Source organism: Candidatus Bathyarchaeia archaeon, assembly GCA_035935655.1.
Taxonomy (GTDB): Archaea; Thermoproteota; Bathyarchaeia; order 40CM-2-53-6; family 40CM-2-53-6; genus 40CM-2-53-6.
Genome location: DASYWW010000011.1, coordinates 1 through 55,804 on the forward strand (window position 1 = coordinate 1; position 55,804 = coordinate 55,804).

General features: G+C 51.3%; 68 protein-coding genes, 3 tRNA genes and 2 pseudogenes (1 of these 73 cut by a window edge). 31 read left to right on the top strand and 42 right to left on the bottom strand.

Annotated elements, in window-relative coordinates; genetic code table 11:
- Together VGS11_00140 and VGS11_00145 are read right to left on the bottom strand one after the other, a co-directional pair.
- The coding region (locus tag VGS11_00140) for a hypothetical protein (GenBank protein HEV2118509.1) at window positions 1-507 on the bottom strand (507 nt) is incomplete at its 3' end.
- Window positions 508-1,078: 571 nt separating this feature from the next.
- The gene (locus VGS11_00145) at window positions 1,079-1,276 is read right to left on the bottom strand and encodes a hypothetical protein (protein HEV2118510.1); all 198 of its coding nucleotides are present in this window, start codon (window positions 1,274-1,276) and stop codon (window positions 1,079-1,081) included.
- Window positions 1,277-2,012: 736 nt separating this feature from the next.
- On the opposite strand from VGS11_00145, the gene VGS11_00150 reads away from it, so the two are divergent.
- Together VGS11_00150 and VGS11_00155 are read left to right on the top strand one after the other, a co-directional pair.
- Window positions 2,013-2,279, top strand: a complete 267-nt coding sequence (locus tag VGS11_00150; GenBank protein HEV2118511.1) for a hypothetical protein — start codon at window positions 2,013-2,015, stop codon at window positions 2,277-2,279.
- A gap of 4 nt (window positions 2,280-2,283) precedes the next feature.
- Window positions 2,284-2,442, top strand: coding sequence for a hypothetical protein (locus VGS11_00155; protein ID HEV2118512.1), 159 nt, complete (start codon window positions 2,284-2,286; stop codon window positions 2,440-2,442).
- A gap of 192 nt (window positions 2,443-2,634) precedes the next feature.
- On the opposite strand, the gene VGS11_00160 is transcribed toward VGS11_00155, so the two are convergent.
- Together VGS11_00160 and VGS11_00165 are read right to left on the bottom strand one after the other, a co-directional pair.
- Entirely contained in the window at window positions 2,635-3,651 is a 1,017-nt protein-coding gene (locus VGS11_00160) for a serine protease (GenBank protein ID HEV2118513.1), read from the bottom strand.
- Between the two features lie 26 nt (window positions 3,652-3,677).
- A complete protein-coding gene (locus VGS11_00165) occupies window positions 3,678-3,860 on the bottom strand; it encodes a hypothetical protein (GenBank protein HEV2118514.1) in 183 nt (60 codons plus the stop codon).
- A gap of 266 nt (window positions 3,861-4,126) precedes the next feature.
- On the opposite strand from VGS11_00165, the gene VGS11_00170 reads away from it, so the two are divergent.
- Together VGS11_00170 and VGS11_00175 are read left to right on the top strand one after the other, a co-directional pair.
- Complete coding sequence (locus VGS11_00170) at window positions 4,127-4,765, top strand: hypothetical protein (GenBank protein ID HEV2118515.1); 639 nt, start codon at window positions 4,127-4,129, stop codon at window positions 4,763-4,765.
- Between the two features lie 208 nt (window positions 4,766-4,973).
- Window positions 4,974-5,699 (top strand): hypothetical protein, encoded by a 726-nt coding sequence (locus VGS11_00175; protein ID HEV2118516.1) that lies wholly within the window; start codon window positions 4,974-4,976, stop codon window positions 5,697-5,699.
- Between the two features lie 396 nt (window positions 5,700-6,095).
- Here VGS11_00175 and VGS11_00180 read toward each other — a convergent pair whose 3' ends face one another.
- From VGS11_00180 to VGS11_00210, 7 genes are all read right to left on the bottom strand, one after another.
- Window positions 6,096-6,320 carry a hypothetical protein gene (locus tag VGS11_00180; GenBank protein ID HEV2118517.1) on the bottom strand — a complete coding sequence of 75 codons (225 nt, stop codon included), beginning with the start codon at window positions 6,318-6,320 and terminating at the stop codon, window positions 6,096-6,098.
- Window positions 6,321-6,326: 6 nt separating this feature from the next.
- On the bottom strand, window positions 6,327-6,464 hold the full coding sequence (locus VGS11_00185) for a hypothetical protein (GenBank protein ID HEV2118518.1): 138 nt from the start codon (window positions 6,462-6,464) through the stop codon (window positions 6,327-6,329).
- Window positions 6,461-7,078, bottom strand: coding sequence for an HNH endonuclease signature motif containing protein (locus VGS11_00190; protein ID HEV2118519.1), 618 nt, complete (start codon window positions 7,076-7,078; stop codon window positions 6,461-6,463). Before VGS11_00190 ends, VGS11_00185 begins: the two co-directional genes overlap by 4 nt.
- Window positions 7,079-7,249: 171 nt before the next feature.
- Window positions 7,250-7,456, bottom strand: a complete 207-nt coding sequence (locus VGS11_00195) for a hypothetical protein (protein ID HEV2118520.1) — start codon at window positions 7,454-7,456, stop codon at window positions 7,250-7,252.
- A gap of 197 nt (window positions 7,457-7,653) precedes the next feature.
- Entirely contained in the window at window positions 7,654-7,848 is a 195-nt protein-coding gene (locus tag VGS11_00200; GenBank protein ID HEV2118521.1) for a hypothetical protein, read from the bottom strand.
- On the bottom strand, window positions 7,845-8,987 hold the full coding sequence (locus VGS11_00205) for a tyrosine-type recombinase/integrase (protein ID HEV2118522.1): 1,143 nt from the start codon (window positions 8,985-8,987) through the stop codon (window positions 7,845-7,847). The genes VGS11_00200 and VGS11_00205 overlap by 4 nt, the downstream gene beginning before the upstream one ends.
- Window positions 8,988-9,101: 114 nt before the next feature.
- Entirely contained in the window at window positions 9,102-9,437 is a 336-nt protein-coding gene (locus VGS11_00210; GenBank protein ID HEV2118523.1) for a hypothetical protein, read from the bottom strand.
- A 535-nt stretch (window positions 9,438-9,972) separates the two neighbouring features.
- Between VGS11_00210 and VGS11_00215 the strand changes: the two genes are divergently transcribed.
- From VGS11_00215 to VGS11_00225, 3 genes are read left to right on the top strand one after another with little or no spacing between them, the layout of a single operon-like run.
- Window positions 9,973-10,917: an aldo/keto reductase gene (locus VGS11_00215; GenBank protein ID HEV2118524.1), complete on the top strand. Its 945-nt coding sequence runs from the start codon at window positions 9,973-9,975 to the stop codon at window positions 10,915-10,917.
- 26 nt (window positions 10,918-10,943) lie between these two features.
- On the top strand, window positions 10,944-11,546 hold the full coding sequence (locus VGS11_00220; protein ID HEV2118525.1) for a DUF309 domain-containing protein: 603 nt from the start codon (window positions 10,944-10,946) through the stop codon (window positions 11,544-11,546).
- 56 nt (window positions 11,547-11,602) lie between these two features.
- Window positions 11,603-12,208, top strand: a complete 606-nt coding sequence (locus VGS11_00225) for a hypothetical protein (GenBank protein HEV2118526.1) — start codon at window positions 11,603-11,605, stop codon at window positions 12,206-12,208.
- 213 nt (window positions 12,209-12,421) lie between these two features.
- On the opposite strand, the gene VGS11_00230 is transcribed toward VGS11_00225, so the two are convergent.
- The 6 genes from VGS11_00230 to VGS11_00255 form a co-directional block, all read right to left on the bottom strand.
- Complete coding sequence (locus VGS11_00230) at window positions 12,422-13,273, bottom strand: proline dehydrogenase family protein (GenBank protein ID HEV2118527.1); 852 nt, start codon at window positions 13,271-13,273, stop codon at window positions 12,422-12,424.
- A gap of 82 nt (window positions 13,274-13,355) precedes the next feature.
- Window positions 13,356-14,462: an iron-containing alcohol dehydrogenase gene (locus VGS11_00235; GenBank protein HEV2118528.1), complete on the bottom strand. Its 1,107-nt coding sequence runs from the start codon at window positions 14,460-14,462 to the stop codon at window positions 13,356-13,358.
- Between the two features lie 36 nt (window positions 14,463-14,498).
- Window positions 14,499-15,674, bottom strand: coding sequence for a homogentisate 1,2-dioxygenase (locus tag VGS11_00240; protein ID HEV2118529.1), 1,176 nt, complete (start codon window positions 15,672-15,674; stop codon window positions 14,499-14,501).
- Window positions 15,671-16,681, bottom strand: a complete 1,011-nt coding sequence (locus VGS11_00245) for a fumarylacetoacetate hydrolase family protein (protein HEV2118530.1) — start codon at window positions 16,679-16,681, stop codon at window positions 15,671-15,673. The genes VGS11_00240 and VGS11_00245 overlap by 4 nt, the downstream gene beginning before the upstream one ends.
- A gap of 6 nt (window positions 16,682-16,687) precedes the next feature.
- The gene (gene hppD, locus VGS11_00250; protein ID HEV2118531.1) at window positions 16,688-17,776 is read right to left on the bottom strand and encodes a 4-hydroxyphenylpyruvate dioxygenase; all 1,089 of its coding nucleotides are present in this window, start codon (window positions 17,774-17,776) and stop codon (window positions 16,688-16,690) included.
- Between the two features lie 84 nt (window positions 17,777-17,860).
- Window positions 17,861-18,694 (bottom strand): alpha/beta fold hydrolase, encoded by an 834-nt coding sequence (locus tag VGS11_00255; protein ID HEV2118532.1) that lies wholly within the window; start codon window positions 18,692-18,694, stop codon window positions 17,861-17,863.
- Between the two features lie 227 nt (window positions 18,695-18,921).
- On the opposite strand from VGS11_00255, the gene lsrF reads away from it, so the two are divergent.
- The 3 genes from lsrF to VGS11_00270 all read left to right on the top strand — a co-directional run bounded on the left by lsrF (window position 18,922) and on the right by VGS11_00270 (window position 21,101).
- Window positions 18,922-19,749 carry a 3-hydroxy-5-phosphonooxypentane-2,4-dione thiolase gene (gene lsrF, locus VGS11_00260; protein ID HEV2118533.1) on the top strand — a complete coding sequence of 276 codons (828 nt, stop codon included), beginning with the start codon at window positions 18,922-18,924 and terminating at the stop codon, window positions 19,747-19,749.
- Between the two features lie 55 nt (window positions 19,750-19,804).
- Entirely contained in the window at window positions 19,805-20,473 is a 669-nt protein-coding gene (locus VGS11_00265; GenBank protein ID HEV2118534.1) for an alanyl-tRNA editing protein, read from the top strand.
- A gap of 163 nt (window positions 20,474-20,636) precedes the next feature.
- Window positions 20,637-21,101 carry a hypothetical protein gene (locus tag VGS11_00270; protein HEV2118535.1) on the top strand — a complete coding sequence of 155 codons (465 nt, stop codon included), beginning with the start codon at window positions 20,637-20,639 and terminating at the stop codon, window positions 21,099-21,101.
- Window positions 21,102-21,128: 27 nt separating this feature from the next.
- Here the strand turns inward: VGS11_00270 and VGS11_00275 are convergent, their stop codons facing one another.
- The gene (locus VGS11_00275) at window positions 21,129-21,701 is read right to left on the bottom strand and encodes a nitroreductase family protein (GenBank protein ID HEV2118536.1); all 573 of its coding nucleotides are present in this window, start codon (window positions 21,699-21,701) and stop codon (window positions 21,129-21,131) included.
- Window positions 21,702-21,821: 120 nt separating this feature from the next.
- Between VGS11_00275 and VGS11_00280 the strand changes: the two genes are divergently transcribed.
- The 4 genes from VGS11_00280 to VGS11_00295 all read left to right on the top strand — a co-directional run bounded on the left by VGS11_00280 (window position 21,822) and on the right by VGS11_00295 (window position 25,194).
- Window positions 21,822-22,751 (top strand): ATP-binding cassette domain-containing protein, encoded by a 930-nt coding sequence (locus VGS11_00280; GenBank protein ID HEV2118537.1) that lies wholly within the window; start codon window positions 21,822-21,824, stop codon window positions 22,749-22,751.
- Window positions 22,744-23,526 carry an ABC transporter permease gene (locus tag VGS11_00285; protein ID HEV2118538.1) on the top strand — a complete coding sequence of 261 codons (783 nt, stop codon included), beginning with the start codon at window positions 22,744-22,746 and terminating at the stop codon, window positions 23,524-23,526. The genes VGS11_00280 and VGS11_00285 overlap by 8 nt, the downstream gene beginning before the upstream one ends.
- Window positions 23,523-24,290 carry an ABC transporter permease gene (locus tag VGS11_00290; GenBank protein HEV2118539.1) on the top strand — a complete coding sequence of 256 codons (768 nt, stop codon included), beginning with the start codon at window positions 23,523-23,525 and terminating at the stop codon, window positions 24,288-24,290. Before VGS11_00285 ends, VGS11_00290 begins: the two co-directional genes overlap by 4 nt.
- A 106-nt stretch (window positions 24,291-24,396) precedes the next feature.
- Window positions 24,397-25,194 carry a hypothetical protein gene (locus VGS11_00295; protein HEV2118540.1) on the top strand — a complete coding sequence of 266 codons (798 nt, stop codon included), beginning with the start codon at window positions 24,397-24,399 and terminating at the stop codon, window positions 25,192-25,194.
- Here VGS11_00295 and VGS11_00300 read toward each other — a convergent pair.
- The 4 genes from VGS11_00300 to VGS11_00315 are packed head-to-tail and all read right to left on the bottom strand — an operon-like array spanning window position 25,191 to window position 28,286.
- Window positions 25,191-27,005 carry a hypothetical protein gene (locus VGS11_00300; protein HEV2118541.1) on the bottom strand — a complete coding sequence of 605 codons (1,815 nt, stop codon included), beginning with the start codon at window positions 27,003-27,005 and terminating at the stop codon, window positions 25,191-25,193. The genes VGS11_00295 and VGS11_00300 overlap by 4 nt on opposite strands.
- Before the next feature lie 17 nt (window positions 27,006-27,022).
- Window positions 27,023-27,520, bottom strand: a complete 498-nt coding sequence (locus tag VGS11_00305; protein ID HEV2118542.1) for a winged helix-turn-helix transcriptional regulator — start codon at window positions 27,518-27,520, stop codon at window positions 27,023-27,025.
- The gene (locus VGS11_00310) at window positions 27,510-27,824 is read right to left on the bottom strand and encodes a hypothetical protein (protein ID HEV2118543.1); all 315 of its coding nucleotides are present in this window, start codon (window positions 27,822-27,824) and stop codon (window positions 27,510-27,512) included. The genes VGS11_00305 and VGS11_00310 overlap by 11 nt, the downstream gene beginning before the upstream one ends.
- A 24-nt stretch (window positions 27,825-27,848) precedes the next feature.
- Window positions 27,849-28,286 carry a hypothetical protein gene (locus VGS11_00315; protein HEV2118544.1) on the bottom strand — a complete coding sequence of 146 codons (438 nt, stop codon included), beginning with the start codon at window positions 28,284-28,286 and terminating at the stop codon, window positions 27,849-27,851.
- Between the two features lie 259 nt (window positions 28,287-28,545).
- Here VGS11_00315 and VGS11_00320 point away from each other — a divergent pair, with 259 nt between their 5' ends.
- Window positions 28,546-29,352, top strand: coding sequence for a hypothetical protein (locus VGS11_00320; GenBank protein HEV2118545.1), 807 nt, complete (start codon window positions 28,546-28,548; stop codon window positions 29,350-29,352).
- 144 nt (window positions 29,353-29,496) lie between these two features.
- Here VGS11_00320 and VGS11_00325 read toward each other — a convergent pair whose 3' ends face one another.
- The gene (locus tag VGS11_00325; GenBank protein ID HEV2118546.1) at window positions 29,497-29,880 is read right to left on the bottom strand and encodes a CopG family ribbon-helix-helix protein; all 384 of its coding nucleotides are present in this window, start codon (window positions 29,878-29,880) and stop codon (window positions 29,497-29,499) included.
- A gap of 102 nt (window positions 29,881-29,982) precedes the next feature.
- Here VGS11_00325 and VGS11_00330 point away from each other — a divergent pair, with 102 nt between their 5' ends.
- Complete coding sequence (locus tag VGS11_00330) at window positions 29,983-30,849, top strand: hypothetical protein (protein HEV2118547.1); 867 nt, start codon at window positions 29,983-29,985, stop codon at window positions 30,847-30,849.
- A gap of 43 nt (window positions 30,850-30,892) precedes the next feature.
- Here VGS11_00330 and VGS11_00335 read toward each other — a convergent pair.
- Window positions 30,893-31,076 (bottom strand) — tRNA-Leu (locus tag VGS11_00335).
- 149 nt (window positions 31,077-31,225) lie between these two features.
- On the opposite strand from VGS11_00335, the gene VGS11_00340 reads away from it, so the two are divergent.
- From VGS11_00340 to VGS11_00350, 3 genes are all read left to right on the top strand, one after another.
- The gene (locus tag VGS11_00340) at window positions 31,226-31,846 is read left to right on the top strand and encodes a hypothetical protein (GenBank protein ID HEV2118548.1); all 621 of its coding nucleotides are present in this window, start codon (window positions 31,226-31,228) and stop codon (window positions 31,844-31,846) included.
- A gap of 167 nt (window positions 31,847-32,013) precedes the next feature.
- Window positions 32,014-32,436 (top strand): hypothetical protein, encoded by a 423-nt coding sequence (locus tag VGS11_00345; protein HEV2118549.1) that lies wholly within the window; start codon window positions 32,014-32,016, stop codon window positions 32,434-32,436.
- Between the two features lie 21 nt (window positions 32,437-32,457).
- Window positions 32,458-33,987 carry a hypothetical protein gene (locus VGS11_00350; protein HEV2118550.1) on the top strand — a complete coding sequence of 510 codons (1,530 nt, stop codon included), beginning with the start codon at window positions 32,458-32,460 and terminating at the stop codon, window positions 33,985-33,987.
- A 6-nt stretch (window positions 33,988-33,993) separates the two neighbouring features.
- Here the strand turns inward: VGS11_00350 and rpsJ are convergent, their stop codons facing one another.
- Together rpsJ and tuf are read right to left on the bottom strand one after the other, a co-directional pair.
- Complete coding sequence (gene rpsJ / locus VGS11_00355; GenBank protein ID HEV2118551.1) at window positions 33,994-34,302, bottom strand: 30S ribosomal protein S10; 309 nt, start codon at window positions 34,300-34,302, stop codon at window positions 33,994-33,996.
- A 249-nt stretch (window positions 34,303-34,551) separates the two neighbouring features.
- Window positions 34,552-35,853 carry a translation elongation factor EF-1 subunit alpha gene (tuf, locus tag VGS11_00360; protein ID HEV2118552.1) on the bottom strand — a complete coding sequence of 434 codons (1,302 nt, stop codon included), beginning with the start codon at window positions 35,851-35,853 and terminating at the stop codon, window positions 34,552-34,554.
- A 236-nt stretch (window positions 35,854-36,089) separates the two neighbouring features.
- Here tuf and VGS11_00365 point away from each other — a divergent pair, with 236 nt between their 5' ends.
- Window positions 36,090-37,331 carry a Glu/Leu/Phe/Val dehydrogenase gene (locus VGS11_00365; protein ID HEV2118553.1) on the top strand — a complete coding sequence of 414 codons (1,242 nt, stop codon included), beginning with the start codon at window positions 36,090-36,092 and terminating at the stop codon, window positions 37,329-37,331.
- Window positions 37,332-37,349: 18 nt separating this feature from the next.
- Here the strand turns inward: VGS11_00365 and VGS11_00370 are convergent, their stop codons facing one another.
- Entirely contained in the window at window positions 37,350-37,805 is a 456-nt protein-coding gene (locus tag VGS11_00370; GenBank protein HEV2118554.1) for a ferritin-like domain-containing protein, read from the bottom strand.
- A 151-nt stretch (window positions 37,806-37,956) separates the two neighbouring features.
- Between VGS11_00370 and VGS11_00375 the strand changes: the two genes are divergently transcribed.
- A complete protein-coding gene (locus VGS11_00375) occupies window positions 37,957-38,784 on the top strand; it encodes a UbiA family prenyltransferase (GenBank protein HEV2118555.1) in 828 nt (275 codons plus the stop codon).
- On the opposite strand, the gene VGS11_00380 is transcribed toward VGS11_00375, so the two are convergent.
- The 12 genes and pseudogenes from VGS11_00380 to VGS11_00435 all read right to left on the bottom strand — a co-directional run bounded on the left by VGS11_00380 (window position 38,740) and on the right by VGS11_00435 (window position 46,870).
- Complete coding sequence (locus VGS11_00380) at window positions 38,740-40,059, bottom strand: hydroxymethylglutaryl-CoA reductase, degradative (protein ID HEV2118556.1); 1,320 nt, start codon at window positions 40,057-40,059, stop codon at window positions 38,740-38,742. The two genes, VGS11_00375 and VGS11_00380, sit on opposite strands and share 45 nt — an antisense overlap.
- A gap of 12 nt (window positions 40,060-40,071) precedes the next feature.
- Window positions 40,072-40,620, bottom strand: a complete 549-nt coding sequence (gene idi / locus VGS11_00385; GenBank protein HEV2118557.1) for an isopentenyl-diphosphate Delta-isomerase — start codon at window positions 40,618-40,620, stop codon at window positions 40,072-40,074.
- Between the two features lie 69 nt (window positions 40,621-40,689).
- On the bottom strand, window positions 40,690-41,682 hold the full coding sequence (gene mvk, locus VGS11_00390) for a mevalonate kinase (protein ID HEV2118558.1): 993 nt from the start codon (window positions 41,680-41,682) through the stop codon (window positions 40,690-40,692).
- A complete protein-coding gene (gene amrB / locus VGS11_00395; GenBank protein ID HEV2118559.1) occupies window positions 41,679-42,527 on the bottom strand; it encodes an AmmeMemoRadiSam system protein B in 849 nt (282 codons plus the stop codon). The genes mvk and amrB overlap by 4 nt, the downstream gene beginning before the upstream one ends.
- Window positions 42,524-43,195 (bottom strand): 30S ribosomal protein S2, encoded by a 672-nt coding sequence (rpsB, locus tag VGS11_00400; GenBank protein ID HEV2118560.1) that lies wholly within the window; start codon window positions 43,193-43,195, stop codon window positions 42,524-42,526. Before rpsB ends, amrB begins: the two co-directional genes overlap by 4 nt.
- Before the next feature lie 13 nt (window positions 43,196-43,208).
- The gene (locus VGS11_00405) at window positions 43,209-43,433 is read right to left on the bottom strand and encodes a DNA-directed RNA polymerase subunit N (protein ID HEV2118561.1); all 225 of its coding nucleotides are present in this window, start codon (window positions 43,431-43,433) and stop codon (window positions 43,209-43,211) included.
- Between the two features lie 7 nt (window positions 43,434-43,440).
- A complete protein-coding gene (locus VGS11_00410) occupies window positions 43,441-43,851 on the bottom strand; it encodes a 30S ribosomal protein S9 (protein HEV2118562.1) in 411 nt (136 codons plus the stop codon).
- Entirely contained in the window at window positions 43,848-44,309 is a 462-nt protein-coding gene (locus tag VGS11_00415) for a 50S ribosomal protein L13 (protein HEV2118563.1), read from the bottom strand. The genes VGS11_00410 and VGS11_00415 overlap by 4 nt, the downstream gene beginning before the upstream one ends.
- Window positions 44,306-44,941 (bottom strand): DNA-directed RNA polymerase subunit D, encoded by a 636-nt coding sequence (locus tag VGS11_00420; GenBank protein ID HEV2118564.1) that lies wholly within the window; start codon window positions 44,939-44,941, stop codon window positions 44,306-44,308. Before VGS11_00420 ends, VGS11_00415 begins: the two co-directional genes overlap by 4 nt.
- A 148-nt stretch (window positions 44,942-45,089) precedes the next feature.
- The gene (locus tag VGS11_00425; GenBank protein ID HEV2118565.1) at window positions 45,090-45,629 is read right to left on the bottom strand and encodes a hypothetical protein; all 540 of its coding nucleotides are present in this window, start codon (window positions 45,627-45,629) and stop codon (window positions 45,090-45,092) included.
- A gap of 233 nt (window positions 45,630-45,862) precedes the next feature.
- Window positions 45,863-46,366 (bottom strand): annotated as a pseudogene (locus VGS11_00430) (30S ribosomal protein S4).
- A 3-nt stretch (window positions 46,367-46,369) separates the two neighbouring features.
- Window positions 46,370-46,870, bottom strand: coding sequence for a 30S ribosomal protein S13 (locus VGS11_00435; protein ID HEV2118566.1), 501 nt, complete (start codon window positions 46,868-46,870; stop codon window positions 46,370-46,372).
- 352 nt (window positions 46,871-47,222) lie between these two features.
- Between VGS11_00435 and speD the strand changes: the two genes are divergently transcribed.
- The 3 genes and pseudogenes from speD to VGS11_00450 all read left to right on the top strand — a co-directional run bounded on the left by speD (window position 47,223) and on the right by VGS11_00450 (window position 49,225).
- A complete protein-coding gene (speD, locus tag VGS11_00440) occupies window positions 47,223-47,645 on the top strand; it encodes an adenosylmethionine decarboxylase (protein HEV2118567.1) in 423 nt (140 codons plus the stop codon).
- A gap of 124 nt (window positions 47,646-47,769) precedes the next feature.
- Window positions 47,770-48,066, top strand: coding sequence for a 50S ribosomal protein L14e (locus tag VGS11_00445; GenBank protein ID HEV2118568.1), 297 nt, complete (start codon window positions 47,770-47,772; stop codon window positions 48,064-48,066).
- Window positions 48,067-48,182: 116 nt separating this feature from the next.
- A pseudogene (locus VGS11_00450) lies at window positions 48,183-49,225 on the top strand (RNA-guided pseudouridylation complex pseudouridine synthase subunit Cbf5).
- Window positions 49,226-49,380: 155 nt separating this feature from the next.
- On the opposite strand, the gene VGS11_00455 reads toward VGS11_00450, so the two are convergent.
- Entirely contained in the window at window positions 49,381-50,226 is an 846-nt protein-coding gene (locus VGS11_00455; protein HEV2118569.1) for an AN1-type zinc finger domain-containing protein, read from the bottom strand.
- Between the two features lie 299 nt (window positions 50,227-50,525).
- On the opposite strand from VGS11_00455, the gene VGS11_00460 reads away from it, so the two are divergent.
- Both VGS11_00460 and VGS11_00465 read left to right on the top strand, forming a co-directional pair.
- Window positions 50,526-50,654 (top strand) — tRNA-Ser (locus tag VGS11_00460).
- 226 nt (window positions 50,655-50,880) lie between these two features.
- The gene (locus tag VGS11_00465; GenBank protein HEV2118570.1) at window positions 50,881-51,192 is read left to right on the top strand and encodes a hypothetical protein; all 312 of its coding nucleotides are present in this window, start codon (window positions 50,881-50,883) and stop codon (window positions 51,190-51,192) included.
- A gap of 248 nt (window positions 51,193-51,440) precedes the next feature.
- On the opposite strand, the gene VGS11_00470 is transcribed toward VGS11_00465, so the two are convergent.
- Window positions 51,441-51,554, bottom strand: a tRNA-Leu gene (locus VGS11_00470).
- 189 nt (window positions 51,555-51,743) lie between these two features.
- Between VGS11_00470 and VGS11_00475 the strand changes: the two genes are divergently transcribed.
- From VGS11_00475 to VGS11_00495, 5 genes are all read left to right on the top strand, one after another.
- Window positions 51,744-52,190 carry an uL15 family ribosomal protein gene (locus VGS11_00475; GenBank protein ID HEV2118571.1) on the top strand — a complete coding sequence of 149 codons (447 nt, stop codon included), beginning with the start codon at window positions 51,744-51,746 and terminating at the stop codon, window positions 52,188-52,190.
- An 18-nt stretch (window positions 52,191-52,208) separates the two neighbouring features.
- Window positions 52,209-53,693, top strand: coding sequence for a preprotein translocase subunit SecY (gene secY, locus VGS11_00480; GenBank protein HEV2118572.1), 1,485 nt, complete (start codon window positions 52,209-52,211; stop codon window positions 53,691-53,693).
- 9 nt (window positions 53,694-53,702) lie between these two features.
- Window positions 53,703-54,293, top strand: a complete 591-nt coding sequence (locus VGS11_00485; protein ID HEV2118573.1) for an adenylate kinase — start codon at window positions 53,703-53,705, stop codon at window positions 54,291-54,293.
- A complete protein-coding gene (locus VGS11_00490; GenBank protein HEV2118574.1) occupies window positions 54,290-54,844 on the top strand; it encodes an EMC3/TMCO1 family protein in 555 nt (184 codons plus the stop codon). Before VGS11_00485 ends, VGS11_00490 begins: the two co-directional genes overlap by 4 nt.
- A 271-nt stretch (window positions 54,845-55,115) precedes the next feature.
- Window positions 55,116-55,700, top strand: coding sequence for an AAA family ATPase (locus VGS11_00495; GenBank protein ID HEV2118575.1), 585 nt, complete (start codon window positions 55,116-55,118; stop codon window positions 55,698-55,700).
- Here VGS11_00495 and VGS11_00500 read toward each other — a convergent pair.
- Window positions 55,697-55,804 carry the 3' portion of a hypothetical protein gene (locus tag VGS11_00500; GenBank protein HEV2118576.1) on the bottom strand. It continues 27 nt past the right edge of the window, so 108 of the gene's 135 nt are visible here — the last part of the coding sequence; the start codon falls outside the window, past its right edge; the stop codon is at window positions 55,697-55,699. The two genes, VGS11_00495 and VGS11_00500, sit on opposite strands and share 4 nt — an antisense overlap.

A 55,804-nucleotide genomic window follows, 5' to 3' on the forward strand; every position in this document is an offset into this window, starting at 1 on the left:
AAGCTGTTCAGTCGCCTTAAACGCGGTTTCCTTCGCGAGTATCTCCTTTTCCTCTTGCTGAGTCTGCTCCCATTCCTTGGCTATAGTACTCCCGACTCTAAACGACAAGTAGTATGCTACCACGCTCATAAACAACAGAAGCAATCCAAACAAGTTTGCCCAAGTAACGACTAGAACCCCGCTAACTGAAAGCCATTGCCAGGTAGTCAATGCGAGGCTGTCAACTATGTAGCCTGTATAGATCAGGATACCAATTGCGATCACGCCAAAGACTGACACCTTCAGAAACGATCTTCGGGCATACAATCGATCCCAGCCGAAATAGGCTGTAGCCCCGATGATTACGACGAAAGTCCATAGCCCAGCAATTAGATACTTGATTGGTTCTGGTGCGCCGGCCAAGTCAGCCCCAAGTATGGCCGCCCAAAGCGTTCCAAAGTATGTTATATCTCGCAGTATTTCCTGTCGCTTCGGGCGTTTCTGTGGAATAGCCGTTAGCGTCGGCATAGATCATGATATCAACGAATAAGCTAATGTAAGTTGCCTGCCGAAAAAATCTGGATGTTTACAATAGTCCAGGGAGGAGACGAGAGGGGCCTACGTACGACGTACCGCCTCCCCCGGCATAGAATTGACACGTTCGGATAAATATTCCAGAGCCCTTCGCATTTCCTCGTAAACAGCGGTCAGCTCCAACTTCATGGTCTCGAACTTCGCAATGCACCCGTCGTGGACGCACTAACTGACTCAAAGCCGTCCTTGCTCCTAGCATAGATCTTCTTTCCGTCGCCTCTACCCCACACTTTCAAAGAGACCCGCTGACGACACAGCACACAAAACTCCATGCTCTTCTGCCGGAATGGTTCTGCTCTCTCTCACTTAACAAATCTCACGCCTCGCCTAGCTTATGGGAGCCCTTTGTCAAGTCAGAGGTTGCAAGAATCAGCCAGTGTCACTTTGTCCCGGCTGTGTGAAATTCTTCTGCGAGAAGCATGGTCGTGAGCATGAAGAAGCAGTCCGTGAAATGAGAGTAGAGGCTATGTTCCCAGCGGGAACCCATCCCCCTTCTGAATAGTTTTCACTCCTCGGGATCTTCGTCGTCAACTTCAGTGTAGTAGCTATCCTTTCCGCAGTTTGAGCACCTACAATCCACTCGAATAGTGCTCCTCATGACTGATACAGTCTCCTTCCACTCTTCAGTTCTGATGACGTCCTCGTCACGGTTCTTGATCGTTTTCTCTCTCGGGAAGAGCTTCTGGACTGTTCTCCTATCCACTACAGAACTGCTCTTCTTTTGAAGAAACCCTTTCTGTCCACAACCGGGACATCTTCTACCGAAATTTCTCTGAAACCAGTTACGAGTGTCTACTCTTCCAAGCATAGAGGAGGAATTTGGACTTTCGCGCTCTTAAACACCGCTTGTAGGTACTCGTTCGAGTTTCTCTACTACTAATCAAAGTCCCCTGTCCTTACCTTACCTATGCTATCCCCATGTCAGTTTGAAGGTTGCATAAGTGGATCACTTCTATGCTGTGACGACTGTCACAAATGGTTCTGCACGAAGCATTATCGTGAGCATAGAACGGAGAACCTAGTGGAGACTTCCAAGGAGACTCCAAAACATTAGTTTCACTTTCACTCCCGAAGTGGAGGGTAACACCTTGTATTACCACTGTCGGGTGTGAAAGGTGTTAAATGTCTGGTAGTACGAGATAAATGATCCAGATCAGCGCATTTCACTGACCCAGAATATTTCAGTGGGCACGGGCGAGCATCGGGTTCGAGACCGCCGGTCTCCGGCGTTCCAACGCCCGAAGTCACCGCCTCGCCCGGCCCGATTCACCATACGCGGACTAACTATATACGATGTTCTACACGGTAGAAACTGAAGGTATTCCAAATTTGATTTTGGATTACTTTCAGTCGGGGTCTCTGTTCAAATATCGTGTGTTCGATTTGGTTTTCTGTTTAGAATCATTTTATGGAGGCAAGTCAATCGTAGTGGTCTCAAGATGGGAATAGGGATAGAGAAACTCGCCATCGAGATCGAAGAGACAGCGAACGGTGTCTACCCGAGCGATAGGCCGCAACGGGAACTTCTCGTTAGCAAAGCTAGGAAAATTCAACAATTATCTCGACGAAGAAGGAGTGGTGTAGCGGAGCGGGTGGACGCTCTGATCTGTCACAAGTGCGACCTGCCTATGACGTTCAGTGAAGCAACAGGGAAATATCGTGTCTTTAGCTCTGGGAATTGCGGGAATAGAGTCGGAGTGTTGTAGCTTCATGGGAATCGTAGACACGATAGTTTGGGTCTACTCCAATGTTGACCCGTGGCGCATACTCGGCTGGATAGCTGTCGTGTTCACGATAGTTGCTATCCTCTTCGTTCTAATCATGGCTGCTAGCGGCAGAATACGGCTCACAGAAATATCAATACCCTAGTATCCTCGCGTGGAGCCCACGCTCCGGTTACTCGACACCTCAGCTAGCCGTACCCACTGTTTATCTGTCAGATTGGCTCCTCCAAGTCCAGATCAACCATGCAAAGCATGGCTTACTCAGCGTTTGTCTACACAGAGAGATGTGTCAACCCGAACTCTTTTGTGGCAAACGACGCCCTAATCTTGGCTAACGTCAGTTTTGAGAAGGACCTGGAGGCAGGGGAGGAGACGGAGTTGCAGGGGATAGGGCCGTGGGCTGCTGAGAGATGGTAAGAGCAAGTTGTCTGACCCATGCATTGCCCAAGTGGTTCTCGATCAGCTTCATGGTAGGAGTCCCGTTGAATGTGAGACTGGTAGCGTGAAAGACGGACAACACTAGGTCTTCGAGCACCGGGTCCTTCTCCAGATCATCGACAACGAGTCCGTAGGATCGTGCCTGATCCCTGCCGATGTGTCGTGCATGAGTTTTGAAGGTGGCGTGCTTCGCTAGCCGCTCTGCGACCATTCCCGCTTTCCATCTCCCGTTCTTCTGGCCGTGAAACATGAACCTTGCAAGCCAGCTCCTGACAAGTTCCCGGGATAACTTCAGGGCTTCCTCGCACTGAACAAGTAATGCAGGCCCGTATTGGGTGAGCATTGGGACCCATGCCCCGAGGTTGTTTCTATCTCGACATTCCTTCTTTGCGAGTGCGAATTGGTCCAGTATTGCCTGTGCAGGGCTAGACCCTCGAACTCCGCCCTCACCAATGACTGTGAATTGAGGATCGATAGGGCCAATCGACGACTGGGCACCCATAACAATCTTGTTTGCGGAGCAGGCAAGCATCGTCGCCGCCGACATCGCAGCATGAGGAATTATCACACGGACGTCCGAGAACTCGGACCGGATGTAGGTAACCAGTGCCTCAGTGGCTTCAGCAGATCCGCCTGGAGAGTGTAGAATGATATCTAAGCCGGTATCAGGAGAAAGACCTGTGAAAGCCTCCATAAAACCCTCCATGTCCTCTTCGGTAATCATTACTTGTTCCGGAGAAACGGGCACTGGCAAAGGGAGCGGGTGAGTCCATCGTGCAGCGTAAAGAACAGTACTTCTTCCCGTGTGTTGCTGGAGAGCTACTAGGTACTTCCGTCGGATCTCATCAAAGGCGATGGGACCCTTCTGTTGTTTGAGAGCGTTCAGCTCTTTGAGAATTGTCCCCCAAGGTGGCACTCTAAGCCCTGACCTTTGGGGCCCCACTAGGACGAGGAGTCTGAGACGGTCGAAGTAGCTTCGGGAAACCGGAGATATTGTTTCGCAGAGGCAACAGTCTCTCTATAGTGTTCATACATCTTCATGGTCTCGGCCACGCCCGGCAGCTCCATAGCTCTCTTGAGCATGACATCCAAATCCGTCTTAGAACTGACCTGTCGCGACCGCATACTCCTTCACTACTTTGGATGGCCCTTTCGCGTAATAAGACTGTCCCTGTGCCCGCGTCTCGACTCGACGGTTACTACCCGAAGCGAAGACTGGACAATCCCATTGGTAACAATCGCTATCCCATCACCTTCCGAATTACGATCTCTCGGTTATTCAAGCCGAACGTAGCTATGTCCTGTTTTGGAAAGATGATACTACTAGCCCAATTCTGCGGATCGAACGGCCTAACCCTCAGACGCCTTTAATTCATCTGACTATTTCAAGAGTGCACATCGAACCTGATGTCAGGACAGCACAAGAGAGGCCGGACGACGAGGATAGGAACAGTCATGCTGGCCGAATATTCTTAAAGGACAGATCAACGTTTCTTCTCCGAGAAATGTATAGACCGTGGCCTGAAGAGTCCCAGAAAGAACTCCGGAATGCTGTCATCGCTCTCTGGACTGTGATGTTCTTTGCATATTTTCTGGTTCCAGAGAATCTCACATTCCCACTGTTTAAGTTCCCGCTTCTGCTCCATCCGGTCTTCCTCGTCATGGTGATCTGCTGGGGCGTCTTCTTGTTCTTTCAAGTGCTCGCCCTGCTTCCAGTCGGCCGGGGAGCTAAGAGGGATGCGAGTGACTATTCTCTACTCTGGCTGACTCTTATTCCGTCAATATCATGGTTGTTTTGGGTGATCGTAGCACTTGACGTTACGTTCCCGTTCATTGACCCGATTGTAGAACCATTGTTTCTCGCAGGTGTATTAACCGCATCCTATCTCTTTGCGAACTACGTTTCCGAGGGACGGTTATCCGTCCAGTTGAGACGAGTTGCCGTCTGGCTCCAGGGCCGTGCCGTAACAAAAGCGAAAGCGGGCCGAGGCTTCCTGTTTTCAGCTTCGAGGCCGGGTCAGACGACATAGGCTGGGAAAAGATAGGGTAAATCTGTTGCCTTACCAGCAAAAGGCTGGCTAGCCCATAGGCTGATCTGGATTCTACCTTGAAAGAGGACTCTCACTTCGCCCAATTTCTCTACCAATGAGTCTGATTTCGAAGACCTCGATCTTAAGAGCTTCTCAGAGCTAAACTCCTGATTATGCTAACTCGTCAGGATTGGTAGAAGGTCGCGAATTGGCAGATGTAATGATAGACCCATCCTTGCTCTTAGCGAGGACCAAGGCGAAGAGAACTCTTGACCTTGTGGCGAGACTGAAGGAGTACCGCTACGAGTTCTATCTCTCTAAATCGTTTCTAGAATTTCTAAGCGCGATGGATGACAAATCTTGGCGGGGATATTTTGCTAGGTTTTACGGCGTTTTCCCTACGGAACGATTCGACCTCTTCAGTCTGATCCAGGAACATCGACAACTCTTTACGATCTTTGAAGTGCATATTGCTAACAAGGACGCACATCACGATTTCTTCGAAAGTCTCTCTTTGCAGTTACGTTCAAGGGAGAGAGAGGATAAGTTCTTGCTTAACACGTTGCTTGAGGAGTGGGTCTTTCTTCAGCAGCATTCTTGGATAGTCTCCAGAGTCAGGAAACCATTCAACCGCTTCATAGACGCAGGATCAGCCTGCCTGCACCTCGGCAAAGAGGTCGTTGACAAGCTGGAAAGAAGGACGCTTCATACGGGCGAGGATCACCCGCTCAGTAATCTGAGTCACCTAAGAGCATTTGGGAAATGGGCGGCCATCGGTGGGGACTCTGTTTTGTTCCTATTCAATCCACTCATGTCCGTTCTGGCAGGTTTAACGATCAAGGGATTCCTGTTGCTTGACCCCGCTTCCCTACGAATACCAGGAGGTAAATCACGACTATTTTCCCGACTTCATAATCCACATGAAGAAGGATGACAACACACAACTCAACATCATACTTGAAGTAAAGGGTTTCGAGGACGAGAAAGCACGGGCTAAGAAAACGGCAGCGCCAAAGATGGGTTGATGCGGTCAATCATTATGGCGGCTATGGCAGATGGGCATTGCACGAGAGCAAGAACCCCAATGTCATTGCCGCTCTCATCGATAAGATCGCTAGGATGTCATCCTGACCGATTTGACCAGCCCTGCTCGCTTGGCCCGGTGAAGAACGGAATGTTTCCCATTCAATAGACACGTGCTTCTATTCTGCCGGAAGCACTTTTTGGGGGGCGCAATAGGACTGTTCTTTGAATGGTTCTTTCGATTCGACTCTCGCCGACCTGACCGTTCTTGGACTCTATTCGCGGTCTTCAGGGGGTCTCCAATGGCTCACTCTGCCTCCTTCTTCAACAGAGACGGAAACTCGCCTCGCCTCGCTTTTGCCTCAGACTGCTTGGATTCTCCGAGCTGAGGGACCTTGAATTTGAATGACGGCCATCTGGTCCCCTTCGCCTCTTTGTCGGATCCAATATTGTGTAACTCACTGGAGAAGCCTTCGTTTTTCGACCGCCAACTAGGCCACCTGAACTCTTTCTTCCGTTCTTGTTCGTCCATTCAGTTTCACCTACCTCTCAACACCGACTCTGTGAGACTGAACCGCGACCATTTTTGCACCATCCGAGCAACACCCTTGCCTACGACAATTGCGGTGAAAGTCGTAGCCCACCCTAGATCAATCATTCTAAGTATCACACTCATTGTGGGATTCTCTTGCGCCCTAGGTACTGCTCGGTTCGAGTCTTACGGCCATCGCTAACCTGGCGTTCGGAGATAGTGAATGAGCCCTCAGGGGTGATCTCTCGATCAATCCACAATCTCACGACTGGCTGCGTTGATCCATTAATCTTGGCGATCCGATTCTCGGCTTCCTTCACAGTCACAGGTCCCAAGTCAAGCAAGCGATCAAGTGTCTTTTCAAAGTCTGTTTCGAGCTGGACATGACGCCGAACCTCGTAGGACGCGTTCACGTCGGGCCAAAGTGTTTCCTTCTTTCTCTCTACACTCTCCACTAGTCCCCGGGGATTGTGCTCTTGACAAGATAGTCGCAAATTCTCAGGGTTCCAGTTGTGCGTATTTCCGTCTCGATGATGAATCTGCCAAGGTATCTCTGTACAGTCAGTCCCATAGCACTTACCAGTCTGACGGTCTCTCAGGAAAGCTACCGCGATCTTGTAGGCTTGCGGAGAGAGTCGCGATCTGTATTTCTTTTTCTCTGCCTTCGCCGCGTCGAGAAGTACGGGTCCATTGGAAACAGGACCCGGTGCGTGACCTACGGTGTTCCGGTTTGATGGGCTCGCAGGCCCAGAGTCCACGCCCAGATCTTTGCTGGGCTTATTCTTGATTACTCATTTTGGTTGGGGTTACCGGAAGTTATTCTGGCCTTCCCCTATCCTCCAACGCGAGTGAGGCGAATTGCACAGAATTGCAAGATAAGCCTTTGCTGATGCGCCAGTAGCATCAGAGGTCGAATATTATGTCACTGCCTATTGAGAGTTGGGCGGGTTCTTGGGGTTGAGACGACGGTCGAGAATACTAGCAAAAGTCATGGCCGTACCATAGCTCGTCTCAAAGGTTGAGATTAGTTCCTTGACTATAACATACTTCCGCTTGCCTGTGGAGTGAATCAGGTCTTTGTGGTCACTGAGGACGGCTTCAACAATCTGTTTGTACTGGGGAATTATAGTGCCCATGGGGAAAAACTAGAGTGTGCGAAAAATAAGGTTTGTTAAAACAGATATAGCAATAGTATGGTTGAGAGAGCGTAGTTCCGAGAAATTCCTCCTCCCTCAGTAGTTGACCTGAGCGAGTGCACGCCCAAGCCGTATCTTTACACCAAAAAATATGGTTTGCCAAATTGACCCAGTACGAGGCCAAAGATTCGCGGTTACTAGGGCCCTAAGAAGAGATTCATGTTCGGCTTCTTGTTTCGACATCCGCTGCACTGAGCCTTGTGATACTTTAGCTCTGAGTTGAAGTCAGCGTCTAAGATTCCCCGAACCCCTGATTCTAGAACGAAGGCCCTGTGATCGAGAGCCACCGATAGTCGCCAGTTCTCGTCATAGAGACTTCTGACTATCTTCACTTGGATTCCTTCTTGCTCACCAGCTTTCGAACCAGTTTCTCCAATTGATCGATCCTATCTGCAAGCGGTTCGATGGTCATGGTCATCAGATCTGCGGAGTGTTCCTTCAACCGTTTAGGGACTAGCTCCTCAAGAGCTTCTCTTCTGCGTCTCTCTTCCTTGAGTTGCCTTTCCAGTTCGATGTTCTTCTCAGCAAGGTTGCCGAGCTCAGTTGTAACCTCTGGACTTGAGCCTTCAACATCCAGAAAAGCGTAGGCCTTCTCGTAGGCGGGTCTCAGAGTCTCCCATGTTCTATCTGTGTAGGACTTGGATCTTGCGTCAGGAAAGTGGCCCTCGAGCAATCGCTTTACGTCGAAGTCGAGCTCAGCTCTGTCGAGTGCCCCTTCGAAATATTTCCGGAATCCGTGATTTGGCTGGACCTTCGGGTCGATCCCTGCCTTCTCCTTGGCCCGCTGGACGACCTCTACTATGGTCGAGTACACCAAGTGTACGAGTCGAGCATCCGGTTTCGTGTCGACAAGCTTGTCCTTGATGCATTCGTTGAGTAAGCTGACTGTTCTTTTCCCGATAAAGGTGAAGCCCGCCTTCTTGGTTCCCCGGTAGAATTTCGGTTCAAACCTAACTGCGCAGGGAACCGTTCCAGCCTTGAGATCTTCCATAACGTGGTGATATTGGAGAGCAAGAATTGTATTGGCCCGAAGCCCTGTCTCGATTGCAATGTATGCATACAACTTGTGGACCTTGCTGTCCAAGTAGCCGAGTAGCTTCTTGATCTCCTCTCTTCGGTATCCTCTATGCCAATCTTCAGCAGTGTAGCTTAGCTTCTGTTTGGGCAGGTTGCGAACCCCATTATGAGTCAGGAAGCTACGCCCAGCAACAATGTAGTTGATCCTGTTGCTCTCTGTGAAGCCTTCTGCCGTCTTAACGATAAGATCGAGAGTGTCGAAACCGTCGGGACGTGTCTTCGCCCATTGAAGAAACTGATCCGGGTCCATAGAACTCGCTCGCTTGAACATGACCATATACCGTGGATAATTGACAAGTGTAGACCCTTCCAACTCTCGAAGCCATCTCTGAACACTCTGATAGCCCCTAATCTGCTCGAGATCCGCCTCTGAGATGTCAACTACTCTCGGCATTGCAACGTAAGTATGATATGAATCCTACACTTAAGGATGTGGAAAACTATGGCTTTTAGCCTAACTTAGTAGACAAAGAAAGGAGGTCCGCCCTATCGCCTAGGGCGGATTGAGCTAACGGCCTGAGGTATTGGAGGTGTTCACGGATGTACCTTTGAAGGTAAATCCGAGGAATCCTCCGATGAGGCCTAGGATCAATCCGACAAAGTTCATTGATATTACGGAGAAGACGAGCACGAGTATTGACCCTATTTTCCTCTGGGCCGCGTTGTTGTACAGCAGCCAAGAACCTACGAAGGTGGCTATGCCCGCGATGACGCTCCACGCCAAGGCCATGGTTCCAGTGAATATTGAAATGCTAATGGCCTGGATGGTTACGAAAGCTGTGACCAGGGTGATTAACCCTGCGAGCGCTGACAGCGCGAAGGCTGCTGTTGGCTTTGGCGACACGTTTACTGCCAAAGTTCATCCCGACAGGTAACTCACGCTTGTAGACTATCAACGAGCTGTAACCCCCGAACCCGCTCCCGGCGCACCCTGACGCACAATCAGGGCAAAGATTCCACAAAGCCTTGCTCCGTCCTACCTCTCAGATGCTCTTGTGTCTGTGAAGCCTGGCTCGTGGAGGCGGGCACCTGCTCTCGAAGGAAGAAGGGTCGGGCTGATAGGGTTGAACGTGGGGGTTTCCTGTGCTTCACGAAGGGCGGGGCGCGGGAAGAATAGACTCCTGGGGGGTCATGATTTAGTTAACAGAAAAGAAATAGTTAACAGAAAAAGAATTATTTGCAGTGGGTGAAAGCCATGGCCACCTCACTGGTTGGAAAGAGCATGTATCTTTGAAGGGACCAAGATTGTCCTTCAAGATGGGGTCCCATTTTGACGGCCGATGCAGTCTACGACATGAAGGAGAAGGGATCATCTTCTTTATCGATCTCATTCAAGGTTAATCTATTGAACCCCCAGTTGCCATTTTCGGAAAGTTCGAATGAAGTATAGAGTTCTGGGCAAGACCGGCCTGAAGGTCAGCGAAGTAGGCTTCGGCGCCTGGGCGATAGGCGGAAACGCCCACGGGAACAGCTACGGACCCACTGACGACAAACTGTCCTTAGCAGCTGTTGAAAGAGCGCTAGAGTTGGGATGCAACTTCTTCGATACGGCCGATGTATATGGCCACGGACACAGCGAGGAGTTGCTGGGCCAAGCTCTGAGGGGACATCGATCGGAGGTGATCATTGCGACGAAAGTAGGGGGCGATTTTTACCACGGAGCTCCTAAGATGAACTTCAACGCTGACTATCTTGAGTTTGCGCTGGGAAAAAGCTGCGAAAGATTGGGCTCAGATTACATTGACCTATACCAGCTACATAACCCGCCAACCCAGCTGGTCAAGGATGGAAGGGCCTTCAAGATTCTTGAGAAGCTTAAGGCCTCAGGAATAATAAGACACTATGGTATCTCGATTCACGATCCACAGGAAGGTCTTCTCGCGATGAGAAACGGCGAGCTAGGAGCCGTTCAAGTCGCGTTTAGCATCCTGCGACAAGAGGCCAAGAACCAACTCTTTCGCGAAGCAACTAAGAACAATGTCGGTATCATCGCGCGAGAACCGCTAGCGAACGGCTTCCTCGCAGGCAAACTGAAAGCGGAATCAAGTTTTTCCCAAGGAGATATCCGCCATACTTTTCCCCTTGAGTACATTTCCCAACTCACACTTGCAGCGGACAAGTTGAGGTTCCTGGAATCGAAGAATAGAACTCTCGCACAGGCAGCCGTAAGGTTCGTGCTCGACCACAAAGACGTATCGACGGTAATCCCCGGAGCAAAGACTCGTGAGCAGGTCGATGAAGACCTTGCCTCCTCTGAATCTCCCTCATTGACCGGGGAGGAACTTCTTCGAATCAAGTTCCTTAGGGATCAAGGGTTCAGCTAGTTCGGGCTGATCGAAACCAGGTGGGTATGATGAGATACCTCGTGAGGCTTGCAAACGACCAAGCCTACACGCCAAACGACGTTAAGAGTCTGGAAGCGAAGATCCGGGAATTACTGGGGTCTGCACATAAGATCGGAAACTTGAGGATCAGCGCCAATGCGATCGAGTTCGACTTCTTCGGCAACCAAGCAGATCTAAACAGATCCAAGAGCATCCTAGAAGCCAAGGTCTCAAAAGTGGTAACACTCAGATCCCTTGAATCCAGCATTCCTAAGAGAGAGGAGGGCGAAATGCTCCTGGAAGGAGTTGACTTGTTTAATCACGAGAGGTTCTGGGAAGCCCACGAAGTCCTAGAAGAGATCTGGCATCCTGCGAAAGGCGTCGGACGGGACATTATTCAAGGCTTGATCTTGACCGCTGCAGCACTCGTTCATTACCAGAAAAACGAAACAGCAATTTGCCTCTCAATACTCGGAAGAGCTAGAGGGAAACTGGGAGGGCTGGACCATTTCAAAGGTCTCGACATTAGACGCTTGAGGGAAAAAATCGGGAAGATGCTGGAGGATAAGATTCCCGAGTTGCTTGAGATCGAGTGGGTCAACGCGAAGACCCACGCGCCCGCCTTGTGAAGGGTATCTGTACCCTTTTAGCGGAAGAATCCAATTCGAACTGAAGGGAGGCTTCCATGGCATTCGTGAACATTGACAACAGATACTCCAGCGCTCTCGCCATGGTTGCCGGCATTATTCTCGCCTTAACGAGGCCGGTTCTATCGAACTTGGTGCCGGGTAACGCGTCGAATCCATGGCTTGGACTATTCACAAGCCTTTCCTCCAATGGGCTAACAGTTTTCTCGGTTCTAGCGGGTATCCTTGCGATACTCGTGCAGATCGGAGGAGTCACTGTCTTTCTAGGGGGCCTGCTGTGTTATGCAAACCATCTCAGGTTAGGAAAGGAACTTGTTGGAATTGGAACGACATTTGGACTGGTTGACCTTTTGACCTCGATACCATCCCTCGCATCGGGCAGGTACGGGCCTCCGCTCTGGATTGCCTGGGCAGGTCTCTTTTGCGCTGTCTTCGCAGACAGACACATCAAAGGTCCCAAAGATTCGTACGCTGGAGAGGTACGAAAACTCCTAGTTTCTCTTCGTTCCCGAATGGGCCGGGAAACGGCTTCGAAGAAGAAGAGGGAAAGACAGGCTCGTAGAGCGCGGGCGAGAAAGAGAGCTACGAGACTCGCGGGGACATCAGCGAGACCATACAAACTCGGCAGCAACAGCGACGACTAGAGCCAATCCTCCGCCTAGAAGAATCGATGGCGTGTGAAGATAGGCGAAACCTCCGACAACGACAATAAGGATTATGAGTAATACCAGAAGATCAGCGATGAAATCCTTGTCCACTTGATCCGTACTAATCGCCCTGTTTCTCAGCTTAATCTCGATGAGTGTTCAGCGGGCGCCTTGAAACTGTAGATAAGCTCTGCTCCGTCCACCTAGTAGCTAGCCGGTGATTGATCGTAGCAGGAGTAGAATGTTCCGTTTTCGTTCGCGCATTCTTCGCTTACTATAGTTGTACCACTCCGGTCCATAGGGAATGTACTCGCTTACCCGATATCCTTCCTCTATCAAAGATGGCTTGATGTCATCTCGAATGCCTTTCAACATCTGAAACTCAAAGTCTCGTTTATGATCTTTAGCCAGGTCTCTAGCCTTATCGATGAGTTTTCCGTCATGCGTTCCGATGGCGAAACGGTTTCCTTCTTCGAAGAGCGTCGCCATGAGCTTGAGATAGTTAGCGTCAACATCACTTCTTTTCTTGAAAGCAACTTCCTGGCTTTCGGGGTAGGCACCTTTCACCAGTCGGATTTTCCCCCCGCGAAGAACAAGGTCCCCGAGATCGGACTCGGTCCGTTTCATGTTTGCCTGAAGACAAACGCCCAAGCGTGGATGACTGGGAAGAATCTCCGAATACGTCTTTAGTGTCGCCTCTGCGTACGGTGAATTTTCCATGTCTATCCAGACAAACTGATCATAGGTTTCGGCTTTTTCCACTATTCGGAGGAGATTGGATATGTAAAGGGCAGGATTTGCGGCGAGCCCGATCTGGGATGGTTTTACAGAAATTGTGCCGTCGATTTTCTCTTGTTGTATCCTGTCGAGGAGCTTGAGGTATTCCTCGGTGTAGGCTTGAATGAGCTTCTCGTCTGGAGTATGCTCGCCTAGCCGGTTGAGGATTGCTCTGAGTTTTCTGTTGTTTACGTCGTGGGCAACTCTGATTGCGTCTTCAAGCGAGTATCCTGCAATCCATCTCTTCGCGACACGATAGAGAAGTCTTTCAGTCAGCCCTGGCATGAAATCAGACCTTGATATCCCGCAATCTTGGAACTGGACTGACCAAATTTCTTGACGATAAATGCTTTCAACTTGCCGGCGGCTAGAGAATGGACTCAAGAACTTCTAGTGCCGTAGAGAACTCCTCTGGCCCGGAGGCGTCTCTTGCAATCTGTGGTAGATCCTGACGCTTGATTCCGTAATCACGCAATCTCTTCGAGAGCCCGAGGTCTTTGACCAATTCTTCGACTCGATCGGCAGCGCACAGAGCTTGTTTGTTCTCGTTGAGTCCTATGGGAAGTCCTCCCTCTGCCTTCGCAATCAAAGCTAGCCTGTCAGGATGTTTCCGAGCCTGATGTCTCATCACCTCGGCAAGCGTCAGGCATGATGTGATGCCGTGAGGTATGTTCCAGGTGGCACCGATCACGCGGCCTATCGCGTGGCTTAGTCCGGTTCCTACGCTTTGGACTCCGGCGAAGGACATCCATGCCGCCATTTGACACGCAAGGCGCGCGGCCATCTCAGAGGGATTGTTCGTAGAATGTTTGAGATTCTGAAAAAGAAGCCTGATGGATTCGAGTGCCAGAGTATCGACGTATGGTTGGTGTCTGGGCGAGTAGATCGATTCCACTGCGTGGTCGAGGCTTCGTATTCCACTACAGGCCCAGAGCCAGGAAGGAGTATCAACTGTGACCTTCGGGTCGAGGAAGATAAAACGTGGAACAAGTCTTGAATCTCGAACGCCGGTCTTTCTTTTCGAGGTCTCATCGGTCATTCCTGCTGAGTACGAGAATTCAGCGGCTGAGAGGGTTGTCGGGATCGCGAGGTGAGCAAGGAGAGGTTTCGCGAAGTTTTCCGATAACTCCTTCACAACGACCTTTGTGGAGTCGATAGGGCTGCCGCCTCCAAGGCTAATCAGAGAATCCGCTCTAGCCATCTGAGCCTCGCTAACAGCTCGCTTTATGCCGCTAATCGGGGCGTGTTGTTTGATTCCGGAAAATACTCTCACGAGTCTCCGTCCCGATGCCTTCTCCACCGTCTCGACGAGTCTCGTCTTCTCCGCAATAGTCTGTCCTGTTACTACGAATGGACGTTGAGACTTGATCTTGTCAAGTTCTTCGGATAGTCGTGAAATTGAGCCGGGTCCAAAGTGGACCCGGTCGATGGGCAGGTAGGAATATTCGCCGCTGACGATTTGAACCTGGGACAAGAGCGTTAGCTTCGGACTTGGAAGAACGGGATCGGTCTATTTCTTGACCGGTGTCTGCCAGCTGAACGGATAGTTGGGATCGTCCAGCTTCTCAGCGACTGAGGTCACCTTCAACGGCTTCTTAGTCTCGATCATAATTGCCAGTTCGTTCGTAGAATCTTTTCCAATGCTAGCTTCCACGGCTCCCGGCTGGGGTCCATGGTGTACTCCTCTCCTGTGCAGCGTGAATGATCCTGCTTCGATTCCTCGACGGCTGCTGAAGTCTCCGCTGACATAATACAGGACTTCGTCGCTGTCAATGTTGCTATGGTTGTACGGGACGGGTATGGCTTGAGGGTGGTAGTCTAGTTTTCGCGGGACGAAAGATAGCACGTCAAACCCTGGTGCTTCGAAGGTCTGGTGGATCGGTGGCGGCTGGTGTACCCGACCGGTTAGGGGCTCGAAGTCGTTAACGTTGAAGATCCATGGGTAGAGATAGCCGTCCCACCCGACGACATCGATGGGGTGGTAGTCGAAAACATAGGACATCAACGAGTTGTCTATCTTGACCCTGACCTCAAACTCTCCAGGATCGTTATGTGGGACGAGTTTTTCTGGTCGACGGAAATCTCTGTCCGCGTACGGGGCCAGTTCTACCAACTGGCCGTAATCGTTTCTATATCGTTTTGGAACTTCAATGGGCCCCGCAGATTCGGTTACCATGAACCGATTGTCTTTCCCATCCAGGTTTATTCTGTATGTAGTCCCCCGCGGGGCGACGACGAAGTCTCCCTCGTGGAACGGCAGGATACCGAAGACAGATTCTAGGTTTCCTTTTCCTTCATGGATGAAGTATAGTTCGTCTCCTTGGGCGTTTCTGAAGAACCAGTCCATGCCGCGTGAAGGTCTGACGGTTGAGACGAACACGTCATCATTGTAAAAGAGTGGCTGTCGTCCTTCAATGGGATCCTTTGCCAATTCTGAGTTCTTGGTGCGGACGTGATGGTGACGATGGAGGTCGGGCTGCCAGCGAGTTATCGCGAGCTCCCTGAGTTTCTTGATGTGAGACACTTTCGTTGGCGGGTTGATGTGATAGAGGGTTGAGTAGACACCTGAGAAAGCTTCTGTCCCGAAAACCTCTTCCTGGTAGAGTGAGCCATCTGGTTTTCGGAATTGGGTATGCCTCTTGGCGGGGAGTTTGCCGAGGCTATGATAACTGGGCAATTCGGTCACTCTGACGTTTTCTCGGGGCGTATAACTTTGTTTCTCAACATTCCGAGTCTTTCGATCTCAAGTTCCACGATGTCTCCGGGTTTCAGCCAGGGATGCACCTCGGGTCCGAGTTCTAGGATGGACCCTGTTCCAACCGTTCCGGATCCGAACACGTCTCCCGGTTGAAGGTGAACGGATTGTGATGCACGCGCTATCATCTGAGGGAAGGTCCAATGCATTTTGTCCATGTTTCCCATTGAGAGTTGTTTGTTGTTGATCTTGGCGGTCATCTTGAGGTCAAACTTTCCCGGGCTGATCTTTCGGTCTTGCAGCTCGTCTGGTGTGACAAGCCATGGTCCTAGAGAGGTGGCGAAATCCTTTGCCTTAGCTGGGCCGAGCCCTATTTTCATCTCGCCCAACTGCACGTCTCGTGCACTCCAATCGTTCATTATGGTGTAGCCTGCGATATGAGCCTCGGCTTCCGTTTCTGGTATGTCGATTCCGCCTTGCCCGATTACGCAGGCAACCTCCAGTTCGTAGTCGAGAGTCTTCGTGTAGCCTGGATAGGGAACATTCTCTTCAGGGCCGTAGATTACATGAGGGTTGGAGTAGTAGAAGGCAGGGAACTCGTACCACTCTTGCGGCATCGGAAGGCCTCGTCGGGCTCGCGCGGCCTTTACGTGGTCTTCGAATGCATAGAAATCCCGTAGAGTTGGAGGATCTGGAATAGGAGTCTTGATGATAGCATCCTCCGTTCGAGTCATGAATCTGTGGACATTCTCCGGCGCGATTCTGTTGAAGATCCGCCAGGAAACTGACTGAAGATCATCCAAGAGTTTGGGATTCTTGGATAAGATCAGCTTGATCGAAGCTGCTGACGGCAGGTTTCGAATTGAACGTGGAGCAGGAATCTTCAGCTTATCGGCTATACTGGCAACCCGATCAAGGTCTAGTATCCATTCTCCCCACAGGAGCCCAGTGCGAGCCTTGGTCGGTGCTTTCTTTGTGTTGTAGGCGACCAGTTTCATCTGAGGCTAGAGGTTTCCGCGTTTTGCCTGTTCGGCTTCTATCGATTGGAACAGGGCCTTGAAGTTGCCTTTTCCGAAGGATTCGCTTCCCTTTCTCTGGATGAGCTCGAAGAAGAGTGTGGGTCTGTCCTGAAGAGGTTTGGTGAATATCTGAAGCATGTAGCCCTTCTCATCCTTGTCGACCAAGATGCCGAGGCGTTTGAGATCATCTATTCTCTCCGAGATTCCCCCGACCCGCTTGGGAAGTTCAGCGTAGTAGCTGTCGGGTGTTTTCAGGAACTCGATCCCGCGTTCTGCTAGTCTTGCGACTGTGCCGACAAGGTCTTCTGTGGATATGGCGAGGTGTTGTACGCCTGCACCTTTGAAATAGTCCAGGTATTCCTGAATTTGCGATTTTCTCTTTCCCGCGGCAGGCTCGTTGATCGGGAACTTGACAGTCCCACTAGGATTGCGCATGACCTTGGAACGGAGAGCGGAGTATTCGGTGCTGATGTCCTTGTCGTCAAAACTGATGAGTTGCGTGAACCCGAAAACATTGCCGTAGAACTCGACCCAATAATCCATCTTTCCCTCCTCCACGTTAGCGACCACGTGGTCCACGTGTTTCAATCCAACTGACTCGGCTTTGCCTTGGAAAGGTATGTATCCAGGGGCGAATATTCCGCGATAATCGTGGCGCTCAATGAAAGTGTGAACGGTATCGCCGTATGCTGCGATGGCGGCACCTCGAATTGTACCATGATCGTCCTTGAGAACCTTAGGGGCCTGTATTCCCTTCGCGCCTCGGCGAACTGCCTCCTTGTATGTCCAGTCAACATCCTTGACCCGCATCGCGACATCGGCCACACCATCTCCATGCGTGATAACGTATCTGGAAATCGGATGGTCTGGAACTAGAGACGAGGTTAGTAGAAGTCGGATATCGCCTTGCTGCATAAGATAAGAGATCTTGTCCTTGACCCCTGTCTCAGGCCCACTATAGGCGACGGGTGAAAATCCGAAACCGTTCTTGTAAAAGTAACTTGCCTGCTTCGCGTTTCCAACGTACAGCTCGACATAGTCAATTCCCTCAATGGGCAACGCGTCGTTCTTCATCTTAGATCAAAACCCTGTCATCAACTCTGAACCATTTAACCTATTTCTCAGCTGCCGAGATGGGGTTACGAGAACCACAGTAGGTTAGAGAAGATTATCGGAGATGAAGCCCAGGACAATCTTCTCCACCTCGTCTGGCGCGTCCTCCGGAACAAAATGACCCGCCTTCACCTGAGTCAGCTTTGCATTAGGAATCATCTTTGTCACTCTCTCAGCGTAGGTCGGTGCCGTTTTTCCTGTTCCCCAGATCACGAGGGTCGGAATTTTGAGCCGAGGAAGACCCTGCTCGATCTCCTTCATTGGCTTGAAGCTAGGATGCGTGGGCGAATCTGGAAACATTCTTGGAAATGCCTGGTAGGCCTTCTTCGCCTCGTCGTCGGGAAAAGGAGCCCAGTATGCTTGCATGGCGTTCTCGGAGATGTTCTCAGGATGGACGGATGACTCTTTGACGATCGCGGGGGTAATTTTTGCTGCAACTTGTGGAGGAAGTCGATAGTCTGATGTTAGGAAAGTGTTCATGATGACTAGTCCCGCGACGTTTTGTGGGTGTCGTATTACGTACTGCATTGCGAGGGGTCCTCCCCAGTCATGCAGTATCAGGATCAGATTTCTGAGCCCTAGAGATTCGATGTAGCTGGACACTATTCTTGCGTGGTGTGGAAAGTCGTGAAGGTCCGGGTTCGGTTTGTCGGATTTTCCAAAGCCCATCAGATCGAATGCGAGAGCTCGATGACCGGATCCGGTGATGGCAGGGATGAGGCGTCTCCACATATAGGACCAAGCGGGGTTGCCGTGGATCATCACGACTGGACGTGTCCCCGATCCTTCGTCCACGTAGTGAATTGCCAGACCGTCTATGTGGACCCATCTTTCCGCGAAGGGCCAACCGTCAAAGTATGGCCAGCCTTGTCGGATCATCTACAAGCCTCTTCAGCAGACTGTCGTTGACGAGATGCGCGGCCCGGTTGTGATATAGGGATTTAGTAGCCTCCGGCGGTCCATTCAGGTATCGAGTTTTTGACCGTGCTCCGAGACTATTCTGTGACGATTTCGCAACCACTCTGACATTTCTTCCACGTCCCAGACTCCTTGGGAGAAACTGTAATATCCGATTGCCATCCCTCACCGGTTGAGCTGACGGGATAATGGACTGGGGAATGAAAAACCGGCTTTCAAGAATAATCAAACCCGAGACCGGTAGAACAGTGATGCTTGCAGTAGACCATGGCTACTTCATGGGCCCCACTCACAAGCTTGAGGAGCCTCGGAAGACAATCGAGCCCCTCCTGGCTTATTCCGATGCAATAATGTGTACTCGCGGGGTGCTCCGGACCTCCGTCGATCCCAGATCGAATGTCCCTATTGTCCTACGGGTATCAGGAGGAGCTAGCATTATCGGGGAGTCTCTGACAAACGAGGCTATCACGACCTCTATCCACGACGCCGTTCGACTTAACGTGGCTGCAATGGCTCTTTCGATCTTCGTCGGGTCTGCCCACGAGCATCAAACCCTGACGAACCTAGGCAAGCTTGCGAACGAAGGCGAGGAACACGGCATTCCGGTTCTCGCCGTTACTGCAGTAGGAAAAGAACTGGAGAAAAGGGACGCGCGCTATCTTGCCCTAGCGTGTAGAATCGCCGCAGAGCTAGGAGCCCATTTTGTCAAGACATACTACTGCGAAGATTTCGGGAAAGTCGTCAAGGGCTGTCCAGTGCCATTGGTTGTTGCTGGAGGACCAAAACTTGAGACAGAACTAGACGCATTCCAGCTCGCCTACGACGCAATTCAGGAAGGAGCCGTCGGCGTCGATATGGGACGAAACATCTGGCAGTCGGAACACCCCGTTCCTATGATAAAGGCGATCCGAGAGATAGTGCACCGTGGCGCGACTGTCAGAGAAGCCCAAGAAGTCTACAACCAGTCTAAGAATATCAAAGAGCCAGTAATCGTAAGATCCTCCGCAGCACGCTAGTCGACTTGAGGAGAGATTGTACATTACCCGGAAACTGTACTGGGAAGAACCCTACTTGAAAGAATTTGCCGCAAAGATAGTTTCGATTGAAGGGCAAGCAGTTGTTTTAGACCAAACGCTATTCTATCCTCGAGGCGGCGGTGTAGCTTGCGACACCGGGACCCTGGACGCATCGAAGGTCAAGGAGACAACAAAAGCCGACGACGAGATAGTTCACACGCTAGAGTCACTAACATCTCTGAAGGTCGGAGACAAAGTGGCGGGACATGTTGATTGGGAGAGGAGACACAGCCTGATGAAGATGCACACTGCCGGCCACCTTCTCAGCTCTTTGTTCTATTCAAGGGCCAACTGCCGAATAACGGGAAACCAAATAGACGTGGACAGATCTAGAATGGATTTTGATCTCGAAGCCTTTGACCGGAACAAGATTGAGGGATATGTTTCCGAAGCGAATGAGCTGATTAGAAAAGATGCCCCAGTCAAGACGTACTTTCTGAAACGGGAAGAAGCCCTCAAGCTTCCTGACATGGTGAAACTTGCAGAAGCCGCACCGCCAGCCGAGGCCCAGCTTAGAATCGTCGAGATAGAAGGCATCGATCGCCAAGCCGACGGCGGACTGCACGTAGCCCATCTCAAAGAGATCGGACAAATCCAGCTGCTAAAGCTGGAGAACAAGGGAAAAACGAACAGACGACTATACTACGACCTTCGAAACTCATAACACGGATCTATTCTCGACTCCCTATTCCAACGTCAGCCGCCAAAAGATATCCCGCTGTAGTGGCCAGAAATGACCGTGTGTATCAGAAAGCGTAGTAATGATCGGTTCGCACGTTGAGCCACAACCCTTACCTTTCACAACTGCCCTTGGCGGCCGTTCAGGATTGGAAGATCCATCTGAAAGGCCGCTGTCCATGCTTCGACCCAGCAAAGGGACAGTTGTGATCATTGTCGCAATCTTACTGATCACTTCCTCCGTCGTGGCCTATTTTTACGCAATCTACCTGCCATCAACAGCGACAACGCCTTGCATAACGACTGGGCGCACTCATTGCTTTACAATCGTTGCTAATTCGAACGGATACAACGCGAGTCGTAATCAGCCTCTCCCATACCCCATCATGAACGTTCAGAGAGGTGACACGGTTGTCTTGCGCCTCATCAACAACGATTCTACACAATCCTACGGCCTTGCGGTCCAGTCTTACACGCCGAACGGAATCGTCACACACCCTGGTGACACCAAGTCAACTAGCTTCCAGGCAACAACAACGGGCAAGTTCCGAATCTATGATCCCATCATCACAACAATCGAGGTTTATGAAAAAGCAGAATTGGACGTAAGTTAATCCGAGCAAGATATTCGATTATTGAGGTCACCATTTTTCACGGTGGACAAAATCCTTGAAGGGTCGTCGTCCCCGTTTCAGCGAGGCCGAGGGAACCTCACTGGCAAGGTCAGGATAACCTAGAGATAAGACCCCGACGGGCTCGTAGTGTTTTGGAATGCCTAGCTCTTTTCTCAGGATGCCTGGTTTGAAGATTCCAACATTCCCCGCGAAGGCTGCCGCAAGCCCCTCGTCCGCAGCGGCGAGAAATACCAGCATGCAGCTACATCCGACGTCGAAATACCAAAACGGGACGGGCCAGTTGATTTCCTTGCCTCCCGAGCGGATCTTGTCAGGCTCGTGATACCTATCATGAACGATCTTCTCGCTGACGCAAGGTATCAATAGAACCGGCGCGTCACTCTTCAGATCTCTGAGCTCACGGATCCTCTTTCGTTGTTCTTGGTCGGTTACGACTACGAAGGCGACCTCTTGGCTGTACCCGGCACTAGGATAGTGTTGAGCGAGGGAGAGAATCCTATCTATTTTCTCTCTCGGAACAGGGTCCGGTTTGAAGGCTCGAATCATCTTACGGCTGAGAACTGTTCTTGCGAAATCCATCTTGGTCGAATCTCGCTCGGGGCTTCCTCAAAAGTGTGCGTGGGTGAGTCGCGGGTTTTTATTCGGCTTCTCTTCGATTTGCTGAGTTCCTCACGCTTCACAATCTAGAGTTGGTTGCCCGTGATAACTTTCGACAATGCTGGAAAACGCTTCGGCAATCTAGACGCTGTCAAAGACTTCTCCATCACCATCAAGGACGGAGAGATTCTTGGGCTTCTCGGTCCGAACGGAGCAGGGAAGACTACTCTCATGCTTATGATGGGAACCGTCTACCGCCCCTCGAGTGGAACAATAACAGTCAACGGCTTTGATGTTGTGAAGCATCCGAACGAGGTTAGGAGACTCATCGGAATCGCTTTCCAGGATCCCAGAGTGGACGGGATCCTGAGCGGGTTCGAGGTACTGAACTGGCACCTCAAGATGACCACAACCCACGACAAAGACGAGCGCCGACGCCGAGTCGAAGACGTCCTGAAAGCGCTGGACCTGTGGGACTCGCGGAAGAAACGGACGTGGCTGATGAGCGGAGGTATGAAGAAGAAGATTGAGGATGCAAAGATCCTGGTTCAGCGGCCGAGCATTGCGGTGTTCGACGAGCCCACCGCCTTTCTCGATGTTCCGAGCAGGTTGCTGGTCTGGAAGATGATCCGCCAGTTGAGAGACGAGGGATCTACCGTCATCGTCGCCACGAATATGATGGACGAGGCTGAACGGCTCTCCGAGAGAGTTGCGATAGTCAACAAGGGCAAACTGGTTGCGAGCGAAACCCCAGAACAATTGAAGGGAACCGTAAAGGGCGGAGAAGTGCTAGAGCTCACTCTAAACGATGGGCACGAATTCAGGCCTGATATGTTGACCAAGTTCCCAGAGGTCCATGATGTCAAGAAACAGGACAACAAGATTTTAGTCTTCCTCAATTCGGGCACACTTCTTCTGCCGAAGATAGTTGATACTCTAAGCACTCAAGGGTTCAAGATCGAAAGCGTCAAGCTGAAGGAGGTTAGTCTGGAGGATGTCTTCCTCACCTACACCGGGCAACGTCTTGAATAAGACGACCGTAGCCGCGAAATCGCCTACTCGTCTTATTCTTCAGATGGCTCTTAGAGATGTGTCAGTCCTGTTCCGTACTCCTTGGATCATTATAACCAGAGCCCTAGCTTTCATCATACAGCTCTTTGTCTTCGCATTCCTGATTAGCGGCCTCATCCATATTCCAGGGCTCAATTTCTTCGAATACTACGCCGTTGGAAGTGTGGTAGCCACGATCGCTTCGATCTCGTTTGTTATCGGCTATGACATATTCGAAGAAGCAGAGGAAGGCGTACTCGATTATCTGCTGACGCTTCCTATACCCAGACGCCAGTTCATCATTGGACGAGCTCTCGGCGGAGCAATGAGAGCAATAATCTACACTATACCTATGTTCCTAATCGTCGCTTTCGTCTGGGGGTTCATTCAACCGCTATCCATTCTTACAGCTCTTCTCGCTCTATTCCTCTTGGCTTTTGGCGTTACTGGTATGTCGATAACCGTGGCTGTGAGCGTGAAGAGCGCCAACAGATTCGACGTCGTTCTCGCACTTCTGGAACTCGCGGTGTCAAGGGGAAGTACGGCTCTCTACCCTATCGCTTTCATGCCGTTCTATGTTTCGTTATTCGCCCCCTTCTCACCGGTTTCGTTTGCTGCTGATACTGCTCGTATGTCACTCGTCAAGTTCACTCTTGACCTTCCCGCCTTGGCAGGCCTAGCAGCGTTCGTTGTCATTTTCCTCGGATTGGGCTCAGTGTTCTACTTCCGGCGTCTCGAAGGAGGAATCTACGGTTGAGCAATGCAAGGCTCATCCCTCTGATCATTGAGAGGGATGTGCGGGTTCTCTTCTCCGACGCGTTTCTTGTCGCAATAATGTTCGCAAATTTCGCGATCGACCTATTTGTGACCGCCGCTACCTTCGGCCGGCTAGTTACAGGTCAAGGTGCAAACTACTTCCTCTTCATCGCGCCTGGCTCGAATCTCATAACGGCGATGGTTGCCGCATTTCAATCCGGCAGGGATGTCTGGCGGGAGAAGTACATCAAAGACCTGACATCGTACCTTCTGACTCTCCCGGTGCAAAGGCCGGTCCTCGCCTTCTCAAGGGTCCTAGGCGGAGTAGTCAGAAGTGTGATCGCTACGTTCCCTGGGACCCTTGTCATATGCTACCTTTACGGGATATTGTTTACTCCGAAGACTTTGGTAGCCTACTTGATAGTAGGCCTCTTCTCGCTGGGAATAGTCGGCCTCTCCATGGCTATCTCGGCGTTCTCTTCGAGCATAGAAATGTGGGTCACTGTCAGAAGTGCTATCCAGCTCTACCTGTCGTTTCTCAGCGCCCTCTTCTACCCGGTCAGCGTGTTTCCAAGCTTCCTCGCCCCGATAGTCTCGTCAAACCCCATGACGTGGGCTATCCAGGCATTCCGGCAACTTTCGCCCATTCCTTTCTCACAAGTCCCTGTGGGCGACTCATTGGGATCGATCTTGATTCTCGCGGGACCCTCGCTGGCCTTTGCAATGCTCGGGACCATCTGTTACATCTGGTACTCGAAGCTATAGGCGGCCAAGGCTTACCAGCATCCCCGAGGGATCCAACAAGTTGCAAGGCAGAAGCGGCCCCACAAAAACTGCTCGCCAAGGTACGAGAATCTCAAAACGAGCGCAAGTGAGAGACGAAAATTCATCGGTCACGAGGCCTGAGATCATCGAATCCCTCATCACGACACTGAAACCATTGGACTACGTTCATGCCTTCTGGGAAGGAGGCGCTGCAGCCTTTGAGAGGGTTGACGAATGGTCTGACATCGACGCTTACCTGTTGGTTGATGACTCGAAGATCGCTGAGACATTTCTCGCGGTCGAGAAAGCCCTCGAATCGTTATCTCCGATCAAGCAAAAGTACGTCGTTAGCCAGAATTGGCCAGGTGTGACCCAGGCCTTCTATTCCCTAAAGCGGGCGAGCGAGTATCTGCTTATCGACCTCGGCATCTTGACAGAGTCCAGCCCCGAGAAATTCTTGGAACCTGGAATACATGGCAAGGTAGTCTTTTACTTTAACAAGATCGGAGTAATCGAAAAGCCTGACCTAGACCATCGCGCATTCGACAAGAAAGTGGAGAAGAGGCACAGAGCACTGAGGGAGCGGTTTGGAATGTTCGGCAACTTTGTTCAGAAGGAGATAGACAGGGAAAACAGTCTCGAAGCGCTAGAATACTACCGGACAATCGTGATCGCGTCTCTTGTTGAGGCTCTTCGCATCAAATATTGTCCAGCTCACTACGATTTCAAGATGCGATACATTCACTATGAACTTCCTCCTAGGACTGTCAGAAAGCTGGAAAATCTCTGTTTCGTCAGAGGAAGAGATGATCTTCAGAGAAAATACCTCGAAGCAGTACAATGGTTCAACAAACTTGCCAGAGAATCCAGTGCCTCGTCTGCATCCCAAGAGCCTGAGCTCTAGGGCGGAAGCCGCTCATCAGCTGACTTAGCCTTGGCTGCTGCATCTTTCTTCCGCCGCCAGTCCCTCCACAACAGGTACGCTACGATGACAAAGAAGGCTAGAGATCCGATATCCAATCCTACCCCTACATAATCTGGTCCAGCTGGTTGTCCGTTAGGCGGAGGCGGGGGGAGGCCGATACACTTTGCCGTTGATGTCGGTATTACTTGTACTGCGAAGGCGAAGAGGATCAAACCAATTGTCACAGCTGTGCCGATCGGAAGTTTAGTATTCGACGTTGCAGAACCCGATCGCAATCTCCTTCTTCTGACCATGACGGTTGCTAGCAACAAGACTGCCGCCGCGACGACGATGGCCGGAAGGTACGTTTGCAGAAGGGTGAGAAATGAAAAATTACCGTGTACTTGGAGAAAGATGAATCCGACGGTTGAGGAGTTCCCGTTGGTGGCGACGATCCCAGCGGTGTAGAGTCCAGATGGTAAGTTATTGTCCGGGGTGATTTTGAGGGTGACGGTCTTGGCTTGGTTCGGGTTGAGGGTGAGGCTGTAATTTGACAGTGAAACCTCAGTTGTCGCGGTTTGACCGTACGTGGTGAAAGTACTCGTGACACTTAGTCCAACTGTGACTGCAGTTGTTGCGGTGTTCAACAGGGATAATTGCGAGCTGACGGTTTGACCTGCGTTAACCATGGTCGGAGTGAGTGTAGAATTAATTGTCATATTGGAAATTGCATTCGAAGGGATCATCCCGATCCGGTTTGCCGTATATTCTGTGAACCAGAAGTTGCCGTTTGTATCTATGGCGTTTAGGAGAGAATATGCCAGCCCGGAGGTGGGAATAGCGAACTCATCCATAATCCCACTGACCCGGTCTAGGCGTCCGACTCTGTTCCCGAAGTGTTCGACGAACCAGAGTCTGCCCTGCTTGTCGATCGCGATGGTGGCCGGGGCGGTTGTCTTGAATGTTGAGGGCTGTGTCGTCGGGTACTTTCTGAAGGTCGAATTGGATGGAATCAGTTGAGCGATTGAGCTTGCACCGTGCTCCGAGAGCCATACGTTCCCGCTCCTGTCGACGGCTATCCCGACTGGTGAAACTAATGAGACGGAGGGTGTGAATTCCTGGAATGTGTTGGAGGACATATCGAACCGTGCAACCTTATTCTCAAAACTCTCCGTTATCCATAGGTAGGACGTTCCGTTCTGGAGAGCAAGCTCAGCAGGGCCCGAGTTCGAGGTTGGTAGAGGATACTTCGTGACCTGACCTGTTATCGGATCAATTTTTCCTATGTTGTTCGCCGTTGTGTCTGTGAACCATACGTCGCCAGTGGCATTATCAGCGAGGACGAAGACTGGCGTCGACATGGGCGTCTTCGTCAAGTATTGGTTGAATTTTGGAGGCGAGGCGGTTGCATTGAGGACCCATATACTTGGACTGTTCTTGTTCTGATCGGTAAACCAGATTCTCCCTGAACTATCCAACGACAGAGATGCAGGGATTGCTCCCCCTGTCTCGGGTATGAGAAATTGGTTGAATGTTTTGGATGACTCGTTGAACTCTCCTATTTCGCCTGTGTTATACTCGACGAACCAGAAGATGTGGTTCGGGCCGGAGACGATTGCGTTCGGCCCCGGGTTCGCGTACGGTATCTGGAACTCTGTGATGGGAGAGTTGGAGTTTGGTTGTTGAGTAATCCATTTGGTTCCGGTCACTCCTTTGGTGTCGTAGTGCGATTCTAGGAACAGGGCGGAGAGGGACAGGACGCAGATTGCTGCGAACATGAGACCTAGGCGTCCCCTATTGCGCATCTTCAAACACAGGCATTTCTGCCTTAGAAGTCCCACAGGTCTATGAATCTGTCACTGGCCTTCTTCAGCAGATTCGGGTTCTGGTTCCTCAATAACAACCGGATCTGTTCAGGTTGTTCCAGCTCGTAGAATACGCCAAGATCGCTTGTTCGACTCGGCTTGACTATCCCTGCTCGCGTTAGATCTGCTATGTGCTCACTTACTGTCGACTTTGCCAGTCCTGTAATATCGCAAAGCTGCTTGTTAGAAAGAAGGGAATCTGAAGCGAGGCTTTCAAGGATTTTGCGGTCGGTGTCCCCTCGAAGGAGGGGAAACATCCTTTTCTCTGCCTCACCAATGCCTGAAGGAAATAGTCGAGAGTAACCTCCATCTTCAACTCGGATGATCTCGCCAGTTTTGGTCAGTCTATCCACATGATACCGTGTAGTGTTGAAAGACATGCCCAGCAGTCTTTGGAGTTCTCTGAGATGGACTCCCGGGAGAATGGAGACGATGAATCGGATTCTTACTCTACTGCTCACTTGTGTTCCCAAGAGTCTTTCCACCTCGAACCAACAGAGCCAGACTGAAACTGGTTAGCATTAGAAAATCTAGAAAGTGGGATAAATGTATCCCTGTAAGCGGAATGTAGACCAACTGGTTTGACAGAAACAAGGTCTCCATAAGTTCCACGACTTGGCTTAGAGCAAGAAAGGTGAAAGCGAGCGAGAGAAACATGTATCGAGTATCTCTCCGGCTCGCGTAGGCGAGCAAAGAAATCAGCAAAACCACCGCAGAGAAGGCGACCAGCAGGACATGGACAACTGCGTCAGTGCCAAACGTCAATAATCTACCTCCTCCGTGAGACCATCAAGGGTTGACGTTGACCTCTCCGCTCTGCATTAGGACATGGATTGAGCATTCGATGAAGCAGTAGACTCGATACGAGCCCAACAGGCTAGCGTTGAAGGTCACATCGCTGCATTGGCCAGGGCCCAATTTGAGCCCCTTGTTGAAGTAGGTGGTTATCGCGAAGCCATGCGACTCGACTGTGTCATTGTTCACTACATGAATCGTAACGTTGGCTCCTAGTGTAACATTCATCACGGGCCAGGAGCCACTATGGAACTTGCTACCGTTGAATCCGATGTTTATTCCTTCGTCGGCCATTACTACGACGAAGTAAGCCGAGTTTGGCGCTTTGGTAGGATGACTCGCGCAGCTAACGGTCCCAAGCCCGAACCAATGAAACGTGTATGCGGAAGTGAAAAAACCAGTGAGAGCGATCACAACAAGAATGCCGGCCAAAACTAGTTTTGAACGCCTCGTTTTCAAAAGATTCGTAATATATGATCTCCGATAGGCATCACTCTCAGTACTGGTTTCCAAGTCGAAAGGCAAGGCACGTAGCATGGAACCTTAACAGTAGGATGAATTTAGCACTAGATCACAGTAAATCCCGTTGATTAAGAAAGTTGTGGCTCAACTCGCGAACAGGGGACGATTCGTCTGGTTCGTAACTTGAGCCAATAATCTTAGAAACATTCGTAGCTAAGATGGCGCAATCATGCTAGGGTTCCCAGATAGTTTCCTACCTTGGACCGCGGCCACTTTGATTCCTGCCTTCCTAGGACTACTCATTATCGTCATGGCCGGAAATTTCTTGAAAGCAAAGTATCTGGCGGCCTTCGCAATCGGCGTATTTCTCTGGTTTTTCGTGGACACGATTGGCGGAGCAGCGGGCCTCGACGTCAACTCCGGTTTCTCCGGGGGAGGCGGTCAACTTACACTTTCCGCATTATTTGCAATTGGTTTGCTGTTCTTCTTCACAATTGACCGAAATCGGAATATCCTTTCACCCCAGCTAGCGATTGGAAAATATGGATTGGTCATACCATGGCTCGTCGCCGCGGCACTAGGAATTCATGGGCTCGGCGAGGGAGCCGCGTTCGGGGGGACCGCTGCCCTAACGTCAAGCACGTCATTGCTCGATGCTTTTGGAGGTTACTCAGGCGGGGTGGCCTACATCTTGCACAAGGCGCTTGAACCTATGATGATAGGTGCGTGCTATTGCGTCTACGCGAAAGAACATGCAAAAGGAGCTGCTGGTCGGCTAGGAGACCTTCTCTTACTGAGCGTAACATTCGTGATTCCATCACTTCTCGGTGCAGCCACGGGTTACTATCTCACCTATGATAGTAGCTTCTTCTACGCTCTCGGCACGGGCACCTCGGTCTACGCTCTCATCCGACTCGCGGGACCGCTCTTCGACAACACTCAACCTGCAAGCTCAAAGGAATCCATCAAGATGGCCATTTTGATCGCGTTCGGTCTACTAGTGATATATTTCGCCGCGCTATTCCATTCAGGATAAGATCGAACGCTTCTCCTCTTCTCCCGTCGATGAAGGAGTGCGACTGCGATTATCAAGTCAGATTGATGCAGAGTCTCGGGTTCGTCCAGCGTCTGAAGAATCTCTTTCTCACTGATCAGCTGGGACCGTTTCGTCAATTCTCACTCAGACTACGAGCAGCCTTACGCTTCTCAGCTTCTTCTCCTTCTGGAATGCACTAGTCATCGATGCGACCTTCCTCCCTTCTCCTTCTAGGAGAAACAGCTCGAAGCAGTTGTTTTGACCTATCTTATTGTGAATGTGTGTTTGCACGATATCATCGTAGGCGTGCTTCAATCGAGTGATTGGCTCTTCGTTCGATTCATCATGCGTAACTACGAGAATTGCGGCTACTCGGCCGGTGAGTGACGCTTTCTCCTTTGAGTCAGAGAGCAGGAGACGGATTGCAGTTCTCACGACGTCGGATCTTCCGGCGAATCCTTGGGATTCCTGAATCGCAGTCATAGAATCAACGAGTTCGATGGGAAGAGAGACGCTAACTATGGGCATTCAATTTACCTTCTACAGCTAATAACTTTCGGCCATTCCCTTATATCAAGATTATTAAATTCCGGAAAATACTTAATAATTCCATCACAACCCTCGCGTGCTGTGACCACTCTTCTCCCGGAATGGATCGTTCTTCTGCTAGGTTCTCTGGGGCTTGGAATGCTCCACGGTGTCATTCCGGACGAACACACTTGGCCAATCACATTCAGCTACTCCGTGGGCTCGGCTACCGGGCGAGGGGGAATGCTCTCGGGCATATTCTTCGCCTCGGCCTTCACACTGCAACGCGCGATAATGGCTCAGCTCGTCTACTTTGCACTCGCTAGTTATCTCGCCTTCGATGAAGGCCTGAACGCTCTCGTGTACGTTGCTGTCGGAATCGCCATGTCTATCGCGGGATACTTGATACTTCGCGGAAAGTTGCCATCTTGGCATCCACTGACCCGATTCCTGCGTACTCGTGGTGGAACGCATTATGACGAGAAAGGAGTTTCAAGACGAGTTCCAACGCACTGGTGCGTGATCCATGGATTCATCGCTGGGTTCGGTGTCGACACGGGGCTATTCACTACCTTCATCTATTTGGTCGCTGTTCCAGCAATGCCGGCCGCGTACCTCGGATTTGCTCCCGGAGCAGCATTTGGGTTTGGCACGTTAACCGTGTTGCTTGCAATCGGCTCGGTGTTTGGCGGCGTCCTCCAAATCGCAAAGAGGTGGGGTCCGGAACGAGTCCAACTCTTCGGCACGAGAGCCGGGGCACGCAGTTTGTTCTACGGTGGAATAATATTCATCATCGCCGGATTACTCTTTCGAACTGGTATTCAAGACACCATTCCCCTAGACTTTGGCAATCTGATTGTTCTAGCGTTCATGATAGGTGTGATCGTTCCGGTAATGATCGTCACTTGGAGAGAAGTCAAGACGAGCCCTGCCCCCGACACACTAACTCATCTCGCTGAGTCTCCCTAGTTTCTACTCGGAAAGACATGTTCGCAATAACTACACGATCAGTTGGTGCGGGGGGTGGGATTCGAACCCACGAAGGCCTACGCCACGGGATAGCACACCCGCGTTCTAGCTTAGACATCAATCGTATCGATGTCCTCACCGTATTGGGTCTTGAGTGTAGCGCGCGCGTGCTAGGCGCGACCCGCCCATCTGGTCAGATACCTTTGACCTGACTCTGGTACCCCCGCAGACGGAAACTCCTCATCAGCCTCCTCAAATATGCCTTAAGGCTCGCCGATCTCGACGAAAAAGTTGCAGATATCCGGGATGTTCCCTCGAGATTCGCGGGAAAGATATTATTGCTCGAACGAACCCTATCCAAGGCAAAAGTGTTGTCTTGATGTCTCAGACCCAGACCCGCAAGCAGAAGATTCTAGGAGATGTCAAGAGGAAACGCCGCCAGAGAGCAATTACCTCTCTTACCATCGCGGTTGCCCTAATTGCGATAATCATAGCGGCCGTGATCTTCCTTCGCCCAGCGCCAAGCGCCGTACCGCTCCCTGACTATCTAAGCCACTGTGTCGGAGGAGGCCTCTACCATTCGCACCCCAACTTGACGATTACGATAAACGGCGCCAACCTGCCGATACCCCTTAACACGTTCGATGCTTCTTGTGCACAACCCATCCATACTCATAACGAGCCTGGAGTACTTCACATCGAAACGGATCAAAATCGGGATTACACGTTGAGCGATTGGTTCCTACTCTGGGGTCATCATACGAACAATGCCAATTATGCGATCTTTAACTCAACCCAGATATTCACAAACAAGGTAGACGCTACGCATCACATCACAATGACAGTAAATGGGGTTAATGATACCAGCTACCAAAATCACCTGTTTCCTCGGAACGCTTCGCCAACAGGTGGGACTGGCGGGCAACAAAATACGCTCTGTGCTGCTCCGCAAGGTCAGCCGTGCGTCAAAGACAACATCGCAATAACTTACGGCTAGAAAAGAGACGTGGAAGGATTCAATGGGCACCTACCACGGCTTGTGACGAATTCGAGCTAGTCGGTAGTCCCCGAATTCTCTTCTTGAAGGTATTGTCGATGGCTCTATTACCGAGTCTCCGCTGGTTGATTCCAAGATTCGTGACATCAACTGGGTGAAGACCGTAGTTGAGAACTAGCGAGATGATAATCGTGGGACTTGCCGCGGCATTCCTAGCGACTGGCGGGGTCCTGGCGGTAGTGCTTACGCCTCCCTCATCCCCTTGCTCCGGGGTGTCAGGTGCAATTCGCTCCTTCACAATCATGATAGATTTGACTGGCTATAATGGGAGCGGATCACAAGGAGGGCCCTGGCCCGTTATTAGTGTTCAACGGTGCGATACCCTAGTTTTCAACGTGATCAATAATGATACCCAAGCTCACGGATTTGGAGTCGCGTCTTACTCCCCTGTTGGTTTGGAGCTTGTTGGGGGAAACCACCAGACGCTGAAATTTCAGGCAACCAAGACTGGACAATTTAGGATATATTGCACATACAGCCTGTGTACAGTTCACTACACGATGAATAATGGCCTTCTGAACGTAACCTAACTAGTGGCCGCCCGTGTTCTCATGAGACCAGCATATATCGTCGGACTCTTCACGATTCTCACAGTTCTCTCATTGCTCGGTCCCTCCTATGGCCAGCCTCCACGTGCCGCGGTGCCAACATTTGTTTTCCAGTCTAGCCCTCAGCATTACGTTACGCTTCTTCCCAAGCTCCCGAGCTCAAGCCCCAGCCCATGGATTGTTTACCCAACGAACACGACAATATGGGTTGCAGGCATAGCCACACCGCCCAAATCGCAGATCAGAGAGTTCTTTATCGACGGAACATCGAAAGGCGTCCTTAATCTAACAAATGCTATAGTCAACTCGATTCTCGCTGATCCATTGAATCCTTCAAGCAAAGTTTGGTTTACTGTGAACTCGACCTTGGCATTCTATGATACTAATGTTGGAATCCGGACAAATGCGATTACCTTTCAGGGCCAGAGTATCCAATATCTCGCTAATGATAGGCGAGGTCGAATCTGGATGTCGATGCTGAGCTCGTCCGGGACGAACAGTAGCATTGCGATGTACGATCCTAGTGGCCCTTCGAATCAGACATACCTGGTTCCAACCAGCGGCGCGCTAATTCAGGGGATCACTGTAAATGCTCAAGGGAATACTATATGGTTCGCCGAAGCCGGGTCCAAGAAAATAGGCCGTCTCATTCCAGAGGCTTTCCCGCCTGTAAGCGAGTATGCTCCTCCAGCATCTATCAACCTGTCTGCACCAATTCAGGTCGCGGTCGATGCTTCCGGCGGTGTCTGGTTTACCGATCATGGTAGCAACCAGTTTGGAGTACTCAATCCTGGGGCATCTCCTGCGACATCTACGTGGCGGGTGTTTCCGATTGGTTATTGTCCGGACAGCTGTGTCTACGGGCTACCGAACGCTGTTTTCGTGGACGCCAAGAACAGTATCTGGTTCTCGGAGCATATTGCCGGCAGGGTTGGTCACTACGACCCCTTGACAGGTGCTCTGACAGAATACGTGATCCCAAGCAGTTCCACTCCGCTCATGTGGTGGGCCATGCCTGGTCCAAACAACCTTGTCTGGTTTGTAGCATGGGGATTGGGTCAAATAGGATACGTGAACGCTAGCATACCTGTTCCATTCTCTCTCTCAGGTCCCTCATCCGATGTTGTTGTCCAGAGAGGAACCACTGCAAACGTTCCCGTCCAAGTCAACTCTCATGCCGCTATGACAATATTTTTTGGACTTTCTCCTGTGACCCAGGACCAACCGCTACAGTTCCCCGCTCAAATTTATGGGTCCTCGCCATCGAATCTAACGCTCAACAACAATTCCCACACGGTTAGCTTCGGCGTTTCCGCTGCCTGGAACGCTACACCAGGGCCTCGTTATGTTGCACTAACTGCTTCTAATGGCCAAGTCGCCGTTAACGCTCACGTAAGAATCATAATCGTCGAGGCCTCGGCGCCTTATGTCGCCTTGGGATTTTCCTCCGCAATCATCTTGGGAGGCTCCGCGATTTACTTGCGTAAGCTCAAGAAGCCCAAAGTTCAACCTGTGAAAAAGACTCGAAGATAATTCGTTTTAGAGCAGTTCTATCTCGATGAAAACGTCGTCCGGTGCTCTTATCCTCATGAGTCTCTTCAAGAATCGCTCGTTGGGATCTACGTCGATGAGGCGTTTGTGAATTCGCATTTCCCACTTGTCGAAAGTGTGCGTTCCTTGTCCTGCGGGCGATTTTCTTGATGGGACGATGAGTTTCTTGGTGGGCAGTGGTATCGGTCCTTTTAGTTTCACGCCTGTTTTGTCGGCGATGTCGCGGATTTCGGTGCAGATTGTGTTGATGTCCTGGGGGTCTGTGCTGGACAGGCGTATTCTAGCTTTGGAAACCAACCCAAGATACCTACATTCTCAACCTTTGTAGCGAAGGGTTAGGGCGGGTCCGGTGCGGTTAAAAACCTTGGTGTAAACTCACGTCCAACTTCAGTCGCGAGTTCGGGCGTTCTTACAACGACAAATACCTCATTGCATCGCACTATCACTGTTTTTGAACTGGATCCGAAGAAGGGTCCAACCAGACCGAAAATCTTCTAACGGTCAAAGAGGCCTAAGGTGCCTTCGGAGAAAAGCTGTGTAGTCGCGCTAGCCTTTCGTGATGATCTCTTTGACCACGCCGACCCCAACGGTGCTACCCATATCTCGGATAGCAAACCTTCCGAGTTCTGGAATATCCGAGAACGCTTCCAAGACCATGTTATGCAATGGTTTCATCTTTACTAAGGCGCTGTCCCCGACCTTTAGGAAGCTCGGCTTTTCCTCGACCACCTGGCCCGTTCGTGGGTCAATTTTCTTGATGAGTTCCTCGAACGTCACACCAACTGTGGCAGTGTGTGCATGCAACACTGGGGTATATCCTGCGGCGATGGCAGTCGGGTGGTAGATTATGATGATCTGTCCGATGAACTCTTTCGCGATCGTCGGTGGCTTGTCTGTGTGGCCCATGACTTCTCCCCGTCCGATCTCGTTCTTTGCGACTCCTCTGATGTTGAAGCCGATGTTGTCTCCTGGCTCAGCCTTTGGCATACGCACATGATGGGTCTCGATCGATTTTACCTCGCCCATCTTTCCGGAAGGATTGAAGATGACCTTGTCACCGTCTCTAACGACACCAGTTTCGACACGTCCCACTGGGACGGTTCCAACGCCGGTGATGGTATACACGTCCTGTATCGGAACGCGCAGAGGCTTGTCCAATGGCTTCGGTGGCGGTGTGAAATCGTTGAGGGCATCGAATACGGTGGTTCCCTTGTACCATGGAGTGTTTGTGCTCTTTTTCGAGAGGTTGTCGCCGAGCCATCCGCTGGTCGGGACGAACGGGATCTTTGTGATGTCAAAGCCTACAGTCTTGAGCAATCCTTCGAGCTCTTTCCGCGCCTCTTTGTATCGCTCCTCGGAATACTTGACAGTCTGATCGTCCATCTTGTTAATTGCCACGACCAAGTTCTTGACCCCGAGAGTTCTTGCGAGGTATGCGTGTTCTCTTGCTTGTCCGCCAGGTCCGACGGCGACCTCGAATTCACCTTTCTTAGCGGAAATGACGAGAATTGCGACGTCTGCCTGGCTTGCACCAGTGATCATATTCTTGATGAAGTCCCGGTGTCCGGGCGCGTCTATAATAGTGTAGAAATTCTTCGGCGTCTCGAACTTTTGGAAAGAGAGATCGATGGTAACTCCTCTCTCCCTCTCCTCTTTGATCGTGTCCAGGACCCAGGCGTACTTGAAAGTATCACCTGCACCTGTCTTTTCAGATTCCTTCGCGTATTGCTCAATAGTTTTCTGGTCAATGTATCCTGCGTCGAACAGAAGGTGACCTGTTAGCGTACTCTTTCCGTGGTCGACATGGCCCATTACTATCAGGTTGAGATGGGGTTTTCCGGACGACATTGTCTTAGTTCAAACTCCTTTCTCGAAACGGAGAGAGCAAACCCACCGTTTCTTTATAAAAAGGCTTGTCCAATGTTCCCAATCCTTTCTGCTCAAGAAAAAAACTGGAACCATGAATTTCCCTGAATTCTGAAGAAAGGTCTAAATGGGAAGTTTCTCGCCGCTTGTTCGATTCGAAGGCACACTGATTGCTAGAGACCACTTCTAAGCACGAAGCCGCCCCGTCGAGCCTCGGCATGCACAAAACCCAGTACGACATTGCCGTTGAACAGTTCCAGCGTGCGGCCGATCTGATGAAGCTTGATCAAAACGTTCAGGAGATTCTTCGAAAGCCTAGAAGAATTCTCAGCATAAACTTCCCCGTCAAAATGGACGATGGAAGAATTCTCCTTTACCAAGGATTCAGAAGCCAGCACAACAACGCGCTGGGACCCTACAAGGGCGGAATCCGATACCACCCTAACGTAACCATCGAAGAAGTAAAGGCGCTGTCCATGTGGATGACATGGAAGTGCGCGGTCGCAGGTATCCCATTCGGGGGCGCGAAGGGAGGCGTTACAGTTAATCCAAAACTCTTGTCCAAGCACGAACTCGAGAGGCTTTCAAGAACATTCTTTTCATTAATCAGCGAGATCGTGGGGCCGTTCCGAGACATACCTGCCCCTGATGTCTACACTGATTCTCAAACGATGGCCTGGTTCATGGATGAGTACAGCAAGACCGATCGGAATAACGCTAATGCGGTCGTGACCGGTAAGCCGATTATTATCGGAGGCTCTCTTGGAAGAGATTCAGCCACTGGAAAGGGCGTCGCTGTTACCATTGAGGAGGCGGCGAGACACCTCAAACTTGACCTGAAGAAAGCGACTTGTGCGATCCAAGGTTGGGGAAACGTAGGATCCTTCGCCCACATGTTCCTTGAAGAGGCCGGAGTCAAAGTCGTCGCAGTCTCAGACTCGAAAGGTGGAATTTTCAAGAAAACCGGTCTCTGGTTCAACGAAGTCGCAGCTTACAAGAAGAAGAATCCGAGCATGGCGAATCTGCCCGGGTCCGAGACCATTTCAAATGAAGAGCTACTCGAATTAGAAGTGGACATACTTGTTCCGGCAGCCCTGGAAGACGTTATCACCGAAAATAATGCTCGAAGCATAAAGGCAAAGCTAGTCGCTGAAGGCGCAAACGGACCAACTACGCCTGAAGCTGATGATATACTCTTCAAGAAAGGCGTCACGTTGATCCCGGACATTCTGGCGAACTCTGGCGGAGTGAGCACGAGCTATCTTGAATGGGTGCAGAATCTCCAGCATTTGTGGTGGACTGCTGAGGAAGTGGACCATCGTCTAACAGCGATAATGAAGAAGGCATTTGCCGAGGTTTGGAAGACCAGTCAGGAGCAGAACGTTGACATGAGGACCGGAGCGTACGTCTACGCTATCGGAAAGGTCCGGGACGCTATGCAGATCCGAGGCTGGGTCTAAACAACTTCTGCTACGACGTCAGTCCAGCAGCGCGGTGAGCTTTCGCTCTTCACGCGCCTCGTCAGCCATGGCATCCATCGCCATCTTGTGAGTGACCATGTCGGTATCTCGAGTCTTGCTGGCGAGTCGCTGGTAGAATTCGAGTGATGATCTTTCCAGTTTGAGGCTTTCCTTAATCATCGCTTTAAGGTCATTTCCCCTGCGCGGCGGCTCTGAATAGGAAAAGAAAGCCTTCTTTTCCCAGTCAACCGGCTTGGATACCGGTATTCCACCGAGCTGGATGATTCTCTCCATGAATCTTGAGGCATGGTCCCATTCTCCGTCAGCCATTTCCTTGAACAGCTTCGAAAGAGGAAGAGAACTTATTCCGCTGGCTATCTTGCTCAAGTACAGATATCGAAAAGCAGCCAAAGTCTCTCCGGCAAGAGCTTGGTTAAGATCATCGAGAAGCGTCGGTTCCTTCTTGACTGACAAGACTGGTCGAACAGTTGCATAGGCTCCGGGAGTCTTTTTAGCCTTATTCCAAACAGCCAAATGTTGTGGAAATCACAAAGCGGGAGCATGATCGAGGGACTGAACTCTGAACGCCTCTAGCCGTGCAACTTCGCCTCATTTGAACGCGTATTTGACTCTGATACGACCCCCCAATACCATAATGATCGGGCTTGCCGTAGTCATTGGTGAAGCGATAGGTATCGGCAGGCTCCCGGGCCTTCGAGAGGCCGTTTTCGGATTTCTGACCGCCTCCCTTATGATGGCGGGCACAATGGTGGCGAATGACATCTACGATATTGAAATTGACAAGGTGAACAGTCCGCAACGGCCAATCCCCTCCGGGATGGTAAAGACTAGAGAAGCTGCCGCATTGGCAGTAGTTCTCTCCGTGGGCGCGCTGGGGTTCTCCGCGCTACTCGGCGTATGGACATTTCTGACCGCGGTTCTCGCTCTTGCCCTGATGGCTTACTATAACACGAGGGGAAAGAAATCCGGATTGATAGGAAATGCTGTTGTCAGCTTCAACGTCGCCCTGCCTTTCTTCTATGGAGGGCTTGCGGTGAATTCGATCAGGCCTCTGCTCTTCATCTTTTCAGTTGTCGCGTTTCTCGCAAACTTTGGCCGAGAAATTGCCAAGGGAATATCCGACGTCAAAGGTGACAGCCTCCGCCAGGTCAGAACCCTAGCAGTGGTCAGGGGACCCGGGGCCGCGGCGTTCGCCTCTGCAGGATTATTTGTTGTCGCGGTCCTCCTCAGTTTCCTCTCGCCGTTTCTTGAGAAAATTTCCTGGCTATACTTTCCTCCAATCATAATCACTGATGCTGGCTTTCTGTATTCAGCTTACAGGTTGGTAGGCAATCAGACACCGGAGAACATTCGGAAAGTCAAGGGTCAAGTTCTGCTGTGGATGCTGTTAGGCCTTGTGGGCTTTCTTCTGGGCGGTGCCGCTCTCCTTTGACTTTGACATTTCCAACAAGATCTCTCTGCCCCTGTCAAGTCGGACTTTCCGCTCAGCGACCATCTTGTCCGCTACTAGATCTATTAGATCTCCTTGAGCTCCGGCCATAGCGGCAATATTTCTGGCGTGAAGAGACATATGTCCTTTCTGAATCCCCTCCGCTGCCAGGGCTCGTAGCGCAGCCATGTTCTGGGCCAAGCCCACGGAGGCCATGACCTCCCCTAGCCCGCGAGCTGTCTTCACGCCAAGAATTTTCAAGGATATCTTCGCCATGGGATGTACGGCGGTGACTCCGCCGATTATTCCGACGGCAGCGGGAATCTCGATTGCTCCGACGAGGTTTCCTTTGGAGTCTTTCTTCCAGGTTGTTAGAGGCGAGTAATGTCCAGATCTCGCTGCATATGAATGCGCCCCTGCCTCTATCGCCCGAGTGTCATTCCCGGTGGCGAGGCACACGGCGGTCACGCCGTTCATCACTCCCTTGTTATGCGTTGCACATCTGTACGGGTCGGCGGCAGCAAATGCGTACGCTTCCACAATCCCGTCAACGATGTCCTCGCCCCCCAGGGCTTCCTTGGAAACGATTGTTGTTGCCTTTGCGATTCTTCTGTCCGCAAGGTTTGAGATGATTCGCAGTCGGGCTTGACCCTTTGAGATTTTTTCAAGCATTGGTGCCACGGCTTCAGCCATAGTGTTGACGACATTGGCGCCCATGGCGTCGCGGCAGTCGACCAGGAGTTCTGCAATGACCAATGTTCCGACTTGGCTTGGTAGAATTCTAACGCGGAGGTCCTTTGCCCCTCCTCCCATCGACACTAGGGTCGGGTCCTGTTGGTTGGCTTTCTCAAGGATCTCCTTTCTTGCGGAGAGAATTGTCTTTTCAGCATCTTTCGGTGACGGACATTTCACGATCTGGATCTGACTGATCATTACAGGCTCTGTACTAGTCGCTGTGAAGCCGCCTGTTGGTCGTGCCATCTTGGCTGCGTTGCTTGCCGCTGCGACTACGGATGGCTCTTCTATTGCCATAGGTACGAGGTAGTCTTTGCCGTTTATCAGGAAGTTCGTAGCAATTCCTAGCGGAATAGGAAACACGCTGATGACGTTCTCGATCATTCTTTGAGCAGTTGCGCTCGGTATTGTTCCATTAGCTAGAGTCTGAGCCTCTTCAGAGGTTAGACCTGCGAACTCTCTGACAATTCTGAGTCTCTCCTCCAAAGGAAGCTTGTAGAATGAGGCATTTGTTGAGCTTCTTTTCAGAACAGACGTTTCCAAGTCTTCCACAATCTAGCTCTTCTTAACCCGGGCATCCGCAAGACCGGGGTATTCCTTTCTCAGTTTGTTAAACGCGATCGGAAACCAAGGGGTATATTTCGCCGGATTCTTGTCCAAGTCCTTCTGCAGCTCGGCGAGGGTAATCCACTTCCAATCGTCTACCTCTTCAGGATTCGGTTTGGGGTCTCTATCATATTGCCCGACGAAGACATGGTCAAACTCGTGTTCTGTCAAGCCGCTCTTCGGATCAGTCGCCTTGTACACAAAACTGAAAGTTTCCTTCAATGGAGCATCAAAGCCTAACTCTTGCTTCAACTTTCTATGAACAGCAGCCTCCAGCGTCTCGCCTTTTGTCGGATGGCTGCAACATGGGTTGCTCCAGAGGCTTTGAAAGTGATGCTTTGCCTTTGATCGGAGCTGGAGAAGAGCCTCGTTCTTGGAGTTGAAGATGAAGATGGAAAAGGCTCTATGCAGTTTCCCGCCATCACGATGAGCACTCAGTTTTTCTTCGTATCCGATCGGATTGTCTTTCTCATCGACTAGAACAATCATTTCAGGCATTTTCGTCCTCCATTAGGCGAGGTAGGAAACGCTCTTTTTCTGCCTTTCCGAACCGGAGACAATCAGGGACTAACCGACTCCTCCTAAGTCAAGAGAGACGTTGTAAATTGTTCCTCCTATCCTCCGCAAGCGCCTAGCAATATTCGATCGAGCTTTTTTGTCGTTGCATAGGACGATTATGCAACCGCCACCTCCTGCTCCCGTGAGTTTCGCTCCAAGAGCTCCAGCTTTCCTGGCGGTAACGACAAGTCTATCGAGCTTAAGAGTTGAGACGCCAATCTGGCGAAGCAATTCGTGGTTTCTATTCATCAAGGACCCCAGCTCGTCGTCATCCTCCTTGCCTAGAGTCTTGACCACGTCATTCGATATTGTAGTGATCTCGTCTAGATGTTTTTGAAACATTGCTGTTTGTTCTCGGGATCTCTTGACTACCGACCCTACCAAGGCCTTGGTGGACCTGTGGACGCCTGAGTCGCAAACAAGAATCAATGGCGGGCGCTTGACGTTGACAGCTTTGATCTTCGAAGGCTTTCTGAACTCGATAATTCCTCCATAAGTGCAAGTTGCCTGGTCTACCCCCGAGGGATGACCATGAAGATAGTTCTCTGGAATGAAAGCAAGCTCGAAAATTTCTCGCCGGTCGAGGCGCCTGCCTCTTGATTTCGCTACTGCAGAGATGGTTGCAACTGTAGTAGAGGCAGACGACCCCAGGCCCGCGCCGATCGGAATCTGACAGTCTGCATCTATGTGGACACTTCTGTCTTTCGCCACCAAGTGGTCGAGCGTCGCACTCGCTGCCAGGCGCAGCGGTTCTAGAAGCTCTTGATTCTCCGCAACCGATGACCTACTGCCAGCGTCCCCGACTAAATGAAGTGGGATGTCAGCGTTTACTTCAATCTGGCCATTCTGAGAGGGCCGCACCTCTATTTTTGAGTAAAGATCGACAGCCATGGCAACGGCAGGAGCGCCGAGGACAACGAACTGTTCTCCCGTCAGGATAATCTTTCCAGGCGCGCTGGACGAAACGGTCGCTCGTGAAATCGATGGCGAGGATGAGCTCACTTCGTAAATGCGATCGCCGCGTAACCGACTACTGAACGCTTGTCCCCAGCCGTGTCTCCACTCGTCTGGTATGATAGCAACTTGACGTGCCTCGCGCCCAAAATCTTTGAGGCGTGGATGACTGCGGTGACAGGGCCGTATCCACAGGCTGAGACTTGGTTTTCTTCGATCGTGTCATGGAATTTTCTCTCCTCCATTTCGAGCACAGTTTGGATCGCTTCCATGTCTTTTTTTTTCGCCGATTCTTGGGATTCGTAGTGGGTCCAGTCGGATGAAGCGATAAGCATCGCTCCCGTTCCCGCTGACGCTTTCGCGATTGCGTCGCCTATCTCTATGCTCGTCTCGAGATCTTGGAGCATCATGCAGATCGGTACGAATTGGAACCGTCTAGGGTAGATGAATTGTAGGAAGGGAAGTTGGACCTCTATCGAGTGCTCCCTTTTGTGTGCTTCCTCTTCCACATCGACTAAGCCAGAAAATTTCGTGATTGAGGAAGCCAATGATTTGTCTAAGGGAACGTCACCAAGCGGGGTTGCCCATTGCCCATCCGTCATTGTTGAGACACCGCTTCCATAACCAGTATGATTTGGTCCTACGATTATCACCGACTCTCTCAGTCCTGACGAGGCTAATTGGTAGTAGCTGTTCGCAGCGACTGGCCCGGAATAATCGTATCCTGCATGAGGCACAACTATTGCCACGAGCTGATCGTCATGTGTTCCGGGAACGGATGGGACCGATCTTGGTCCGAGAGGATGCAAGAAGCAGTTGTGAATCTGGGTTCGAAGCGCGCCTTCGGTGTCAGAATAGAAAGTGCCTGCGTGTGCGGGCGGGCGTGTTCTCACGCCTCTCCAGCTCGTCCCATCGGCATGGCGGCAAGCTTCGTTTCAAAATCGTCCACCGTCTGTGGAATTGTTCCGTCTGCTGGGAGCTCTCCTCTTTCTCGAAGCACCTGTCTAGCGAGGAGCCAGTAGACGACAGCCAACGCCCTCCTTCCCTTGTTGTTTACAGGAATCACGAAATCAACACCAGCAAAAACGTTGTCGGTGTCGCATAGGGCAATGACGGGGACACCTACAGAAGTAGCCTCCTTGATTGCTTGCCAATCGGCTCTTGGATCGGTTACCAGAATGACTTGCGGTTCTGCATGGTGGGGTTGGAGAGGATTGGATATTAGTCCTGGCATGAATCTGCCAACTATTGGAACCGTCCTCGTGACCTCTGCGAACTTTTCCACAGGGGTCTTACCGTAGAGTCGGGATGACACGGCCAGCACTCTGCCAGGGTCGAATCGGCCCATGAATCGGGCGGCGATCCTGATCTTCTCGTTGGTATCGCCGATGTTGAGAATGAATAGCCCATCGGGGCGAACTCGGAAAATGTACCTTTCCATATCCACAGTCTTGATTCGTGTGCCAATGTGGAGGCCAGCGGCTAAGAGTTCTTCGAGAGATAGGAGGAGGTTTTCCGCTCTCGGTATTGCTTCTCTATCCTCGATGTCTTGGCTTTCCAACATGGTTCCTCGTCTAGATAATCTCTGCTCGTTTCTTGGCGGAGACTTGGGGGTACTTTAGGAACTCGTCGATAATTTCGACGTGCGTTATGAGCATTCTTCGACAGCAGTATCTTCGAATTCCCAGCTCGTCAAGTACCTTGATGGGTCGGTCCCCAGCTCTAACGCGCAGGCTGAACGTTTCCCACTTGTCAGCTATCAGCTTGCCGCAAGTGAAGCATCTTACCGGGATGATCATTTCATTCTTACCTGTACGATTTCTGTTTTCTTCGTCGTGCGCTTGGCCCGCCGAATTTCTTGGGTTCTGTTACTCGTTGATCCCCAGCTAACATCACTCTGTCGAAGGCGATGAAGTTCTTTCTTAGCTCGCTGCTCTTGGTCCATGTGGCAAGTGATCTTGCGATCGCGATTCTGGCCGCTTCGGCTTGGCCCATGAAACCTCCGCCATTAACGGATACGCGGATGTCCACTCCTCTGGCTCGGTCCCCAGCGATGATCAATGGCTCTAGGATCTTCATACGGACGACCTCGGGACTAACGTAGTCGAGTGAATGATCGTTAAAGTAGATTCGACCTTTTCCAGGTTTCACGACAGCGCGGGCGATTGCGGTCTTTCGCTTTCCCGTTTCGAGAACAGGTTTCTTTTTCTCACTCAGGCGGGAATGCCCCCAATCTCTTCGGCTAGCTGAGCAACGGTGATGAAGGGAACTCTGAGCTTGGACGCGTTCGCGTGAGACACAGTGTTGTAGGTTTTTCCCTCGTATTCTTTTGGAACGCCGATGTAGACGATGATTCTGTGAAATGCGTCTTTTCCGTGAGTCTTCTTCCAGGGGAGCATTCCCCTGATGACCCTCCGGACATAGTTGTCAGGTCTTCTGGGATGAGTTGGGGCTTTTTCCTGGTTGCCAAGAGTTCGGGTTTTCAATTTCGTCTTCGCTCGAGCGACAACTCTTGCTCTTGTCCCGGAGATAATAGCGCGTTCAGCGTTGAGCACGACCATCTTCTTCCCTTCGAGGGCTTGCTTCGCGACATAACTCGCCATTCTTCCTAGGATCAGATTTGACGCGTCAACGACCTCTTCTTCCGGTGAGAGAGACGCAACTAGTTTCTTCAACTTTCCATCATTCCTCCAAGTCCTTCTCCGAAGCCGAGAGATTTCGCGTTGATAATCCGTGCGGCCTCAAGGACAATCTTTTCGGGAGGCATAGTCCCAGTCGACTCGACTAGGAACGTGAAGGTCCGGGCCTTCTCGTCATAGCTGTAGGTAGCGGCTGAGACAGATTGCCATTTCGCGTGAACGTTTCCTCTGCCAAGTCGAGCATATGCTTCGAGCTTGATCCTCTGGCCCTGTGTGAGTTTCACGATCGGAATCTTATCTGAGACCGGCTTGACTTCCGGGTTCTCAGGTTTGAGTTGCGAAGAATATACAACCTCAATTGGTTCAGATGCTTCTATCTCCATCGAGAATGATGCTCGGCATTTCTCGCAGCCCAACTCGCTCTTGCAGGTGCATTCCTCGGGCAAGTTGTAAGACCCATCGGTTGTGACGGGGACGAGTCCTAGTCGGTGCGCGAGAATCTCATCGTACATGACGGAGTTGTTTTCTAGAATCATGACATCATCGATTGCCATCACCGGGATCTCCGAGATCATTATCCGGCGCAGCGCGTTAGCGAACGCAGGTGATACATCCGAAAGCACGAAGCGGAGAGTCTCTTGTTCTTTGCTTAGGAGTTTGATGTCCATCTAGCTATCATGCTTCCAAGGTGAAGGTGTCCCGGGCAAGCGGTCCGGACTTTATTTAAAGCTGACGAGAAAATGAGCCCGAAAAACCGGAAAGACCACGAAAAAGCTCCGACTGGAGCCTTCGCGGCACAGGTTGGCCTTCTAGTCTCTAGATGGAGAAGAAGAGGATTCCGAAGTATATGTTGACCAGGCCGATCGCGATAGCGATCGGTGGGAAGGCCAGCACTGAGCCTATGAAGTCAAAGAGGTCTTCAACGAACCTGAGCAATGTGTAGATTGCGAGAGTTGCGATAAGGAAGACGATCACGAGAACAGTGGAGCTCGTGAATAAGGATGGTACGAGCGTTCTTAGAAAATACGATATGAGCAACCCTAGGGCGAGGGAGATGATGGAAGCCCAGCGAACGTTTCGAATGGGGCGTGATATGAGTAAGATCCCGAGAAGGATCATGGCTGGCAAGAAATACTTCAGGTAGGGGGAACTCGTCGCCGCTATCGCGTCAGAAATTGCACCTGAAAGAAAGTTGAACCCTAGGGCGTAGTCTACCGAGACTATCAGCACGACTATGCCGACAAGGAACCCGAGTACGGTCAATGCGCGTCCGAGCGATTGTGAGACGCGTTTGAAGAGAGGTGCGCAGGCGCACAAGCCTCCCGCAACTAGAATTGCGCCCGCTGAGAGGACCATACAGTGTCTAGGTGTCGGGTTGGCACGTGTTAGGTTTAAGTGGCTTGTTACTTTTTCTCGGGTTCCGGCTCAGCCGCGAGCTCTTCGTCCGGCTCGACCAGTTCGAGAGGTTGCTCCGCCTGAACCTCTTCCTTGATCTCTGGCGAAACCACCGGGATCACTGGCATTGTCGGTGCTGCCGCAACCGGGGCCTCTTCTATAACTCTAGCAAGCCTCTTACCTCCAGGTGCGGCGCGAGCGGGGTGCTGCGAATTTGTTAGTGGGCTTCTCTGGTCGAAGGCGATTCTTGATTCTTCGTCGCGCTTGACAAGGTAGCTTGGCACTGACACGATCTCGTTTGCGATGCTAATGTGTCCGTGGCTGACAAACTGGCGTGCCTGGTGAATACTTTTTGCCAGTCCGGACCGGAATACGATTGTCTGCAGGCGTCTCTCCATCAGGTCCTTGACGTTGAGATCGAGAATGTTGTCAACGCTAGCAGATTCGGGCAGGATTCCGAGTCGTGCGAGACGCTTGAGGTATGGACTCTCAATCTGGGACTTCTGTTCTTCTGCGGCACCGAGGAGAGTTCTTGCGATGCCGCGGATCTTCGATAGCATCGTCTCATGACGTCTAAGCTCCCGCTTGTTTCTGAGGCCATACTCCCCAAGGAGATGGAGCTCCGCTTCAAGCTGCTCCTTCCGCCAAGGATGACGAGGAGTCTCGTATGTCTTTCGCGGCTTTCTAGGGTCCCCCAAGCACTATTCCTTCTTCTCTTCCTTTTTCCCCGAAGCCGCAGCACGTGCTGCTTCCATGAGTACCTTCTTCTTGACTCCCACAGCTTTTCCTGAACGGCCAGTGGTTCTTGTTCGCTGGCCTCTCACTTTGAGACCCAAAGAGTGTCTGATTCCTTTCCAGCTCTTGATATCCTTCATCAGATCGATGTCCGCCTTGTTCCTGAGCGCGAGATCCGGCCCGACAAGGTGCATGTCTCGTCCACTTTCGATATCCTTTCTGCGGTTGAACAATCGTGAGGGTATTCCGTGCTTTGCAGGATCCTTGATGATGTCCTCTAGCTTTGCAATTTCCGACTCGGAGAGACTTCCTATCCTCGCCTCAGGGCTGATCCGGGCTACTTTCACGACAGCTTGGGCGAAGTTTGGCCCAACTCCTCGTATCCGGCTCAGTCCGAACGGCACCTTCTTGGTTCCATCCACATCCGCTCCAAGGACGCGAAGGATGAGCCTAAACTCTCTCGACATGGCACTTACACGAGGAAGAGGAAGCCTACCTCATCGCTTAATTTAACGTTTCGACTTTGCGATAGCTTTGCGCCTCACGAAACAAGCACTTAGCAGGTTTGTGTCTTTTCCATTTTTAGATCTCGTCGGCTCATCTCGGTCGCTCAATTCTAACTCTGAGTTTTGGTTGCAAACTTTTTTCTCCGGTGAAAAAGTTCGTCCAACGAAATTTTTCTACGACAGCGGATTTTTTTCTCACCGGAAAAATTTACCGACGAACTCGGGTGATGTGTAAACAATTCTTAAATACGCCACGCGCCTTGTTGGCCATTCATCCGAAAAAAATTCGCAAAAAGAGAAATCAACTCCAGAAATGTTCGGACCCCATCTTACACTGGATTTGTCGGAGTGTAATCCTGAAAAGCTCTCCGACCTTTCTTACATTTACAATCTCCTAGATGACCTACCGGATGTTATCGACATGCACAAGATCACAGCGCCATACGTGTTCGTATACAAACCGAAAGGAAATCCCACCGAGTGGGGCATCAGTGGCTTTGTGATCATCGCCGAGAGCCACATCAGCATTCACACTTTCCCAGACAACAAGCACGCTTTCATGGATATTTTCAGCTGCAAACAATTCGACATTCACAAGGCCGTCAACTATATCACATCAAAGCTTGAGGCTCACAAAGCTGACAAGAGACTCTCGGGAAGAGGAAAGGAGTATCCGCGGCAGGTTATGGCCGCAAGAGAGATAGTCGCAAGATCGCGTCCAACGCTCAAGCACTAGACAGATTCCGGAACAAATTTTTCGATAGAACATGATTTGGCTCGGCACTAGAGAGTGCGCACAACGACGAAACCTTAAATGACGTATTCTATCGGCGCTTGACGAAGCCCCCAGAAGTGAGACTGTGCCAACAATCGAAGTCGGACGTGTCTGCGTCAAACTCAATGGAAGAGAGGCCGGCCGCAAATGCGTCATAGTCGATGTCATCGACAAGAACTTTGTTCTGATAACTGGGCCCAAGAAGGTTAACGGTGTCCGTCGCCGTCGAACCAACGTTAAACATGTAGAGCCGACCGCGGAGACTATCGAGATCAAGAAGGGCGCAGCTGACGAGGATGTCGCCAAAGTGGCCGAAAAGGCGAAAAAGACAAACTACCTGAAGGAAATAGTTACTATCAAAGAAATCAGCGTAGCCGCGTAGCCCCAACCCCATCCTTAGATCGCCCGATCCCGACGTTACTTGTCGCAACAGACCGGTGCTGACTATGATAGTTTAAGAACCAGAAACCGCCCCTTGTCTGGTGGAGAAAAAATCGGTTGGCGCAACAGGCTCCCTGGAATAGGTCGCTGAAACTGCTCGTCAAAATCGATGATGAGACAGATCCTGCTTTAGGTTGTCCGCCAGAGAAAAGGACGATTGAGCAGCACATTCGGTTCGGCTTGATCAACCTGGACAAACCCTCAGGTCCATCAAGCCACGAAGTCGTCGCTTGGGTCAAACGTCTCCTGCGGTTGCATCACGCTGGCCACGGCGGAACTCTAGAGGTCCTCCTTAGGACCGGAGTAATCCAATGGTCACGGGTGTTCTGCCGCTAGCTCTAGAAGACGCTACCAAGACGATTCAGGCATTCCTTCTGACCGGGAAGGAGTATGTCTGCGTCATGACCCTACACGGCGACGTTGACCAGACCAAAATCCGCGGAGTATTGAACGAGTTTGTTGGCGACATATTCCAGAAACCGCCTGTGAGGGCCGCGGTCAAGAGAGAAGTCCGGAAAAGAACAATCTACTCTATTGATGATGTGGAGATTGACGGAAGACAAGTTCTCTTCCGAGTTGCTTGCCAAGCTGGAACCTACATCCGTAAACTGGTCTACGATGTCGGGGAGGTTCTCGAAGTAGGCGCACACATGCGAGAACTCCGAAGAACACGATCCGGATCCTTCACGGAACAGGACATTCACTCGCTATATGATGTCCTCAAACTTTCTCAGGCTTCTCCTGACGACAGAGAAGGGATGGTCCGGCAGATCGTGAGACCAATGGAGGCAGCGTTCGACTATGTTCCACGAATCTACATTCGCGACTCTGCGGTCAGCTCGATATGTCACGGTGCTGACCTCGCTGTTCCCGGAATTGTCAAGCTGAGCGAAGGAATCCGTCCTAAGACTTCGATCGCGCTTTTCACGCTCAAAGGAGAACTCGTTGCATTGTCAAGAGCGCTCATGGGTACGGAGCAGATGATGAAGGACGAACGTGGACTCGCTGCGAAGACCGTGAGGGTGATCATGCCGACTGAGACGTATCCCAAGCTCTGGAAACCGAAGCATAGTCGTGTCGTGGTAAGCCAGTTCAATTGACAAGTGCGAGCACGAATAAGGTTAGCTTCGTCTGCAATTGTGGAGACGAGATTACGGTCGAGGTTATTCCGGATCAGGAGAATGAGGTTGTGTGCTCAAAGTGTGGCCAAGAGTATCGGTTCTTCGGACAGAGTGCTCTGAGATGGGGTAGCAGCTCAGGCGAAGAATAGTACGGAAATAGCGACTAGTGCCCAGAGCGGGATTGCGACAGCCGCCCAGATCTTGCGGTCCCATGTGAAGACCTTCTGTCCATCCAGGATGAAGAAGGGGATCATGTTGAACGCTCCAAGCCAGATGTTGATCTGCGCCCCCGTTCTAAGGAAATGAAAACTATGGCCGATCACCAGGTCCCCAAAGCCGAAAGCAGTGGAGGCCGCGAGAGCGATGCCGAAGATCGCGGCGGCTGCTATGTTGGCCATTGGCCCAACGAGCGAGATTACTCCGTTGGCCTTTCGATCGATTCCTTCGCCGAAATAGCTGGAGCGTGAGGCGATGTATACGGCTCCGGGGGCTGCGAAGATGAAGGTGCCCTGGGAGATAACTGCGAACAGTAGAGCCATGATTGCGCCTACAGTCCAGAGTTTGAATTCTGCCCAGCATCCATAGCGTTGGGCGCTGAACTTGTGAGCCAGCTCGTGCCCGAGGAATCCTGTTCCGATCACTAGGAGTGTTAACAGGAAGACTTCCAGTACTTCCAGTGGTCTTAGGCCGCTGAACACGTATCTCATTGAGAAGCTGAGACCTAGAACTAAGAGAGCTGCGCCGAGAGCATAGAGTTCCCGGCTTGAGATTGATGATAGCTTTGGCGCTCTGATAAGTCTCAGGTTTGCCCCGGTTGAGCGGCGTTCGACTCGAATGATTGGTTTTGGCGCCCTGGCCTGGTTGATATTGGGGCATTCGTGATTTTCAGGGAGTCGATGGTACACGCAATGTGTCCGGCCACAGTATCTGCACACATAGGGGATGAATTCTTCCGCCCCGCAGACGGCGCAGCGTTCCATGACTGTCCAGTGATTGTCTGCTTGCCCACTTAAAATCGTGCCTGCAAGAGGAAATACCTGGTAGTAACTACCCTATGTATTAGCTGGTTACGCGAGACTTAGAATCGCATCTCACGACTTGGCCGATTCAAGGGTGGCGTCCCCCGGATGCGGACACTGCCATTCGCCCGTTAAGGGTTGACGGCTGGCCCGCACCCACCGCCACTCTATTTCCTACTTCTCGAACGACTAATCTCTCGCATGTCTTCTTCTATCTGTCCAAAGGGGAAAATAGTCCCAGTGTCAAAGGGCAAGACTGGGCCGGGATTCCTGAGCCTGGTACAGGGCAGTCCACATCGAGAAACGTGGGCCTAGGCCTGGAAAAATAGGCTCCTGTCAGCCTGTGGTCCTTACGGGCCGCGTGGGTTCAAATCCCACTCCCGGCGCCAATCTAACAGTCAGGGCGAGCCAAGTCCTATGGTCAGTTTGTTGCATGCCTGTTTCGGCTCGGATCTTCGTGCTACTCTCTTTTGAATATACTTGTTGAGAGGATTCATTTCCTAGGCTTTCTGGGAAATGTCGGATGCTCCTTATGATGTTGAGAAAGATCCGTATCCATTGATAAGTGGCGTCAGTCCGAGAGGCATAGTATGATCGACGCGTTGAGGGAGATGATTGACGAAGCTACAAGAATGGCGAAATCCAAGCGCGCTCCGGCTGGCGAAGAGGATTAGGTGGACCCGTCGGGCAGGTCAGCTGATCTGGTACAAGGACGCGATTCTGAGAAGTATCAGCCTTGAGTCCATGGAGAATGAAATGTTCGTCATAAAGAAAGAAGTCTTCGAAAAGAAACCGGAACAAAAACCTCCGCCCGGCTACATGTACCAACCTTCGCTGAGCCCGCCAAGAGATCGGAGACCTAAGACCAAGAACAAAATCCGCAACTTTCGGGCTTACCAGCCGAGACAAGCTGATAAACAGCCCTGATCTCGATTTCAAGCAGGCGATTTTCAGAACGTACAATTCCACGCTTATCCCTAGGGGATTCCACGGGGATCAAGAAACCCTGGACAAGCCGATGACGAACCCCTCTCGAAAAACCAGCCCAGAATCCAGCCCAGACAGAACGAGGATCCGGAAAGCAATTTCTTATAACTTTTGCAGAGTCCCCGTGTGCCAAAGCGGGCGAGAGGAAAGCTAGAAGCAGTGAGATGCTGCAAGGTGCTAGTCTTTGTTGGTGCGGGAGGTGGGATTCGAACCCACGAACCCCTACGGGACAGGCGCCTCAGGCCTGCGCTTCCACGACCCTTGAACGAAGGGTCTCTTTGACCTGGCTTGGCAACTCCCGCATACCAAGTCTCTTCCCGCATCGCAAGGGAACAAATGCAAGGCCCTAATTGGCTTTCCCCGGTGTACCCAAGTCACGTTTTCCTGACGATACTGGAAAAACGTTTAATTCCGCCGCGACCGGTCCCCACAAACGCTCAGACTAGAGCATGATCTAGCAGCCAAAAGATCACACATGTGAACCCCCGGCCATGACTACAGCAAAGAGAAAAACACGGAAGCTAAGAGGCTCTAGATGTCACGGGTGGGGACGTTCAGGTCAACACCGAGACTCAGGAATGCTCGGCGGCCATGGTAATGCTGGCTGGAAACGCCATAAATGGTCAGCAGTCATACGCTACGATTTGCAGATGGGAAGCCGAGGCTTCCACCCCGTCAGGCAGAAGATAACCAACGCGATCAACGTAGGCGACCTTGTTCTCCAGTTGGATCGTTTGATCGAAGAAGGCTCGGCGAAGCAAGCAGGAAAGATGGTCGAGGTCGACCTTGGAAAAGCAGGCTACCAAAAACTACTCGGAAATGGCGGGATAAGTCAGCCGCTAAGAATAATTGTTGCAAAGACCTCCGAACGTGCCCAAGAAAAGATCGGAAGGGCAGGCGGAGAAATCGTCCTCCCAACAAAGACCAAAGAGGACTGATCACTAACGGTCAGGTTCATAGAACTATTCCAACCCCTGACCAGAATCCTCCCCGGAGTCAAATCACCAACAAGAGACGTCGGCTTCACTGAGAAACTGATCTGGACCGCCATCACACTCGTCGTCTATCTGATAATGGCTGAGACCCCGATATACGGAATTACACACACTGGCAACATCAACGACCAGTTCGGACCCCTACGAGTCATCTTCGCATCAAACAGAGGAACACTGGTCGAGCTGGGAATCGGGCCCATAGTCACAGCCGGTCTAATCCTCCAAGTGCTCTCAGGCTCCAAGATGATCAATGTCGACTTCACAAACCCGGCAGACCGAGCGTTGTTCACCGGCGCGAGCAAAGTACTCTCGGTGTTCATGACTATCTTCGAAGGAATAGCCTTCCTGATAGGCGGAGCATACAACGTCACCAACACTGCTGGCCAACTTATCACGCCTAGTCTACAAGCTCAGTTCCTAATCCTTACTCAGCTCGTGGTCGCGGGCGTAGTCATCATACTCCTCGACGAGATGCTGCAGAAAAAGTGGGGCTTCGGAAGCGGAATCAGCCTCTTCATAGCAGCAGGAGTCTGCCTATCCATAGTATGGAGCACCATCGGACCAATATCCCCTGTCGCAGATGGAAAATACTTCGGCGCCATCTTCGCCTTCGCACAATCCATAGGACCGGTACTGCAGAACCCCGGCAGCTTCTCGTCATGGCAAAGCGCGCTCTACAGGGGAGGAAGCGGGCTCCCAGACATGGTCGGACTATTCACAACTCTAGGCGTGTTCATCCTCATAATCTACCTTAACGGACTAAGAGTGGAAGTCCCAGTCTCATACGCCCGGTACAGGGGTTTCAGGGGACGCTTCCCAATCAAATTCTTCTACGTATCAAACATACCCGTCATCTTCGCCGCTGCCCTATTCGGAAACATCTTCTTCATTGGACAACTCCTCTTCCAAAGATACAATCCCACATGTTCCAGTTCGGGAATAAACTTCTGGCTCAGCCTAATCCCCGGCTGCTTCGTACCGACAAGCTCGACCAATGCACAACTCGTCCCCAGCAAAGGACTCGCCTACTACACCTTCGCACCCCGATCCATCACAGTCGTCCTCCAAGACCCCATCAGAGCCGCAGTCTACATGGGCATCTTCGTTCTAGCCTGCGTATTCTTCGCCGTAACGTGGGTCGAAGTTGGCGGAATGGACTCTAAAACAGTGGCAAAACAACTCATAGACTCCGGAATGCAGGTAGAAGGATTCAGACGTTCCGGCACCACCATAAAACAAATCCTTGACCGCTACATTCCAACCGTAACAGTCATAGGCGGAATTACCATCGGAACCATAGCCGCAGGCGCTGACTTCCTCGGCGCATTCGGCACCGGGACAGGCATCCTACTTACAGTAGGCATCATCGAACAATACTACGAGATACTCGTGAAAGAGAGGATTACCGAGATATACCCTGGAGTCAAAGGATTCCTCGGACAGTGAGCCAGAAAATTGTCACGTACTATCATAGTAGCAGGGATACCCGGGGTCGGCAAGACCACCGTCCTGCAAGAACTGGACACTGTCGCCCACGAAAAGAACATTCCGCTGAAGATCCTCAACTTTGGAAACGTAATGAAAGAACTTTTCAAAAAGCGTGGAAAGACCGTCCATCGAGACCACATGCGCCGCCAAGACCTTGAACTCCAAGCCAAGGTCCAAGAACAAGCCGCGCGCGAGATCGCAAGGACCGGGGGTAAATCGGCAGTGGTCGTTGACACTCACATGTTCATCAGGACCAAGGATGGAATCTGGCCCGGAACACCGCGAAGGGTCCTAGAAGCTCTTGACCCCGGCCTGATAATTCTGATTGAAGCAGATCCCGAGGATATTGCTAGGAGGCGGAATGCTGACAGAACACGCGAGCGAGATAGCAAAACCGTAGACGAAGCACGGACAGACCTTGAATGGTCAAGATACATGGCGAGCGCCAACGCAGTACTCGCAGGTGCACCGATTCAAATAGTTCTGAATCCTGACGGGCAGCAGAGACGAGCGGCTGAGGACTTGTTGGCCCTTATACAGAAGCGGACCCTCCAATGACTTTCATCGACGACATTCTGAACGCTTTGGCTGCTCCTCTTCGTCAGTACAATCATCCACCTGCTTCGACACTTCTTGTGCTTGGCGCAGCTATCGTCCTCTCGCTCATCACCATGTCCGCCAACAGATTTCTAGTGAACTACAAGATGATCGCAAATTCAAGACGGGAGTACATGGCGTGGACCAGTGCGGTACGAAAGGCCAAGAAAGACGGAGACGAAAAGGCACTTGAGAAATTGATGAGACGTCAATCTGCCATGATGAAGATGAGTTCCCGCTCAACTTTCGAGCAGTTTAAGACATACCCGATTACGATCATTCCCTTTCTCTTGATCTACTATGCGGTGGTTAGGGCGGTAGGTTCGATCCCCGTAGCGTTCGCACCGCTCATTCTTCCTTTCACTGGGACAACGGGTAATGGCATGTTCTCCGTACTGGGGTTGTTTTACTGGTATCTGATATGCTCGTTCACTCTCAGCATTCCTCTGTCGAGATTGTTTGGGGTCCAATCTTCGTTTTCAATGACTCCGAGCGGGGGAGATTCTAGTTGACGCGCCCGTCACAGAGGACGAGCGGACGTCGAAAGAAAGTGCTTACTCTTCCGTCCGGAGTTAGGTCCATTCATTTTGCGCCGCGCGCTCACAAAACTGCACAATGTTCGCGATGTGGTGCCCAGTTGCATGGAGTGGTTACGGGGAGACCCGTCGGGGTGGCGCGGAGCTCTCGAGTCCCTTCGCGTCCCTATGCTGGAGTGCTTTGTGGCAACTGTTTGGCGTCTGAGATCAGACGCGTTGCTCGCTCGTCAGGTTCCATCGATTGATTGTGACCATTAGTGGGCCACACGGGTCCGGCAAGTCCACGTACGCGGCGAAGCTGGCTGGATCGCTTGTTCTCCGCCATGTATCCGCTGGGTCGTTGTTCAGAAAACTAGCTGACGAGAGGAAGGTTTCGCTGGAAAAATTTCAGGAGATGGCTGCAGCCGATCCGAGTATTGACCGGTTGGTAGATGAGAGGACAATGGCAGAGGCTGAAAAGGGTAACGTGGTCGTTGATGGCCAACTCGCCGGGTGGATTCTGAAGGAGATTTCCGACTTGAGGATCCTGTTGACTGCGCCCCTAGTCGTACGACTGGAGAGGATTGCGGCAAGAGATCGCGTTAGTCTGGAGGAGTCACGAAGGCAGACCTTGCACAGAGAAAGAGTGCAAGCTGAGAGGTATAGGAAACACTATGGGTTCAGCGTAGACGACTGGTCAGTGTACCATCTAATCCTGGATACGAGCTTTGGCTCGATTGAGGACACAGCTAACGTCCTCCTCGCCGCAGCTCATACCGCCGAGAACGCAAAGGTCGGGAAGAGCCCGGAGAAGAACCCGGGGCCACAGCCCATTGCGGCAGGCAGGCACTAATCGCCCATGACCGACTCGCCGAGCACGAAAGTAGCGAACTCCTCTGGGACCATATTCGAATAGACCCAGCAGCGATTCTCTATCGAGCCATCGTCGAGTAACAG

Bases quoted from the DNA above. Each gene is read 5' to 3' on its own strand.
- VGS11_00225 (HEV2118526.1), top strand. From the start codon at position 11,603: ATGGCATTCGTGAACATTGACAACAGATACTCCAGCGCTCTCGCCATG.
- VGS11_00420 (HEV2118564.1), bottom strand. From the start codon at position 44,941: ATGGACATCAAACTCCTAAGCAAAGAACAAGAGACTCTCCGCTTCGTG.
- VGS11_00475 (HEV2118571.1), top strand. From the start codon at position 51,744: ATGACTACAGCAAAGAGAAAAACACGGAAGCTAAGAGGCTCTAGATGT.
- VGS11_00325 (HEV2118546.1), bottom strand. From the start codon at position 29,880: ATGCCCATAGTTAGCGTCTCTCTTCCCATCGAACTCGTTGATTCTATG.
- VGS11_00490 (HEV2118574.1), top strand. From the start codon at position 54,290: ATGACTTTCATCGACGACATTCTGAACGCTTTGGCTGCTCCTCTTCGT.
- VGS11_00425 (HEV2118565.1), bottom strand. From the start codon at position 45,629: ATGGTCCTCTCAGCGGGCGCAATTCTAGTTGCGGGAGGCTTGTGCGCC.
- VGS11_00220 (HEV2118525.1), top strand. From the start codon at position 10,944: ATGATGAGATACCTCGTGAGGCTTGCAAACGACCAAGCCTACACGCCA.
- VGS11_00435 (HEV2118566.1), bottom strand. From the start codon at position 46,870: ATGTCGAGAGAGTTTAGGCTCATCCTTCGCGTCCTTGGAGCGGATGTG.
- VGS11_00155 (HEV2118512.1), top strand. From the start codon at position 2,284: ATGGGAATCGTAGACACGATAGTTTGGGTCTACTCCAATGTTGACCCG.
- hppD (HEV2118531.1), bottom strand. From the start codon at position 17,776: ATGAAGAACGACGCGTTGCCCATTGAGGGAATTGACTATGTCGAGCTG.
- VGS11_00180 (HEV2118517.1), bottom strand. From the start codon at position 6,320: ATGGACGAACAAGAACGGAAGAAAGAGTTCAGGTGGCCTAGTTGGCGG.
- VGS11_00215 (HEV2118524.1), top strand. From the start codon at position 9,973: ATGAAGTATAGAGTTCTGGGCAAGACCGGCCTGAAGGTCAGCGAAGTA.
- speD (HEV2118567.1), top strand. From the start codon at position 47,223: ATGTTCGGACCCCATCTTACACTGGATTTGTCGGAGTGTAATCCTGAA.
- VGS11_00185 (HEV2118518.1), bottom strand. From the start codon at position 6,464: ATGAGTGTGATACTTAGAATGATTGATCTAGGGTGGGCTACGACTTTC.
- VGS11_00455 (HEV2118569.1), bottom strand. From the start codon at position 50,226: ATGGAACGCTGCGCCGTCTGCGGGGCGGAAGAATTCATCCCCTATGTG.
- VGS11_00205 (HEV2118522.1), bottom strand. From the start codon at position 8,987: ATGCCGAGAGTAGTTGACATCTCAGAGGCGGATCTCGAGCAGATTAGG.
- VGS11_00255 (HEV2118532.1), bottom strand. From the start codon at position 18,694: ATGATCCGACAAGGCTGGCCATACTTTGACGGTTGGCCCTTCGCGGAA.
- VGS11_00165 (HEV2118514.1), bottom strand. From the start codon at position 3,860: ATGCGGTCGCGACAGGTCAGTTCTAAGACGGATTTGGATGTCATGCTC.
- VGS11_00230 (HEV2118527.1), bottom strand. From the start codon at position 13,273: ATGCCAGGGCTGACTGAAAGACTTCTCTATCGTGTCGCGAAGAGATGG.
- VGS11_00150 (HEV2118511.1), top strand. From the start codon at position 2,013: ATGGGAATAGGGATAGAGAAACTCGCCATCGAGATCGAAGAGACAGCG.
- VGS11_00320 (HEV2118545.1), top strand. From the start codon at position 28,546: ATGCTAGGGTTCCCAGATAGTTTCCTACCTTGGACCGCGGCCACTTTG.
- VGS11_00365 (HEV2118553.1), top strand. From the start codon at position 36,090: ATGCACAAAACCCAGTACGACATTGCCGTTGAACAGTTCCAGCGTGCG.
- tuf (HEV2118552.1), bottom strand. From the start codon at position 35,853: ATGTCGTCCGGAAAACCCCATCTCAACCTGATAGTAATGGGCCATGTC.
- VGS11_00405 (HEV2118561.1), bottom strand. From the start codon at position 43,433: ATGATCATCCCGGTAAGATGCTTCACTTGCGGCAAGCTGATAGCTGAC.
- VGS11_00275 (HEV2118536.1), bottom strand. From the start codon at position 21,701: ATGGATTTCGCAAGAACAGTTCTCAGCCGTAAGATGATTCGAGCCTTC.
- idi (HEV2118557.1), bottom strand. From the start codon at position 40,620: ATGCCTGAAATGATTGTTCTAGTCGATGAGAAAGACAATCCGATCGGA.
- VGS11_00350 (HEV2118550.1), top strand. From the start codon at position 32,458: ATGAGACCAGCATATATCGTCGGACTCTTCACGATTCTCACAGTTCTC.
- VGS11_00245 (HEV2118530.1), bottom strand. From the start codon at position 16,681: ATGAAACTGGTCGCCTACAACACAAAGAAAGCACCGACCAAGGCTCGC.
- lsrF (HEV2118533.1), top strand. From the start codon at position 18,922: ATGGACTGGGGAATGAAAAACCGGCTTTCAAGAATAATCAAACCCGAG.
- VGS11_00195 (HEV2118520.1), bottom strand. From the start codon at position 7,456: ATGGGCACTATAATTCCCCAGTACAAACAGATTGTTGAAGCCGTCCTC.